We start from the raw sequence: 53,902 nt of genomic DNA on the forward strand, positions 1-53,902 counted from the left end.
CCGGACTCCCTCGGGGACTACGGCTGCATGACCCAGGCGCAGATCGACGAACGCGAGGGCATGCTCAGCGGCGCCCTCGCCCAGTTCAGCCGTCAGGCCCCCAACACCTGGGTCTACATGGACGCCGGCAATCCGCGCTGGGCCGACGCGGCGACCATGGCCCGGCGCCTGCACGAAGCCGGCCTCCGACAGGCCCACGGCTTCTCTCTCAACATCTCCAACTACATCCCCACCGCCGAGAACACCGCCTACGGCAACGCCGTCAACCGTGAACTGAGCTCCCGCTACGGCTACACCAAGCCGTTCGTCGTGGACACCAGCCGCAACGGCAACGGCTCCAACGGCCAGTGGTGCAACCCCGCAGGCCGCCGCATCGGCACCCCGACCCAGCTGGGCGGAGGCGCCGAGATGCTCTTGTGGATCAAGGTTCCGGGCGAGTCCGACGGCAACTGCGGCGTCGGAGGCGGCTCCTCGGCCGGGCAGTTCCTCCCCGAGGTCGCCTACAAGATGATCTACGGCTACTGATGCCGGACTCCCGTGGCCCGGCCGTGGCTCTCCCCCACGACCGGGCCGCGGCGCCGTCCGCCACGCTCCGGCCGAATCCGCCGCTCAGCGTCTTGCGCACAGGCGATCGGCAGCCGACCGGACCGTGGGCATTCCCGCGTCCACCGTCGTGCCGGAGCAGTCATGCGTCACGGATGCGTACGGCCCTTGCTACGGCGCCGCGCGGCCACCGCATTCGCGGCCCTCACCGCGACGCCGACGCAAGCCTCGGGAAGGTCATGAACATGGCCGTGCGCGCGCCCTGGCTGAAGGCCGCAGAAACCTCCGAGCGCCGATCGCGGCCCCGGAGCGGCCGCTGCGCGGAAGCGGCCGTGGGTGCGCGAGTCCGCACAGCAAACAGGCCGGAGCGCCGTGGAGCGGGGGCGGATCTAGTCTGGAAACAGCCGCTGGAAACCAGCCCTGGCAGGACGGCTGTCCGGACGGAGGCGTGACGCGTGGAAATGGCCGGCACAAGGGACGCCCCCACTGCCGCAGTCGTTGTGGACCCGGACGGCGTGGTGAGCGGCTGGAGCGAGGGAGGGCGGCTGCTGCTGGGCTGGACGGCGGAGGACACCGTCGGGCGTCCCGTGACCGACCTGCTGGCCGGTCCCCCACCCGACGGGTTTCCCGAGGGCTACGGCGCCGGCCCCGACCCCACGGGCTCCATCCCCCTGCGCCACCGGGACGGTTCCACGGTGGACGCCGTGGTGGCGGCTCACCCGTTGTCCGGCCCCGACGGGCGGGCACTGGGTCACGTGGTGACCATCCAGCACTGGGGACGCCGCCCGGTGATCGCCGACCGGGCCTTCGAGCAGTGTCCCTTCGCTCTCGGCGCCTACGACCCTGAGCTGCGCTTCCTGTGGATCAACGCCTCTTCGGGCCGGGTGATCGCGCACTCCGAGGAGCAAGTGCTCGGGAAGAAGTACCGCGAGGTGCTGCCCGAATTCGACCGCGAGCTGTTTCCCGAAAGGGACGACAAGCCCTACACCGACAAGCTCGCCGAAGTGGCGAGGACGGGCGAGCCCGCGCGTCTCATCACCGTCTTCCGCCCGCTCGGCAGTAACTACGCGAACGCCTGGGCCACCAGCATCTGGCCCGTCCGAGACGCCGAGGGCAGGGTCCGCGCGGTCGCCAACTGGGGATTCGACATGAGCGCCGAGTACTGGGCTCGGCAGCGCCTGCTCATCCTGAACGAGGCCAGCGGCGGCATCGGCCGGACACTCGACCTGATCGGCACCGCCCAGGAACTGGCCATGACCCCGGTGCCGGGATTCGCCGACCTCGTCAGCGTGGATCTCTTCGACGAGGTGCTGCACGGGGAGGAACCGCCCTCCGCGTCCGCGTTCGTCCCCGGCGAGACCATGACGCTCAGCCGTGCCGCCCAGCACAGCGCGAAGGAGGACACCGACGGGACTCCCGGGCTCCCGATGCCGGTCAGCCACCCTCCCGGTTCTGTCGCCGCCCGCTGCGTGGCCACCGGCAGGTCCACGGTCGAGCTCGCTGCCGATCCCGGCGAGGGCGGCGAATGGGCCTTCGGGCCCGGACTCGCCTCCGACCCGGCCCACTGGCCACCGGGCAACCCGTTGATCGACGGGTCCATCGCCGCGGACGGGCTGACCGGCCGGATCACCGTGCCGCTCAGGGCGCGCGGCGCGCTGCTCGGCGTCGTCGCCTTCTCCCGCACCGACCGGCCGGAGGCCTTCACCGCCGACGATCTGATCCTCGCCGAGGAACTGACCGCCAAGGCAGCCGTCGCCATCGACAACGCCCGCCGGTATTCGCGCGAACGCACGACCGCGCTGACCCTGCAACGCAGCCTGCTGCCGCAGGGGCCGCCGAAACAGGAGGCGGTCGAGGTGGCATCCCGCTACTTGCCCGGCGGGACCGGCGTCGAAGTGGGCGGTGACTGGTTCGACGTCATTCCGCTGTCCGGCGCCCGGGTCGCCCTGGTCGTCGGCGATGTCGTCGGCCACGGCCTGCACGCCTCGGCCAGCATGGGACGGCTGCGCACGGCGGTCCGCACCCTCGCCGACGTCGACCTGCCGCCGGACGAGCTGCTGACCCACCTGGACGACCTGGTCCTCCACCTCGCCAGCGACCTCCAGCCCGCCGGCCACTTCCAGCAGACCGGCGAGTCCGGGGCCACCTGCCTGTACACCGTCTACGACCCCGTCTCCCGGCGCTTCACGCTGGCGAGCGCCGGCCACCCCCTGCCCCTGATCATCTCCGCGGACGGCGCCAGGACACCCGTATCCGCACAGCCGGGACCGCCGCTCGGTATCGGTGGGCTGCCTTTCGAGGCCACCGAGCTCGAGCTGCCCGAGGGCAGCCTGCTCGCCCTCTACACCGACGGACTGGTGCGAAGCCGCAAGCGCGACGTCGACCAGAGGATCGCCGAACTCCAGCGGATCCTGAACCACTCGGCCACCTCACTGGAGGCCCTGTGCGACACGGTGATGGACGCCATGCTCCCGGAACGCCGCACCGACGACGCCGCCCTGCTGCTCGCTCGCACGCACGCGCTGGATCCCCATCACATCGCCGACTGGGACATCGAACCCGACCCCGCGCAGGTGCCGCACGCCAGGAAGTTCGCCGTCGACCAGGTGGACGCCTGGGGCCTGGAGGAGTCGGCCTTCGTCACCGAACTGGTCGTCAGCGAGCTGGTCACCAACGCCATCAGATACGGCGAGCCGCCGATCAGGCTCCGGCTGATCCGCGATACGTCCCTGATCTGCGAGGTCTCCGACGCCAGCAACACCGCCCCGCACCTACGCCGGGCTCGCGCCTTCGACGAGGGCGGCCGGGGACTGTTGCTCGTCGCCCAGCTCACCCAGGGGTGGGGCACCCGGCACACCACCAGCGGCAAGACGATCTGGTGCGCGCAGACGCTCCCCTAGGCTGAGCCGCGGTTGCCTCCGGCCTGGGCGCTGCATCGTCCGGACGGGCTGGCGGAGATGCGAGGGCGGGCCGAACGCCCGTATGGGGCGGGCCGGAAGCACCCAGGCCCGAAACCATCCAGGCCCGGACACCCGAGCCGGGGCGTGCCCGGTCGGCCGACCGGGTCGGAGAACCGACGCCGGGCTCCAGCCTCAGCGCAGAGGAAACCGCGCGAGGCGCTGGTCCCATTCCTCCGCTGCCCGCATCAACCTGGAGAGCGAGAGGTGGACCCGCAGCAGTCCCGTGCCGTCGTGCCACCGGACCTGGCTGAAGGCGAGGACCGGTTCGAGGACGGAAAGGTCCGGGACGAGGTGTCCTTCCGAGTCCTGCTGCGCGTCCGGCCTCCGCCCGTCTGCGACGGCACGCAACCACGCGGACAACTCATGAGCCTCGTCTACCAGCAGACACGAGTTGGTGAAGGACCAGCCGGCCGCCGGAGCGGTGACTTCGGCCCCGATGACGAGCCAGTTGTCGTCCCAGCGGTCAGTGTCTACCGGAGACGGCCGGCCTGCCTCCCTCGACCTCGCGGCCGAGCCGCGGCACGCACCGCACTGTCAGGCGACCTGTTCCCGGTGTAGTCGGTCAAGCCAGGACCTCGACGTACCCGTCGGTTCCGTGCACACGGATCCGCTGCCCGTCCCGAATCAGCCGGGTGGCCCGTTCCACTCCCACGACGGCCGGCAAGCCGTACTCCCGGGCGATGACCGCGCCATGGGTCATCAGGCCGCCCACCTCCGTCACCAGGCCCGTGATTCCGACGAACAGGGGCGACCAACTGGGGTCTGTGAAGGTCGTGACCAGGATGTCGCCCGGTTCGAGGTCGGCCTCCGCCAGGTCAAGGATGACGCGGGCCCTCCCCTCGATGGTCCCGGCGGAAACCGGCAGGCCGATCAGGGCGCCGGCCGGCACGTCGTCGCGCCGGTACGCCCCGGTGACGGCCTCACCGTCCGATGTGAGGACCCGGGGCGGTGTGAGCGCGTGGTACGACCGGAACGCGTCCTTGCGCTGCTGGATGAGCCGGTCATCCACGTGTTGCGAGCGCACGACGTCGTGGAGTTCCTGGAACGTCAGGTAGAAGATGTCCTCCTTCTCAGGAAGCACGCCTGCCTGCACGAGGCGCTCGGCCTCCGCCAGCAAGGCCTGCTTGTAGACGAAGTAGCGGCTGACGATGCCGTACTTCGGGTACTCCCGGTACCCGATGAAGGTTCTGACCCGGTCGATCATCCGCTTGGCCTCGTCGGCTTTCCGGTCCCCGTCCGGCAGGGCCCGCAAGCGTGACAGCACGTCCTGTTCCTTCTCCTGCGCCTTCTGCCGCCCTTGCTCGAAGCGGCGCTCGGCGGCTCCCGGCTCGAAGTTCCTGACGTTGTCGAGGATCACGGGCACCAGCGTGGTGGGGCGCTCGCGCCAGCGAGGTCTCGTGATGTCGATCTCGCCGACGCAGCGCATGCCGTACCGGTCGAGGTAGGCCTCGATGGCGTCGCGCGCCTCGGTCCCTCCCGCGAGCTTCGCCAGGTCGTCCAGGAAACCCTCGTCTTCGACGCCCACGCTCTGCAGGAACGCCACCACCTCCGGATGCGGGCGGATCACGTCCGCGACGTCGAGCAACGCCAGTCCCATCTCCGACGTGACGTTGTCGGGGGCGGACAGCGTGAGCGTGTCAGCCGCGTTCCTCTCCCCCAGCCACTCCCGCAGCTTGTCGTTGAGCCACCACGTCGCCTCCATCCCCGCCATGATCGCCTGCATGCTCAGCGGATCGCTGAGGACCCGCTTGTGCTCCTCGAAGGCCTCCGACAGGAAGCCGAACAGCGCCGGCCCGGACTTCGTCCGGATGTCACGCTCCAGAGCGGCGATGGACACCTGGCTGCGCTCGATCAGCTCGCTGACGATGGCCGGATCGGTCTCGATCGGGGCGGACGCGCCGCCGGGGCCCGGCGGCCCGTCGGGCCCCGCGTCCGGCAGTGCAGGCACGAAGTCGCCGCGGTCGAGGACCGTCTGCAGCGCGTCCCTGACCAGTGGATCGCCTCTGCCCACGACGTCCAGGAGGCCGGCGCGGCTCGCGGGCGAGGCCAGGCGCGGGGCGACGTCGACGAACAGCCTCCCGCCGGCCTCGTGCATCGGTGCCATGGCCGTCAGCTGCCACATGGAGAGCCCCAGGGGCCTCATGGGGTCGGTCATCATCTGCTGATGCCCGACGGATACATAGACGTGATTCTCCTGGTCACCGGTCTCGGGGATGGGGAACAGCGTCGTGATCGGCCGGCTCTGAACGATCCGGAAGTCGTCGTCGACGAGGCACCATTCGATGTCCTGCGGACCGCCGAAGTGCGCCTCGATCCTGCGCCCGAGCCGCACGAGTCGCACGACCTGCGCATCTGTGAGCGCCGGCTCCTCCTGCCGCCGCGAGTCGATCGCCACCTCCTGCGTACCGCCGGCCGGCAGGGCATGAACGGCACGCTGTTTGGCGGCGATCGTCTTGGCGACGACTTCGCCTTCTCGCACCTTGAAGACGTCCGGGTTCACCAGGCCGGAGACCAAGGCCTCGCCGAGACCGAATCCGGCGTCCACTGTGGCGACCTTCCGGTTGCCCGTGACGGGGTCGGCCGTGAACAGGATGCCGGCCGCACGCGGGAAGACCATCCGCTGCACGACCACGGCCATGCGGACCGAACGGTGGTCGATGCCGCCGCGCTGGCGGTAGGTCACGGCCCGCTCGGTGAACAGCGAGGCCCAGCACCGGCTGACGTGCTGGAGGACCGCGGTCGGCCCCACGACGTTCAGGTACGTGTCCTGCTGGCCGGCGAAGGAGGCCGTCGGCAGGTCCTCTGCCGTCGCGCTGGACCGGACGGCGTAGGCAGCCTGCTCGCCGCGCTGAGCGAGCGCCCGGATGATCGCCGCCGCGAGATCGTCCGGAATGGCGATTCCTTCGATGGTCCGGCGAATCTCCGCGCTGAGCGTGCGGATCGCCTCCCGGTCATCCGGCTTCACGCGTGACAGCTGGTCGAGCTCATCGTCGATCGACGGCGCTTCCGCCATGATCCGCCGGAAGGCTTCCGTCGTCACGCAAAAGCCACCCGGTACGCCGATGCCTTCGATCCGCGACAGCTCGCCCAGGTGCGCGCCCTTGCCGCCGGCGACCGCGACCTGACCCCCGTCAATGTCCTGAAGGTCCAACACATACTGCTCAATCATTGCGCTCCCTCTGTGGCCGCCGTACCCGGCCGCACCGCACCGATCCGGCGACACGCACACGGCCATCCGTCCCCAACGCCCGCAACCCAGGTTGTGGCCTCGGCGGAGGATTCTGCGCGACGACCCGGGTCTTGCCGCAAGCCCCCCAGTGCGCTATAAGTTGAGAGTGGCAAGGAGAGAGCTCTCCTTGCCTTTGCCTTTTGCCGCGCAGTTACGCCATCCCGCTGCGCCCGCGGAGGAGCTCCACGCCATCGCCTTCGAGGTCGTCGCAGTACGTCGAGCGCCCGGTCATCGCCATCACCAGGGCCAAGGTGGTACCGGAGACGAGTGGCCCGGAACCCGTGGTGAAAGGGCCGTCATCCGCTGCGAGGGTCAGGCCGTCGATGCGTCCCTTGGCAACGACCACGAGGTCCGAGCCGCGGTAGTACTCAGCCACCAGCGTGACCACCTCGATCGGGTACTCACGACTGATGCCCAGCGGGCGCCGGATGTCCTCTCCGTGCACGATGGTCTCGCCCAGTATGGCCACGGCAGGAAGGGGAGGCTTGATCGTGTTCAAGGCCGCGCGCCGGAATCTCTCCAGCGTCTCGGCCGGGGTGGCGCCCAACTGCTCCGCCAGTCGCATGGCCACCTGTTTGTCGAAGTCGAAACGGCAGCGGAGCACACCCGCCAGCCACCGCAGGGAGTTGAGGCTCGCTCCCGCAGTGAGGTGCGCCAGCACCTCGCGCACTGTGAATTCGGTGCACAGCGACGACGTCGCCCACTGCTCGTCAGTCAGATCTGCGAGATCAGCGGCCAACGCCGTTCGCTCAGCGTGGATCAGGGGCCAGGGGCCAGCCCCACGGCTGCGGTCTGCTGTCAGTTCTGGATCAGTCACGCCGGAGGGTCTCCTGTCGCGTTTGTGCTGCGGGGCCAGCACAGGGGTAATTGGGGCACTCGGACCGCCCCGGTGCAATGTGCCCGCATGCGCAGCAGCTCAGTTGCCGGACCGCTCGGCGAGGGTGTGCGCGACCAGGGCATTGGCGTGACCATGTCCCAGGCCGTGCTCGGCCTTGAGCCAGTTCACGAGCTCCATGTGCTTGGTCAGAGGCAAGGAGCGGATCAGGTCCTTCCACTCGGCGATCGGGCGACCGTACTTCTTCTCGATGGAAGGGAAGTAGCTGGCAGGGCCCTTCGCGGTGGTGGTCATGTCGGTCATCCTGTCTGTCCGTTGTGTTGCTTCGGTCTCGTCGCTGGTATGACCGAGCGGCACGAACGGAGTCATCGGTCGATGAAGGTGTGCTGCGTCACACCTCCACGCCGAACGACGCGCCGAAGCCACCGCGCAACTCGCCTTCGCCATCCACGCGGCGCAACACCCCCGCCTTGCCGCGATCCGGCGGCAGGTCGACCAGGACGTCCGTCAGGCACTGGCCACCTGGCTGGAGTCGGCCGGGCACGAAACCCATGCGGCGGCCCTCGCCGATGCCGTCATCGCACTGTCCGACGGCCTGGCACTGCGCATGCTGTACACCCCACAGGAGCACGAGCACCTGCTCACAGTCCTGGACCGGGCGCTGGACACGCTGATCCCGGACAGTGCCACTGGGTCCTGACACGGCCGTCGTCTTCCGAGGGAGAAACTCTGAAAACCTGCGGAGAGTGCGTTCTAAGATCCCGGGATGAGTGATCAGCTTCTTCGCCTTACGGTCCTCGGATGCGCGACACCGTACCCGAGCGTGGACAACCCGTGTTCGGGCTATCTCGTGTCGAGCGGCGACACCCGAATCTGGGTGGATGCCGGGAGCGGCACGCTCGGCCCGCTCCAACGGCACGTGCGGCTGGAGGAGCTCGACGCGATCTGGATCTCCCACCTGCACGCCGATCACAGTGCGGACCTGCTCACCGCGTACTACGGCGCCCTGTACGCAGACATCCGCCTGGCTGCGCCGATTCCCCTCTATGGCCCACCGGGAATCGCCGACCGGCTGGCCGGGTTCCTCACCAACACACCGGCCCGTAGCCCGATCGAATCCGCCTTCGCCGTCACCGAGTTGCACGACGGGCATCAGGTGACCATCGGCTCGCTGCGGCTGACCAGCCGGGCGGTGGCGCACGGCATTCCGGCGTTCGCCGTGCGCATCGAGACGGTCGGCAGGTCGCTGGTTTACTCCGGGGACACCGCGCCGTGCCAGAGCCTCACCGAGCTGGCCGAGGGATGCGACGTGCTGCTGTGCGAGGCCGAGAGCGCGCAGGCGCAGGCCGAGGGTGATCAGGTGCACCACACGCCCGAGGATGCCGGTGGCACCGCCCGCGCGGCCCGGGCGGGCCGGCTGATCGTCACGCATGTCGGCCGCTTCCTCACACCGCAGCAGGCGGTGGCACGCGCCTCGGCCCGGTTCGACGGTCCTGTCGACTACGCCACCCCCGGTGCCACCTTCACGATCGGTCAGGCGACGACCGCATCGGTGCGCTCGACGAGCTGACCGCGTTCGAGGCCTGCTGTCACATCGACCCAACCCGACAGTCGGGGTCAGACGCCAAGGAAACGAACATCCTTGGCGTTGCGTTGGATGGAGTGGCGGCGGGCTTCGACGTCCTCACCCATCAGGACCGAGAAGAGGTCGTCGGCGACGGCTGCGTCATCGAGGGTGACCTGGCCCAGGACCCGGTGGTCGGAGTCCACGGTGGTGACGCGCAGTTCCACGACGTTCGACGCTCCACGCCGGCGGAGAGGTCACGGCTGACCAGATCCGCCGGCCGAGGAACCGGTCAGACGGTCTCGGCCGTGCGGCACTCCGGGTGGCCCCAGCCGCGGTCGTTCTTGGCGATGGACTCACCGGCCGCGTAGGAGCGGCCGCACTGGCAACGGCCGGGGAACTTGGCCTTGATGGTGCGAGAGGAGGCCTTCGCGGTGCGGGCCGCGCCGCCGCGCGTTCGGGAGCGCGGGGCCTTGGCCGGGGTGTCCGGGGAGGGCGGCGGCTCGGGGGAGCCGAGGTCGCTGCCCGCGGACTCCTGGACGGTGGCGGCCTGGCTGGCGGCGCGGTCGGCGAAGTCGTTGAGCCGGTCGCCGTCGACCTGGTGGGCGGGCACGTAGCGGAACTCGACCGAGCGGCCGTCCAGGAGCTCGTCGATGCGCACGACGAGGTCCTGGTTGGCGACCGGCTTTCCTCCGGACGTCTTCCAGCCGTTGCGCTTCCAGCCGGGCAGCCAGGTGGTGACGGCCTTCATCGCGTACTGCGAGTCCATCCGGATCTCGAGCGGCACGTCCGGGTCGGTGGCCGCCAGCAGGCGCTCCAGCGCGGTGAGTTCCGCGACGTTGTTGGTGGCCTTGCCGAGCGGCCCCGCCTCCCAGCGCACCGGGCTCTCGGAAGCGTCGGCGACGACCCAGGCCCAGCCCGCGGGCCCGGGATTTCCCTTGGAAGCCCCGTCACACGCGGCCACAACACGTTCACGCATGGCCCCGATCATGCCATGGCCGCGTGGGCCGTCCGGCCGGAGGTCCTCAGCTCACGTCGGTCGTCCTCGGCATCTCGCCCTCGGTCCTGGTGATGTCGATGACCGAGAAGTCGGCGCCCTGCGGGTCGCTGATGGCCGCGAACCGGCCGAACGGGGTGTCCATGGGCCCGAACCGGAGGACGCCGCCGAGCTTGGTGGCCTTCGCGACGGCGTCGTCGCAGTCCTCGACGGCGAAGTACACGTTGATGTACGGCGGCACCTCGGGCGGGAAGTCGTCCGTCATCTTCATCCGGCCCAGCACGCTGCGGTCGCCGAGGTCGTAGATCCGGAAGTCCATCGCCTCGTGCTCCATCTCCTTCTGCTTGTAGGAGAAGACGGCGGGGAAGAACGCGTCGGACTTCTCGGGCTCGCGGGTGAAGACCTCCGCCCATGTGTAGGCACCCGGTTCGGCCATCGTGTCGAACCCCTCATGGGTGCCCGCCTGCCAGACGCCGAAGACGACACCGCCCGGGTCGCGGGCCAGGCACATGGTGCCGAATTCGCCGACCTGCATCGGCTCCATCAGCACCTCGCCGCCGTGATCACGGATCCGGGCGGCGGTGGCGGCGGCGTCCCGGGCCGCGAAGTACAGGCACCACTGCGACTGGCCCTCCTGGCCGGGCATGGGCGGGACGACGGCGGCGACCGCCTTGCCGTTCGCATAGGCCTGGGTGTAGTTGCCGAACTCCGTCGACGCCTCGGCGAAGGTCCAGCCGAGGACGTCTCCGTAGAAGCTCTTGGCCCCTTCGAGGTCGCCGAACATCGCGTCGGCCCAGCACGGGCTTCCTTCAGGTTGCACGGCCATGACTGCGACCCTCTCCAAATGGGTGGATAGTCCGTTTCCTCACGCTAATCACCAGCGGGCGGGCCCGCGCGCCGAACGGGCGGTTCCGACGCAGACTGGGCGGGAGCCCTCGGCAGGACGGGGAGCGGCGGCATGGCGGACGGGACGATGCGCGCGTGGTCGGTGGTACGGCCGGGCCCGGTCGAGGAGGGGTCTCTGCGGCTGGTCGGGAAGCCGGTGCCGGTGCCTGCGGACGACGAGCTGCTAGTGCGTGTGCGCGCCTGCGGGGTGTGCCGCACCGACCTGCACGTCGTCGAGGGCGACCTGCCCGTGCGCCGGGTGGGCGTCACGCCCGGTCACGAGGTCGTCGGTGTGGTGGCCGGGGCGGGCGCGAGGGCGCGCGGCTTCGCGGTGGGTGACCGGGTCGGTGTGGCTTGGCTGCGCCGTACCGACGGCGGCTGCGCGTACTGCGCGCGTGGCGCGGAGAACCTGTGCCCCCGTTCCGAGTACACGGGCTGGTGCGCCGACGGCGGTTACGCGGAGTACACGACGGTGCCGGCGGCGTTCGCCTACCGGCTGCCGGACGGCGTGCCGGACGTGGCCCTGGCTCCCCTGCTGTGCGCGGGCATCATCGGCCACCGGGCGCTGCGGCGAGCCGGGCTGCCGCCCGGCGGACGGCTCGGGCTGTACGGCTTCGGGGGCAGCGCTCATCTGTGCGCGCAGGTGGCGCTCGCCCAGGGTGCCACCGTGCACGTCATGACGCGCGGGGCGGCCGCCCGGCGGCTGGCGCTGGAGCTGGGCGCGGCCTCCGCGCAGGACGCGTACGCGCGGCCGCCGGAGCCGCTGGACAGCGCGATCCTTTTCGCCCCCGTGGGCGAGCTGGTTCCGGTCGCGCTGCGCGCCCTGGACCGCGGTGGTGTCCTGGCGATCGCCGGCATCCACCTCACCGACACGCCTCCCCTGCACTACGAGACCGAGCTCTTCTACGAGAAGCAGGTGCGCAGCGTCGCCTCCAGCACGCGCGAGGACGGCCGCGAGTTCCTGACCCTCGCGGCAAGGTACGGCGTACGCGCGACCACCCACACGTATCCGCTGTCGCGCGCCGTGGAGGCGCTCACCGATCTGAAGGCAGGGCGGTTCGACGGGGCGGCGGTGCTGGTGAACGACTTGTCGTGAAGCTCCGCGAGTGGGCCTGACCCGCCGTCACGTCTTCGCCCGGGACCGCGTTCCGTGGCCGACGCGCGTCTTCCCCCAGGGGCCCGGCTGTGCTTGCCTGGGGAGCCGTTTCACCGGCCTGGGGCGGGAGTTGCCGTATGCGCAGACCGTGGTTCGTGGGTGTGCTGGTGGCGGGGCTGCTGCTCGGTGCGTGCGGCGATCCGTCGTCCGGGCCCGAGACTCCCCCGCCGTCCGCTCCGGAGGTGTCCGCGACCACGCACCAGCGTGCCCCGGCCTCCTCCCCCAGCGTCCGGGCCCCCGTGAAGGCGCCCACCGTGCTGTACCTCGGGGACTCGCTCGCCATGGAGAACCAGAAGGTCCTCGGCCAGGAGCTGCGCCGGGACCTGCGCGCGAAGTACACGAGCGCCCCCTACTCGGGCACCACCCTGTGCGACTACCTGGAGGGCACGGCCGAGCGGTCCCTCGTTCCGGCCCGGGACAAGGCGGCCGCCCTGGTGCGGTCGCTGCGTCCGGACTTCGTGGTGTTGCAGTTCTGGGGCAACGCCTGGGACTTCACCTGGTGCATGGACAGGATCACGTACGACGGTGCGCGGGAGCGGTACTTCAAGCGGTACGAGGCCGACGCGCGCAAGCTCGTCGAGCAGATCGCGACAGCCGGCGGGTCACACCGGCCGCGGATCGTGTGGGTGCTCCAGGGACCGGATCCCATCACGCCCGACCGGGTGCGCCGGGTGAACGGGCTTTACGAGCGGCTGGCCGCCACGACGGGCGGCATCGTCGCCGACGCCGGAAAAGCCGTGAGCGCGGGCGCGGACCGCTACACCTGGACGCAGTACCTCCCGTGCACCGCCTACGAGCGTGCCCATCCCGACTACTGCACTCAGCCGTCGCGCGGCCGGACGGCCCTGCACCGCGACGACGACTACCTGCACTTCTGCCTGGCGCCCACGACGTCCACGCCGAAGCCCTGCCCGGTCCGCTCCCCCGGCATCCTGCGCATCGCCCGGGAGATCACGAAAACCATTCGACAGTCGGCGAGTTGACCGCTCGAATGGCGGCATGTGCGCGGTGCGAATGCATGAGGACGAAGTGGACATCGACGTCTCGGTCGTCGGCCGGCTGATCGCGGGACAATTCCCGCGCTGGGCGGGGCTGCCCCTGCGGCGCGTGGAGTCCTCCGGGACGGAGAACGCCTTGTTCCGCCTCGGCGCGGACAAGGTCGTACGGCTCCCCCGGCATCCCCGCGCCGTCGAGGGCATCACGCACGAACTGCGCTGGCTGCCCCGGCTGGCATCCGGGCTGCCCACCGCAGCTCCCGAACCCCTGGGGCGGGGTGAGCCCGGCGAGGACTTCCCGTGGCCCTGGGCGGTGTACGGCTGGCTGGACGGTCGCAACCCGGTGCCCGGCTCGCTGGAGGCACCCGGGCTGCTGGCCGAGGACCTGGGGGCGTACGTCACCGCCCTGCGCCGGATCGACGCGGCGGAGGGCCCCATCGGGTACCGGGGCGTGCCCCTGGCGGCCCGGGACCGGTTCGTGCGTGAGGCGCTCGCGCAGCTGGCGGGGCGGATCGACACCGCTGCGGTGACGGACCTGTGGGAGCAGGCCCTGCGCGCCCCGGAGTACGCCGGGCCGCCGGTCTGGGCGCACGGCGATCTGATGGCCGGGAACCTGCTGGTCAAGGACGGACGGCTGACGGCGGTGATCGATTACGGCACGGTGGGGGTGGGCGATCCCGCTGTCGACCTCATCAGCGCCTGGTGTGTGCTGCCCGCCGAGGTCCGCGGCGCCTTCCGCGAGGGCGTGGGCGCGGACGAGGCCCAGTGGGCGCGAGGCCGGGGCTGGGCCCTGTCGATCGCGATCATCGCGCTCCCGTACTACTGGGACACCAACCCTCCTGTCGCGGAGAACTCGCGGCATGTGATCAAGGAGATCCTGGCCGAGTCCCGGTAGGGGCAGAAAGGAAAGGGTTTCCTGCCCCTGTCGGGGGTGCGTCATTCGCCCGCGTACGCCTTCTCCAGGGTCGCGATGTCGAACTTGCTCATCGCCATGAACGCCTCGGTCACCCGGGCCGCCTTCGCCGGGTCCGGGTCGGTGATCATGTCGTCGAGCCGGTCGGGGATGACCTGCCAGGACACGCCGTACCGGTCCTTGAGCCAGCCGCACGGGCCGGGCTCGCCGCCGTTCTCGGTGAGCCTGGCCCAGTAGTAGTCGATCTCCTCCTGGTTTTCGCAGGTGATCACGAAGGAGACCGCCTCGGTGAACTTGAACTGGGGGCCGCCGTTGAGTCCGAGGAACTTGTGGCCGTTGGCCGTGAATTCGACGGTCATCACGCCGCCGGCGGGCTGGGGCGCTCCCTCGGGATAGCGGGCGATCTTTCCGATGCTGGAGTTCTTGAAGACCGAGACGTAGAAGTGGGCGGCCTCCTCGGCCTGGCCGTCGAACCAGAGACACGTGGTGAAACCGTCGGACGCCATGAGTACCTCCTGGAGCGGTGGATCGCTGTCATCTGTGTCGACCGGTCCACGCCGGGAAACTCATCGGCCGGGCGGGTGATCATTTCGCCGGGACGGCATCACGGCCCGCGGCGGGTGCTTCGCGGCGATGGAGGAGCCCGACCTGCTGGTCCGTGATGTGCGGGCGTTCTTCCGGGAGTTGCGCGAGAAGAGCTGCGGCCGGCCGTACGCGGGGCGCTCTGCCGGGAGCGGATCTGCCGAGGGCAGAGAAACGGTCTGCGGACATCGTCCGAGGTCAAGAGTGGAGTCGACGGCACATCCGCGGTACGTCCGCGGCCCTTCTGCCACGACGAGGAGAACCTATGGCTCCGTTCACGACACTCGCCCCGCGGGCGGAGGAGGGCGACACCCCTCCGACCCGGTTCGACGACCATCTGGCCGCCCAGCTGCTCGCGCAGCGCATCGTGCTGCTGGGCACCCAGGTGGACGAGGTCTCCGCGAACCGGGTCTGCGCCCAGTTGCTGATCCTGTCCGCGGAGGACCCGCGCACCGACATCAGCCTGTACATCAACAGCCCCGGCGGCTCGGTGCACGCGGGCCTGGCCATCTACGACACGATGCGGCTGATCCCCAACGACGTCTCCACCCTGGCCATGGGCTTCGCCGCCAGCATGGGTCAGTTCCTGCTCTGCGTCGGCACGCCGGGCAAGCGCTACTCCCTGCCGAACGCGCGCGTCATGATGCACCAGCCGTCGGGGGGCATCGGCGGCACCACCGCCGACATCGAGATCCAGGCGGAGAACCTGGAGTTCACCAAGCGGACCATCGAACGGATCACCGCCGAGCACACCGGACAGACCCCGGAGACCATCTCCCGGGACGGCGACCGGGACCGCTGGTTCACGGCCGAGGAGGCCAGGGAGTACGGCATGGTGGACCGGGTCCTGGAGTCCCTCGCGGACATCCGCCCGGCGGCCACCCGGCGCAGGATGGGGCTTCAGTGATGGGTACGTACACGATTCCGAACGTCGTCGAGCGCACCCCGCAGGGCGAGCGGTCCTACGACGTGTTCAGCCGGCTGCTGTCCGAGCGGATCATCTTCCTCGGCACCGAGATCGACGACGGCGTCGCCAACGTCGTCATCGCGCAACTGCTCCATCTGGAGTCGTCGTCCCCGGAGAGCGAGATCTCGATCTACCTCAACTCCCCCGGCGGCTCGTTCACTTCGCTCATGGCCATCTACGACACCATGACGTACGTGCAGGCGCCGATCTCGACGTTCTGCGTCGGGCAGGCGGCCTCCACGGCGGCCGTGCTGCTGGCCGGCGGCGATGCCGGGCGGCGGTTCGTGCTGGAGCACGCGCGCGTGCTGCTGGGGCAGCCGGCCGCGGGCGGGGCGCGCGGTGCGGCGTCCGACCTGTCGCTCCAGGCCAAGGAGATGGTGCGGATCCGCTCGCAGGTGGAAGAGGTGCTGTCCCGGCACACCCACCACGACGTGGCGACCCTGCGGGCCGACATGGACCGCGACAAGGTGTTCACCGCGCAGGAGGCGGTGGGCTACGGACTGGCCGACGAGGTGCTCGGCCGGCGCCCCGTGCGGGTCTGAGGCGCCGGCCGGCCCACGGGCTCAGGCGGCCATGCACAGACCCTCGGACGACGAGGGGGAGGACGCCGTACGGCGACTGCCGCCCGAGTACCGCGAGGTGACGCGGACCAGTTCGCCCTGCGCCCTCGACAGCAGGTCGCCGAGGCTCAGTCCGAGGGCGTGGGCGGCGGCCGCGAGGACCTCCGAGGAGGCCTCCTTGCGGCCGCGCTCCACCTCCGAGAGGTACGGCATGGAGATCCGCGCCTCGTCCGCGACGTCCTTCAAGGTCCGCTCCTGCGCGAGACGTTCGCGCCGCAGGACGTCGCCGACCAGGTGACGCCACAAGGGCTCCTTCACGGCGGGAGCCGGTGGCCCCTGGCGTGGCGGAGCGGTGGCCGGACGGGCGGCCTGAGGGCGCGCGCCGGGCGGGCGAAGGGGGATGACGCGGGCTTCGTTCGGCACGTGGTTGCTCACTTCTCCAGCCTAGGAGGCGTGGTCGTCAGGGGAAGGGGCCGGCATTCCGCCCTGGGTGGAATCGCCGAACGGGACGGCGGGCAGGCGGCGTTGGGAGATCCTGACTCCTCTGCACCAGGTGTGCTCGACGGCCCCGGCCGCCGCACGCCACCGAATTCTCCGCCGTTCGGAGGATCGCCGGGCATGTGCGGCGGATAACCGGGTACCCGCAACCCGGAGGGACCTAGGCAGATGTCCGTTCCGACGTTCAGGGGAGAGGTAATGGAGACCGCCGTGATCCGGTCGCAGGCACAGGTCGTCGAAGAGAACGCGGAGGCCGGCACGGGTGACGGAGCACTGCCGGGAGTCGTGGACCCGCGGTCCGTGGCCCCGCGGGACGCCAGGCAGCTGTCCCGCCAGTTCTTCCAGCGCCTGACGGAACTCGAAGAGGGCACGCACGAGTACCAGTACGCGCGCAACACCCTGATCGAGATGAACATGTCGCTCGTGCGGTTCGCGGCCGGCCGGTTCCGTGGCCGCGGCGACGACATGGAGGACATCGTCCAGACCGGCATGATCGGCCTGATCAAGGCCATCGACCGGTTCGAGCTGTCGCGCGAGGTCGAGTTCACCTCCTTCGCGCTGCCGTACATCGTCGGTGAGATCAAGCGGTTCTTCCGGGACACGACGTGGGCGGTGCACGTGCCGCGGCGGCTTCAGGAGCTGCGCGTGGAGCTGGCCAAGGCCCGCGAGGAGCTCGCCAGCCGGCTGGACCGCGAGCCCACGGTCACCGAGCTGGCCACGCTGATGAACATCTCCGAGAAGGAGGTCGTCGAGGGCCAGATCGCCGCGAACGGGTACAACTCGTCGTCGCTGGACGCCGCGCTCACCGGCGACGGCCCGGAGGGCGGCGAAGCGGTCCTGGCCGACTTCATCGGCGTGGAGGAGGACGGGCTGCGGCTCGTCGAGGACTTCCACTCGCTCGCCCCGCTGATGGCGGAGCTCAGCGAGCGCGACCGGCAGATCCTCCACATGCGGTTCGTGGAGGAGGCCACCCAGGCGGAGATCGGGGAGCGGCTGGGCTGCTCCCAGATGCACGTCTCCCGCCTGATCAAGCGGATCATCATGCGACTGCGCGAGGGCATGCTGGGCGAGCTGGGCTGCGCCTGACGCGGCCGCGGACCAGCGGGTGCCGTCCCCACACGCGGGAGTGGGACGGCACCCGCCACTGTGTTGTCGGCTCCGGGATTCCGGGGCTCTCCCCCGGGCGGTTCAAGCAGCGTTTGCGGACGGCTCAGTCATCGGTTTCGTCGGTGAGCGGCAGCACGGCGCGTACCCGTTTGCCCACCGGCACCCGCTCCACGCTGACCTGCTCCGCCAGCGCGTGGACGATCTCCAGGCCGTGGCGCCCGACGCGCTCGGGGTTGCGGGGGAAGATGCGGGGCAGTGCGGAGCTGCTGTCGTAGACCGACACGGTCACCGCGGTGTCCGTGCCGACGAGCTCCAGGATGTACGGCCCATCGCTGTGCCGGTCCGCGTTGGTGACGAGCTCGCTCACGACGAGCTGCACAGCGCCGTCGGTCCGGTTGTCGATGCGCGCGCACCACTCGGTCCTGAGCTGGTCGAGGAAGAGCGCGGCGAAGGACCGCGCCTCGGCGATGCAGCCCTGCTCGCCGGTGTAGTGTGCCGCCCGCCTCAGCGGTTCCACGGGCACGTCGAAACCAGTCGGTATCACTGCCCCGTCCAGGTGGTCGATCATGCGTTTCTCTCTGGGAAGCCGGACTGGCCGGACACTCTGCACAGAGCTCGTACCCCGAGCCCGGCTTCGCAGTCCTGACAGGTCTTCGGCCCGTCCGGTGCCCTGGGCATTGTCCCCCGTCCGCGGGGCACCCGGTAGGAATCGGGACCGGCCGAGGGCGGCCGGTCCGGATCGCCGGAGGTGCGCGGTGGTCTGGTGGATGTGGCTGGTCGTGGTGGTGGTGGCGCTCGCCGCCGTCGCCGTGGTGGCGCTCGCCGTGCAGGCCGGCCAGCGCTCGGGGACGGTCATCGCGGTCCGGCGCCGGCCCGGCGGGAAGGGCGAGCGATGAACGAGCTGATGGCGGCACGCAGCCTGACGACCCTGCCGGTGGTCACCCTGGGCGGCGAGGCCGTCGCGCAGGTCAAGGACACCGTCTTCGACGCCGCCGCCGGGCGTGTCACCGGCTTCACGCTCAGCGGCCGGGGGCTGCTGTCGGGCCCGCTGAAGCTGAGCCTGCCCTGGGCGGCCGTGCACTCGCTGGGCCATGACGCGGTCATGATCGTCGACGCCGGCGCCCTGGCGGACACGCCCGTCGTGGTGGCACGCCGGGAGGCCCAGCAGGGCCGGGTGCTGCACGCCAAGGTGCTGACCGACGAGGGCGCCGAGGTCGGGACGGTGCTCGACGTGGTCGTCGAGGGCGGCACGAGCGGCCGGGTCGTGGGCTTCCGGATCGCCGCGGGCAAGGCGCTGGTGCAGGGCTCCAGGCGGCGTCGGCACCGGGTGTACGTGCCGCGCGGCGAGACGCTCGCGGTCTCCGGCCGGGCGCTGGTGATCCCGGCGGACGCCACCCGCTACGTGGCCGACGACCTGCCGTCCTTCGCCGCCCGGGTCGGCGCCTTCCACGAGGGGCGGGAGGGGACGCCGCCATGATGCTGTTCTCGCAGGCGCGGGGGCTGCCGGTTTTGACGCTGACCGATGCGGAAGAGATCGGCGTCCTGAAGTCCCTGACGGTCGACGCCCCGTCCGGGGTGGTCACCCACGTCCGGGTGCGCGGCAGGCACTCCCGCAAGGAGTCCGTGCTGGCCTGGGGCGCCCTGCACGCCATCGGTCCGGACGCCGTGCTCGTCCGCTCGGCCGCCGCCCCCTTCGAGGTGCCGCCGCACCACGAGCTGCCGGGCCTGAGGATCCTCGCCGAAACGGGCGACGAGCTCGGCACAGTCCAGGATGTCGTGTTCGAGCCGGAGACCGGCCGCGTCGAGGCGGTCCGCACCGCACACGGCGACCTGCCGGCCGATCGCCTGCTCGGCCTCGGCGCCTACGCCCTGGTGGTCCGTTCCGGGTGAGCCGGGGCGGAGTCGGGCCGGGTCAGGAGGCCGGGGGCTGGTCCGTCGTGCCGTTGCCGGTGTCGCTCCCGGTGCCGTTCCCCGTGTCGTTCCCCGTGTCGTTTCCGGGCGGAGGCTGCGGCGGCTCCGACGTCGGCGGCTCGCTCGTCGGCGGCTCCGACGACGTCCCCGGATCCGATGTCGGCGGTTCGCTCGTGGGAGGCTCCGACGAGGTCGGGTCGGACGGTGACGTCGGTGTGGTGACGCTCACCGACGGAGAGGGCTTGTCGGGCTTCTCGGTCTTGCGGTCCTTCGTGCCGATGTCGCCCTTGTGGCGCTCGAACCACTCGCCGTCGGGCTCGTACATGACGAAGACGTCGACCGGCTTCGGAGCGGGCGTGACCGCGACGACGTTCGAGGGCTTGTACCCCGGCCACGCGTCGCCGGTCGTCTTGGGCGCGCTCTGCTGGGCGACCGGCGCGGCCAGCGGGTTGCCGCACGCGCAGCGCACCCGGGGCACGCCGCGGTCGTCGACGAGGACGGCCGTGCCGGACTGGAGGACGGCCTGGTAGCTGGTCGCGCGGCCGTCGCTGTAACCGTGGTTGGTGACGCGGGTGTCCATGCGCAGCACCACGGGCGTCAGCGAGCGCAGGTAGGCGGGAACGTCGGGCGGGTCGACGCGGGCGACGGAGGCGAACGCCCGCTGCTTGTCCGGCGCCCCCTCGAAGAAGGTGATCTGCTTCTCCACGTCGCAGCTGGCCACGTTGCGCGTGCCCCCGTAGAGGCCGGGCGCTCCGCCCTGGACGCCCTGTACGGCGTTCTGCGTGGCCAGCTCGGTGGGCGAGGGCGAGACCGGTGAGGCCGAGCTCTCCTTCGCCGTGGACTCGGTGAACGGGTCCGGGCCGGTGTCGGCCGCGGGCTGGAGGAAGACCTCGCCCTCGGAGGTACTGGTACCGCCGTCGGAAGCGCCGGTGCCGCCGCCGTCGGACCGGGTGAACACCACGGCCAGGATCACCGCGACCACGACGGAGGTGGCGATCAGCGCGACGCGGGGTACCGATCCCCACCACGGGCGGCGGGGCTCCGGCGCCTGCCCTCCCCCGCTCGGCGGCTCGGGAGGCGGCCCTCCTCCCGGCGGCGGCTGGGAGGGACCCGACAGCGGGCCCGAAGGAGGTCCGGTGGGGCGGCCGGACGACGGCGGTTCGACGCTCACGAGCTCTTCTTCCGCGTGGGTTCTCTGCGGCCTTCTCGCACCTGCGATGATTCGTACCGGTGTATACCGCTTTTTCCACTACGAGTTCATTGTGTGCTCGGGTCCCGTACGGCTCGCAAGCCGACGCGGACGGACCTCCCGACGGGCGTCCGGCGCGGGTGCTGCTTAGCGTGGCACCGTGAGTTCGCGCACCTCCTCCGGCCAGGGACGTACCGGCGAGCGGGCCGTCGCCCGCCACGGCTGGGCGCATGCTCTCCTCACCGTGCTCGGCGGGCTGCTCGCCATGGCGGCGGTGTCCGCTCTGGGGCTGTGGGCGGCCGGGGCGGCGGATCTCCCGGACGGCGCGTTCGCACCGGTCGTCATGGCGACTGTGGTCACCGCCGTCGGGGGTGCCGTGAAGCTTTCCGGGAGTGCCGGAGACCTCGCCGAAACGCAGGCGGGCCTGACCGTCATCCCGCTGTCCGTCACGCTCACCGGGGCGCTGGTGATCGCCTGGGGTTTCCTGCGGCCTCTGCGGCACCGCGCGGTGGCCGGTGCCGCCGAGCTGGCCGGCTGGGCCGCCAGGATCGCGGTCCTGTGGTTGCTCGCGCTGATCGGCCTGACGCTGGCCGCCCGCCACACGTTCGACATCTCCCTCGGGAACGACGCGCTGGGCGAACTCGGCGATCTGTTCGGCGCCTCCCCGGAGATCGGGTTCACCACCGACGTTCCGCTGTCCGTGTTCCTCGGCGTGGTGTGGCTGGCCGGTGTGCTGGTGCTGGCCCTGCTGGTGTCGCGCGGCGCCCCGTTGCCGGCCCGGCTGCTGCGCTTCCAGACATCGGTGCGGCCGGCCGCGTACGCGATGGTCGCGCTGCTGCTCGCCTACGTCGTCATCGGCGTGGTCGTCGCCCTGGTCGTCGCGGCGACCAAGGGGCACGCGGCGGAGACGTTCGCCGTGATCCTGCTCGGCATGCCCAACCTGGTCTGGCTGGCGATGACGATCGGCCTCGGCGCCACCTGGAACGGCCGGGTGGAGGGGCCGTTCGGGCTGCCCATGCCGCATGTGCTCGACGAGGTGCTGCGCACCCCTGACATCGCCGAGCTGAACCTGCGGACGTTCTCCGAGCACGACGGCAGGATGTGGTGGCTGCTGGTCGTGGACTTGGTGCTGCTGATCGCCGCCGCGTTCGTGACGGCGGCCCGGTCACCGGCCCGGGTCCGCGCCTGGCAGCACGCCGTGCACATGGCGGTCGCGCTCGTGCTCACGGTGTTCATGATCTGCCTGGTCGGGCGCATCTCCGCGCACTTCGGCCTGTCCGTGCTCGGCATCGGCGACCTGGGCGGCGGCCTCGCGGGCGAGTTGTTCCTCAGACCCCGGCTGTGGGGAGCCGTGGGCCTGGCCGTCCCGTGGGGGCTGCTGACCGGATTCACGGGGGCGCTGCTCGCACGGCACGTACGGCGGCGGGGTGAGGTGCGCGCCGAGCGGGCGGGCTGACACACACCGACTGCCCTGCGGCCGCTGCGCCACGCCCGCTGCTCTACGCCCGCTCGAGGAAGACCGGTTGGGCCCAGCGCGGGGGCGGCTTCGGGCGCTCCTCCCCCGGTTGCCGGCCCGCCCGGGCGGGGACTGCCCCGGTGACGACCCCGCCACCGGCCACCGCGGCGCGCAGCGCGGCGACGAAGTCGAGGCAGGACGGGTACCGGTCGTCGGGTCGCTTGGCGAGGCCCTTGGCGAACACCGGGTCCACCTGTGGTGGGAGTTCGGGGCGGGCCTCGGTCAGCGGGGGCGGGTCGTCGTACTGGTGGGCCCACAGCAGGGCCATGTCGTCGTCCCGGAGGAAGGGCGGGTGGCCGGCGAGGATCTCGTAGACGACGCAGGCGAGGCCGTACACGTCGCAGCGGGCGTCGACCGGGCGGCCCGAGATCTGCTCCGGGGCGACGTAGTCGAGGGTGCCGACGAACTGGCCGACCGTGGTGAAGCCGGTGAGCGACAGCGACTTCTTCGTCAGGCCGAAGTCGGTGAGGTAGACGTGCTCGGGGTGGTCGCTGTCGGTGCCGTGGGAGACCAGGATGTTGCCGGGCTTGACGTCCCGGTGCACCAGGCCGTGTTCGTGCGCCGCGTCGAGCGCGGAGGCGACCTGGGCGGCGACGCGTACGGCGGTGGCGGGCGGCAACGGACCCTCCCGGTCCAGGAGATGACGCAGGTCGCTGCCTGCGACGAAGCGCATCGCGATGTACAGCACTCCGTCCGTCTCGCCGGCCTCGAAGACCGGCACGATGTGCGGGTGGTCGATCGCGGCGGCGGCCCGGGACTCGTGGGTGAAGCGGCGCCGGAAGGTGTCGTTGCGGGCGAGTTCCGGGGCGAGCAGCTTGAGCGCGACGGTACGCTCCAGACGCAGGTCCCGGGCCCGGTAGACCACGGCCATGCCGCCGCGCCCGATCTCCTGCTCGATCCGGTACCCGGCGATCTGCTGCCCGACCAGCTCGGAGGGCCGCCCCGAGAACAGACTCGTCTCGCGGTTCAACGGGTGTCACCCCCGGGCGACACGATCCGGGTGGGCTCGTTCCCGACGACCCGCGTGGGCGAGGCCTCGGCCGGACGATCCGCCTCCTTGTCCGACGCCGGTGCGCCGTCCCCCTCGGGGGACACGACCCGGGTGGGCGGCGGCTCGGGAGGCGCGCCCCTCGTCGGCTCAGGCGCCTCGGGAGGCATGGTCCGAGGGGACTCGGGGGCCTCGCGAGGCACGCTCCGAGGGAGCTCGGGCGCCTCGGGAGACACGACCCGCGTCGACTCCGCAGCCTCCGGCGACACCACTCGGGTCGGCTGCGCAGCCTCGGAAGGCTCGACCCGAGGGTGTTCCGACGCCTCAGGAGACACCACGCGCGTCGCCTCCGCAGCGTCAGAAAGCTCGGCCCGAGGGGGCTCGGACGCCTCGCGCGATACCAGTCGCGTCGGCTCCGCAACCTCCGATGACACCACCCTCGTCGGCTCAGCGACCTCGGAAGGCTCGCCCCGACGTGACTCAGACGCCTCGGGCGACACCACCGCCGTGGGAGCGGAATCTCCGCGTGGCACGATCCGGGAGCGCTCGGCAGCCTCAGCAGGCTCGACCGGGCTCGGCTGTACAACCTCCGGCGACGCCATCCTCCTCGGCTCAGCAGCCGCAGCCGACACGACCCGCGTCGGCTCGGGGGCCCCGGGCGGCACGACCCGCGTCGCCTCGGCAGCCCCCGGCGACACAACCCGCGTCGCCTCGACAGCCCCCGGCGACACAACCCGCGTCGCCTCGACAGCCCCCGGCGACACAACCCGCGTCGCCTCGACAGCCCCCGGCGACACAACCCGCGTCGCCTCGACAGCCCTCGGCGGAACGACCCGCGTCGGCTCCGCAGCCTCGCGAGAGACGGATGCCGGAGGCTCAGGCGGTACAACCCGCGTGGGCGGCGCCTCGGTCGGCGGGGCGGGCTGTTCGGCCGGGCTCGGTCGGTCGGCCCGGGGTGTCGTCCCGACGGCCTCCGCGGGCACGACCCGGGTAGGGGTGCGTGCCGGGGCCGGGGGCTCGGACGGACGGGGCTCCGGGTGCGCACGGGGGGTGTCGTCCGTCGCGTACGTGTTCGCCCGGGTGCCGTCGGCGTACACCCAGTGCCCGTGGGCGGCGTCGTAGAGCCACACGGACTCGCCGTCGACGACGACGCCGATCCGCAGCCCGTGGGTGCGGGTGTGGAAGGACTCCCGGTCCAGCCCGCCCGCGAGATCCTCGACCGCGGACCGGTAGCGCGCCAGGGCTTCTTGCGCACGGGCCAGCAGTGGGCGCGGGTCGGCACTGCGGGCGAGCGGCCCTTCCGCGGCAGGCGGGTCCTGCGGCACGGTGACCAGGCGGCGGCCGTCGACCCAGGCCGACCAGCCGTTGAAGCAGAGCACGTGCCCCCAGTCGCCCTGCCGCTCCAGCAGTTGCACCGGCAGCAGGGGGTCCAGGTCCACCGTGGGCCGGGACGGGTCGGGGGCCTCCCAGGCGGGCATCCCGTTCTGCGGGACCACGTGCGTGGGCCGGAATCCAGGAGTCGTCACAGGCGCTCCCTACTTCCGCATCACGGCCGGTTCGTGGCGGCGCAGCAGCCGGGACACCAGGAAGCCGAAGAGCGCCGACAGGACGATCAGCATCCCGACGTCGAGCAGCCAGGTGCCCGCCGAGTGCTCGAACAGAGGGTCCTTCGTAAGATCGTCGGGCACGATCCGGGACAGCCCGACCGTGCCGGCCATCGCGGCCAGGGCCCAGCGCGCCGGCACCAGCCAGCCCAGTTGCTCCAGCCCGGGCACACCGTCCAGCTTCAGCAGGGCACCGCAGAAGACGACCTGGACGATGGCGATGAGCACGAGCAGCGGCATCGTCACCTCCTCCTTGCGCACCAGCGCGGAGATGAACAGGCCGAGCATCATGGCCGTGAACGCCAGCAGGGCGACGGCGACCGCGATCTCCACCAGGGGCGGCATCAGCACGCCTTCACCACCGGGCGCGTTGAGGTCCACGCCGAGCAGGGCGACCAGGGTCAGCACCACCGCCTGGAGCACGGTGATGACACCCAGGACGACGACCTTGGACATCAGGTACGCCGATCTGGACAGGCCCACCGCCCGCTCACGCTGGTAGATCACCCGTTCCTTGACGAGTTCGCGCACGGCGTTGGCGGCCCCGGTCAGCACCGCACCGACGCACAGGATGAGCAGGGCGTTCATCGCCGTGTCCTGCGTCAGCTTGCCGCCCGCCAGGGCCCGCGCCATCACGCCCATCACGAACGGCAGGGCGATCATGATGATCAGGAAGGTGCGGTCGGCGCTGAGCGCGGCCGCGTACCGCCGCACCAGTGTGCTGAGCTGGGCGGCCCTGCTGCGGGGCCGGGGCGGCGGGGTGATGACGACGGGCTCGGAACGGGGCTGTCGCGGCTGGGCCGTGGCGTCGGCGACGTACCGGCCGTGGAAGGGCGAGGTGCTGTAGTCGCCGGCCCAGTCCCGGTCGGCGTCCCGGTCGAAGGCCTCGAAGGCCTCCGGCCACTGCTCGAAACCGAAGTAGGCCAGGGCGTCCTCGGGCGGCCCGTAGTAGGCGATCTTCCCGCCGGGCGCGAGCACGAGGAGCCGGTCGCACACGTCCAGGCTGAGGACGCTGTGGGTGACCACGATGACGGTCCTGCCGTCGTCGGCGAGGCCGCGCAGCATGTGCATCACCGAGCGGTCCATGCCGGGGTCGAGCCCTGAGGTCGGCTCGTCGAGGAACAGCAGCGACGGCTTCGTCAGCAGCTCCAGGGCCACGCTGACGCGCTTGCGCTGGCCGCCGGACAGGCTGTGCACGTGTTGGTCGGCGCGCTGTTCCAGGCCCAGTTCGCGGATCACCTCGTCGACCCGGGCACGTCGTTCGGCCTTGGCGGTGTCCTGCGGGAAGCGCAGCTCGGCGGCGTAGGAGAGGGCTTTGCGGACGGTCAGCTGGGCGTGCAGGATGTCGTCCTGCGGGACGAGGCCGATGCGCTGGCGCAGCTCGGCGTAGTCCCGGTAGAGGTCGCGGCCGTCGTAGAGGACGGTGCCGTGGTCGGCGGGCCGCTGGCCGGTGAGGGCGTTGAGGAGCGTGGACTTCCCGGCGCCGCTCGGGCCGACGACGGCGAGCAGGCACTTCTCCCCCACGGGGAACGACACGTGGTCGAGCAGCGTCTTGCGGCCGCGGTCGACGGTCACCGCGAGGTCCTGCACGTCGAGGGAGACCTCACCGGTGTCGACGTACTCCTGGAGCTGGTCGCCGACGAGGCAGAACGCCGAGTGGCCGATGCCGACGATGTCGCCCTGGCCGACCGCGGCGCTGGTGACGGGGCTGCCGTTGAGGTACGTGCCGTTGTGGCTGCCGAGGTCGGTGATCTCGTAGGTCCCGTCGGGCAGGGTGCGCAGTTCGGCGTGCCGGCGTGAGACCACCAGGTCGTCGATGACCAGGTCGTTGTCGGTGGCGCGGCCGATGCGGACGGCGCGGGCGGGCAGCGGCCGTACGGTCGTGGGCTGCCGGTAGGTGCCCGTCATGGCCGGCATGGAGACGGCCGAGGGGCGCTCCGGGACCGGTGCGGGGCGGCCCGTCAGGATCACGCGCGGTCCGTCGGCCGGGTTGCCGAGGCGGATGACGCTGCCGGGGCCGACGTCCCACTCGTGGATGCGGCGGCCGTCGGCGTAGGTGCCGTTGGTGCTGTCCTCGTCCTCGATGGTCCAGTGCCCGTCGTCGGGCCGCAGCACCGCGTGGTGCCAGGAGACCCGGTCGTCGTCGATGACGATGTCACTCAAGGGATCGCGTCCGACGCGGTAGTCGCGGCCCGGAATCATCACTGTGGAGCCCGTCTCGGTCTCCAGGACGAGCTCTGGTGCTACCGACGACTGCGCCATGACCAAGATTCTACCGATTTGCCTGATGTGTGACTCGGCGAGCCGCTCAGGCCACGGGAACGCCCAGGACGCGAGCGGCCCGCTGCATCCGCAGGGCGTCCACGGACTCGGCGAGCAGTTCGTACTCGGTGGTGTCGTCACGGGTGGCGATGCGCACCAGCCGTCCGGCCGCCAACTCCTCGGCGACCCGCTCCTGCTGAGCGGGATCGGCGCACCAGGCGCGCAGCAGGGTGGGCACGTCGGGCACGGTCTCGGCGACCGGCACGAGCGCGCCCGGCGGTAAGTGCTCGGCGTCGGGCCGGGGGTCGAGGCGCTGGGCGATCCAGGAGGCGCGGTCGCGCAGCCACCAGAGGGCGAGGGCGAGGGTGGGTGCGCGGTAGGTGCCCAGGGGGACTCCGATGCGGCGGCCGTCGCAGACTCCGTACGCGGTGACATGGCACAGAAACTCGTCGTGCACGTGACCCTCCCCCGTTGCCCTGCCCGCCTGCCCGGATTTTCCTGCCCTGCGGCTCGCGTGCTGTGCGTGAGGGCGCCGTCGCTCGAGGTGAAGCGCTCTCGCTGGTCAGTATGTTCACTACTGAAACAGTGTCACCATGCCTTTCCGGCCACTCTCCTGGCATATTCACACGCCGAGTTGGCCGAAACGCTGCGGGCGGTCGCCAGGGGGCATGACTCCGGAGGTAATCGACGGCCCCGCCGGGGCCGGGCAGGGTGGTCCGTGCCGGTTCGCCGCGAGCGGTGATCCGGGACCTGACCAGCAGAGACGACCTTTCGGAGGCTGATCGCCCATGTCCGCACCCGCCCACCGCTACGAGGACGCCGTCGCCCGCTACTTCGAGGCCTGGAACGCCGAGGACCCGGCGGCACGGGCGAAGGCGGTCGCCGCTGCCTGGACGGAGGACGGCGGCTATACCGACCCCCTGGCCGACGTCCGCGGCCATGAGCAGATCGCCGCGTTGATCGCGGCGGCCCGTCAGCAGTTCCCGGGCTTGGTGTTCCGGCTCGCCGGCGCCGTCGACGGGCACCACCACATCGCGCGCTTCTCGTGGGAGCTGGTGAGCGAGACCGACGGCTCGGCGCCCGTGGCCGGGTCGGACGTGATCACCCTGGACGAGCAGGGCCGGATCAGGGCCGTGCTCGGCTTTCTGGACCGGGTGCCCGCCGGGGCAGCCTGAGGCCGGCGATGAGTTTCCCGGTGTCCGGGGGTCTGGTGTGTGAGAGGCGACCGAACACCGGAGGACACGATGGCCACGACCGGAAAACTGGACGCGGAATTCACCGCGGTCCTGCGCAAGAGCCCCGCCGAGGGCGGCTGGACCTATCTGGTCTGGCCCCGGTCCGTCGAGTTCTTCGGCACCCGCGGCCTGGTCAAGGTCCGCGGGACGATCGACGGGCACCCCTTCCGCAGCTCGTTCATGGCACTGGGCGACGGCACGCACAAGCTGCCCGTGAAGGCCGACGTCCGCAAGGCCATCGGCAAGGAGGAGGGCGACACGGTGACGGTGCGCCTGGAGGAGCGGATCGGTTCCTAGGAATCCTGGAGCCTGTCCCGGGGGCGGTCGCCGCCCCCGGGAAGGCGGGGCACGGCTACTGCTTGACGATCGCGTCGATACGGGCCAGCTCGTCCGCGTCGAAGTCCAGGTTGCCGATGGCCCCGACGCTGTCCTCCAGCTGCTGCGGGCTGCTCGCGCCGACCAGCGCGGAGGTGACCCGGCCGCCGCGCAGCACCCAGGCCAGCGCCATCTGGGCGAGGGTCTGGCCGCGTGTCTTGGCGATGTCGTTCAGGTCGCGCAGCCGGCCCACCAGCTCCTCGGTGACCGCGTCGGAGTTCAGGAAGGGGCTGTCGCTCGCGGCCCGGGAGCCCTCCGGGATGCCGTCGAGGTAGCGGGCGGAGAGCAGGCCCTGCTCCAGCGGGGAGAAGACGATGGAACCGACCTGGAGCTCGTCGAGGGCGTCCAGCAGGCCCTCGTCCTCGGGGCGGCGGTCCAGCATCGAGTAGCGCGGCTGGTGGATGAGGAGCGGGGTGCCCAGCTCGCCCAGGATGCGGGCGGCCTCGCGGGTCTGCTCCGCGGAGTAGTTGGAGATGCCGACGTACAGCGCCTTGCCCTGCTGCACCGCCGAGTGCAGCGCGCCCATCGTCTCCTCCAGCGGAGTCTCCGGGTCGGGGCGGTGCGAGTAGAAGATGTCGACGTAGTCCAGGCCCATCCGCCTCAGGCTCTGGTCCAGCGAGGACAGCACGTACTTGCGCGAACCCCATTCGCCGTACGGGCCCGGCCACATCAGATAGCCGGCCTTGGTCGAGATGACCAGCTCGTCGCGGTAGGCCGCGAAGTCCGACTTCAGGAACTCGCCCAGCGCGGACTCGGCGGCGCCGGGCGGCGGGCCGTAGTTGTTGGCGAGGTCGAAGTGGGTGACGCCGAGGTCGAAGGCGCGGCGCAGGATGGCGCGCTGCGTCTCGACCGGCCGGTCCGGGCCGAAGTTGTGCCACAGGCCGAGCGAGAGCGCGGGGAGCTTCAGGCCGCTGCGTCCGGTGCGCCGGTAGGGCATGTCCGCGTAGCGGTCGGGGTGTGCGGTGTACAACGCGACTCCAGAGGGGTTGGCTCGGTCGGGAGGAAACCGGTGTCCACTCTGTCGTGACCTGCTCCCATGCGTCCAACAGAAGAATCCGATGGAATTCAGCGGCTACGCTTCTCAGTCATGGAACTGCGCCACTTGCAGCACTTCGTCGCGGTCGCCGAGGACCAGCACTTCACCCGGGCGGCGGAGCGGCTCCTGGTGTCCCAGTCCGGCCTGTCGGCCTCGATCCGGGCGCTGGAGCGGGAGCTCCAGACGCCACTGTTCGTGCGCACGACCCGCCGGGTGACGCTCACCCCGGCCGGGCGGGCGCTGCTCGGTGAGGCGGAGCGGATCCTGGCGCAGGTGCGGGCTGCCCACGAGGCGGTGGCGGCGGTGCAGGGCGTACTGCGCGGCATGCTCGCGCTCGGCAGCGAGCAGTGCATCGCCGGGGTGCATCTCGCGGGACTGCTCGCCACTTTCCGGCACCGGCATCCGGACGTGGAGATCTGTCTGCGGCAGGCAGGGTCGGGCGCGCTCGCGGAGGACGTCGCGGCCGGGCGGCTCGACCTGGCGTTCGCCGTGCGGACGCAGGCGGACAGCGACCAGCTGCGGTCGGTGCCGTTGACCAGCGAGCCGATGACGCTGCTGTGCCACGCCAGTCACCGGCTCGCCGCGGCCGGTGCGGCCGTCACGCCGGAGGAGCTGGGCGGGGAGGTGTTCGTCGACTTCCACCCGGACTGGGGGCCGCGCCGCACCACCGACACAGTGTTCGCCGCCGCGGGCGTACGGCGGACCGTGGCCCTGGAGGTGAACGACGTGCACACCCTGCTCGACCTGGTCGACGAGAACCTCGGCGTCGCCGTCGTGCCGCGGCACTTCGCGCACAAACGGGCCTCCCTGACCGCGCTGCCGGTGAAGGGCACCGGCGAGGCGGTCTACGAGACGGTGGCCCTGCTGCCGCCCCGGCAGGCCACCAGCCCGGCGGCCCGGGCGCTGATGGCGCTGCTGGAGGCCTCGGGGGCCTCGCCCGGAACCGCCACAGGCGCGTCAGCGGGGACCACGGGCGCGTCGCCGGGGACCGCAGGCGTGCAAGCCGAGACCAGTGGCGTGTGAACCGGGACGCACGAGACGCGGTGATGCGCGATGGTGGAGCCATGCATGCGAAGGACATCCTCATCGACGGCTACAACCGCATCCGGGAAGAAGTCCACGCCACCGTGGAGGGCCTCGGGCCCGACGAACTGAGCGCCCGCCCCTCCCCCGACACCAACTCCATCGCCTGGCTGGTCTGGCACCTCACGCGCGTCCAGGACGACCACGTCGCCGACGCCTTCGAGCTCGACCAGGTGTGGCTGTCCCAGGACTGGGAGAAACGCTTCGGCCTCGGTCTGCCCCGTCACGACACGGGCTACGGCCACAGCCCCGCGAAGGTCGCCAAGGTCCGGGTCGACTCCGGCGACCTGCTGACCGGCTACCACGACGCGGTGCACGCGCAGACCCTCGACGCGCTGCGCGGCCTTGCGGCCAAGGATCTGGAGCGCGTCGTCGACGAACGCTGGGACCCGCCGGTCACCCTGGGCGTACGGCTGGTCAGCGTCCTGTCCGACGATCTCCAGCACATCGGACAGGCCGCCTACCTGCGAGGACTCCTTCAGAGCGCGGCCTCGTAGCCGGGCAGGACCACGTCCCGGATGAGCGCGTTCCGCTCGTCGAACGGGAGGAACGCGCTCTTCAGGGCATTCACCGTGACCGTGCGCAGGTCCTCGACGGTCCAGCCCGCCTGCTCGGCCAGCAGGGACATCTCACGGGTCATCGTGGTGCCCGACACGAGCCGGTTGTCGGTGTTCAGGGTGACGCGGAAGCCGAGGTCCTTCAGCGCGGTGATCGGGTGCTCGGCGATGGAGCTCGCGGCACCGGTCTGGAGGTTGGAGGTCGGGCACATCTCCAGGGCGACACGCCGGTCCCGCACCCAGCCCGCGAGACGGCCGAGCTTGCCCGCGGCGAGGTCGGGGATGTCGTCGGTGATGCGCACGCCGTGCCCGATGCGCTGGGCGCCGCACACCTGAAGCGCCTGGTGGATGCTGGGCAGGCCGTGCGCTTCACCGGCGTGGATGGTGAACGGCACGTTCTCGCGGCGCAGGTGCTCGAAGGCCTCGAGGTGGTCGGCGGGCGGGAAGCCGTCCTCGGCGCCGGCGATGTCGAAGCCGACGACACCGGCGTCCCGGAACGCCACGACCAGGTCGGCGATCTCCCGGCTGCGGTCGAACATCCGCATCCCGCACAGCAGCGTCCCGACCCGCACGGGCGTGCCCGCGGCCGCCGCCTTGGCCATGCCGGCCGCGAGCCCCTCCTGCACGGTCTCGACGACCTCGAGCAGGGCCAGCCCGCCCTTCACCATCAGCTCCGGGGCGTAGCGCACCTCGCCGTAGACGACACCGTCCGCGGCGAGGTCGAGCACGTACTCCTCGGCGGTGCGCAGCAGGCCCTCGCGGGTCTGCATCACGGCGAGGGTGTGCTCGAAGGTGGCTATGTAGCGCACCAGGTCGCCGGAGTTCGCGGCCTCGTAGTACCAGGCGGCGAGTTCGGCGGGGTCGGTGGTGGGCAGGGTGTGGCCGACCGCGTCCGCGAGCTCCACCACGGTGGCGGGGCGCAGGCCGCCGTCGAGGTGGTCGTGCAGCACGGCCTTGGGCAGCCGGCGGAGGGTGTCGGTGTCGATGCGGGGCGCGGTCATGTGCGTGTTCCTCGGGAGGTGCGTTCTAGTCGGGTGTTCAATCGGTGGCGGGCTGGAGCAGGTCCCAGCGGTTGCCGTACAGGTCCTGGAAGACGGCGACGGTTCCGTACGGCTCGTGCCGCGGCTCCTCCAGGAACGTGACGCCCGCGGCGGTCATCCGGGCGTGGTCCCGGGCGAAGTCGTCGGTGTGCAGGAAGAACCCGACCCGTCCGCCGGTCTGGTCCCCGACCCGGCCGGCCTGCGTCTCCCCCTCGGCACGGGCGAGCAGCAGACCGCTGCCGGCGCCCGGAGTCCCGGGTTCGACGACGACCCAGCGCGACCCGCCGGGCCGGGGAGTGTCCTCGGCGAGCCGGAACCCGAGAGCCTCGGTGTAGAAGCGGATCGCCTCGTCGTAGTCGCCGACGACGAGGGTGACCAGGGCGATACGTCGCATCAGGGCCTTTCGGAGCGTGTGGTTGACGGGTGAGGTTATACGTAACACGCATGGGGCGCAAACAGCGCGAGAAGAGTTCTGTACCTACTAGTATGTACACTCACGGGGAAATCACCCTGCGACTCCGGGGAGACCCATGCCCTTCGTCCGCATAGACACGCTCCGGGCCGGCCCCGAGCGACTCGCCGCACTCGGCCGCGCCGTCCACGACGCCCTCGTCGAAACGATCGGCATCCCACCCGACGACCGCTTCCAGGTCCTGGTGGACCACGACGGCGCGAGCAGCACCCTCCGCTACGACGACTACCTCGGCGTGCGCCGCGACGACGGCATCGCGTACGTCGCGATCACGCTGCGCTCCGGTCGCACGCCCGCGCGGAAGCAGGCGCTGTACCGGAGGATCGCCGAGCTCGCGCACGCCTACGCCGGCACGGAACCGCGGAACGTGTTCATCGTCCTGACGGAGAACGGACCGGCCGACTGGTCGCTCGGAGAGGGGCGGGCGCAGTACCTGGGCGCCCCGCGGGCCTAGGTCCACGGTCTACGCCCTCAGCCCGAGGCGGTCCGCCCGGCTACCCATTAGCGTCCGGGGCATGAAGATCACCGAGCCACCCCGCATGCCCGAGCAGCGCAAGGCGGACCTCCTGCACCGTCTGGAGCGGGAGATCGACATCTGGGTCGCCACGGCGGACACCGAAGGCATGCCGTGCCTGGTTCCGCTCTGGTTCGTGTGGCACGACCAGGCCGTGTGGCTGTGCACACGGCTGACCAATCCCACGGGCCGCAATCTGCGGGACGGCCGACGGGCCCGGCTGGCCTTGGGGGACACCCGGGACGTCGTGCTCGTCGACGGTGACGTGGAGACGTTCACGACCCCGGAGGTGCCGTCGAAGGCGGCCGAGGCGTTCCGCGCGAAGACCGGCTGGGATCCGCGCGAGGACCACGCGTCGTACGCGTTCTTCCGGGTGCGGCCGAGCGCGGTGCAGGCGTGGTGCGAGGAGCACGAGCTGCCGCGCCGGCATCTCATGCGGGACGGTGCCTGGGTGGTCTGACCGGTCAACCGGCCTTTCGGCGCGGCGCGTTCAGCCGGTCCAGTTCCCCGTCCGTGAGGCGGATGGCGCCCGCCGCCACGTTCTCCACGAGGTGGTCGGGGTTGCCGGTGCCGGGGATGGCGAGCACATGCGGGCCCTGGTGCAGGGTCCAGGCGATGCGGATCTGCGCGGGGCTCGCGCCGTGGGCGCGGGCCACGGCGCGCACCTCCTCGTCATGGGTGGTGCTGGCGCCGCGCTCACCGCCCTCGCCGGCGACGGCGTAGAACGGCACGAACGCGATGCCCTGTTCGCCGCAGATCCGCAGCAGTTCGTCGGTGGCGGGGTCGGGGCGGTCGAGGGCGTACCGGTTCTGCACGCAGACCACCGGCGCGATGGCCTGCGCCTCGGCGAGGTGGCGGGGCTCGACGTTGGAGATCCCCAGGTGGCGTATCAGGCCCGCCTCGCGCAGTTCGGCGAGGGCGCCGAAGTGCTCGGCGATCGAGTCGTAGGAAGGCATCCGGCGCAGGTTGACCACGTCCAGGTGGTCGCGGCCGAGCTGGCGCAGGTTCTCCTCGACGTGGGCGCGCAGGTCCTCGGGGCGGGCCGAGGTGCCCCACTCCCCCGACCAGGTCCGGTACGGGCCCACCTTGGTGACGATGACCAGGTCGTCGGGGTACGGCGCCAGCGCGCTGTTGATGAGTTCGTTGGCGGAGCGCAGCGACGAGAAGTAGAAGGCGGCCGTGTCGATGTGGTTCACGCCCAGGTCGATCGCCTCGCGCAGAACGGCGATCGACCGGTCGCGGTCACTCGGAGCGCCGAGATGGAAGGCGGCGCTGCCCGTCAGCCGCATCGCGCCGAAGCCGAGGCGGTGGACGGGCAGGTCGCCGAGTTTCCAGGTCCCCGCGGCGTCCGCAGTGATCGTCTGTGAGCTCATCGGTGGAGTCTCACACAGGCCTCGCCGTCAGCAGTAGAGGTTTCCGCCGGGTGACGTTCCGAGGATCTGCGTGAACCGCTGGTAGTTGTTCACACGGCTCTGCACCTGCGCCGGGTTCTTGCCGTCGCACTCCAGGGAGCCGTTGATGCTGCGGATGGTCTGGCCGAATCCGGCGCCGTTCACCATGGCGTTGTGCGGGGTCATGGTGCCGGGGCCGGTCTGGGTGTTCCAGTACCACAGGGCCGTCTTCCAGGCGACGGCCGCGTCGTTCTGGACCAGCCAGGGGTTGTTCAGCAGGTCGATGCCGAGCGCGTCGCCCGCGGCCTTGTAGTTGAAGTTCCAGCTGAGCTGGATCGGGCCGCGCCCGTAGTAGGCGGCCTGGCCGGCCGGACAGCCGTAGGGGCGGCTCCAGTCGCAGTAGTGCGGGTAGTTGGCGGTGTTCTGCTCCACCACGTGGACCAAACCGCCGGTCTCGTGGCTGACGTTGGCGAGGAAAGCGGCGGCTTCCTGCTTCTTCACCGTGTCGCTGCCGGTGTTGGCGAAACCGGGGTAGGCGCTCAGGGCCGCGGTGAGACCGCTGTAGGTGTAGAAGCGATTCCGGTTCGGGAACATCTGGTTGAACTGCGCCTCGGTCACGACGAAGCGCGCGTCGGGTGTGCCCGGACCGCTGTCGCAGGCGTAGGGCTCCCAGTACCAGGTGCTGATGGTCGGGTCGTAGCCCGGGTTGGCGTGCTCGGCTATGTACGCCTTGCCGTCGGTGTAGCGAACGATGTCGCCGGCGGCGTACGACTTCCCGGCGACCCAGTTGGGATAGCTGGAGCACGCGGCGGCGGAGGCGCTGGTGGCGGGCAGGAGCACCGGCGCGGTGCCCGCGAGGGCGAGGGCGGCCAGGACGGCGGAGACACGGCGTCTCGACACGGGATCAACTCCTTTGCGGGACACGGCCGCACCCGTCGCGGGCAGGGCGGAGCAGAGCCTTCACCGCACGCACCGGGAGGACCGGTCACGGCGTGGGCGCGGCCGTGGTGGGGGGTTGTCGGAGGCACACTCAACCGCGTTGGTCTGTACCAGTCAAGGGTGTAGACCAGTCATCCGCGCACGGGACCGCTCGGGTGCGCCCGGCGAGGTCGCCGGCCACGTCGAGGGGTGGACCTGGGCGTCGTGCAGGGGGTCACGGGCTGGCACATCGTTGACCGGGTCGGTCCAACGACACACTCTGGGATCGACACCCCGGGCCACGGGAGCGCGAGAATTCCTCCCATGAGCTCCGCATCCCTCGCCTCCCCGCCCCACCCCCTCGTCACCCGCGCACAGCGGCTGGCGCACGATCTCCTCGTCCCGCACGCCGAGCGCGTCGACCAGGAGGGGGTGCCGACGAGCCACATCGAGGCGGTGAGGCGGTCGGGCCTGCTCGGGCTGGGCGCGCCGGAGGAGTACGGCGGGGCCAACGCGCCCGCCGCCGTGGCGCGGGAGGTCGCGGAGATCCTGGCCGGGGCGTGCTGTTCCACATGGTTCGTGCAGACACAGCACCACACTCCGGTGAAGCTGCTCGCCACATACGACTCACCGGTCCGGGAGAAGCTGCTGCGCCCCCTGGCGACCGGCGAGTCGCTGGCCGGCATCGCGTACGCGCACGTCCGTGCCTTTCCCCGCGTGCCCGTGCGAGCCGTGCCCGAGCGGGGCGGCTGGCGCTTCGAGGGCACGGTGCCCTGGTACACGGGCTGGGGTCTGAACGACGTGATGCTGCTGGCGGGCGTGACGGACGCGGCCGAGGTGGTGTTCGTCGTCGCCGATGCCCGCGAACAGCCGGGGATGCGTCCGTCGGCGCCGTTGCGGCTCGCGGCCCTCACCGCCGCCCGCACGGTCTCCCTGGAGCTGGACGGCCTGTGGGCGCCGGAGGACGCCGTCGTGCTGCGCACCCCTCAGGAGCAGTTCGCGCTGGTCGATCTTCCCAGGGCCGCCAACACCAGTCCGGCCGTGTTCGGTGTGGCGAGCGCGGCGCTCGACCTGGTGGCGGACACCCCGGACGGCCGGGAGCCGGCCCGGGCGCTGCGGGCCCGGCTCGGCGAGGTCCGGCGGGAGGCCTACGCCCTGGCCGACCACCCCGTCCCGCATGAGTGCGTGCCGGAACGCCTGGCGCTGAAGACACGGGCGTACGACGTGCTGCGGGCGGCCACGACCGCCGCGATCGTGGCCGGAGGCGGCCGGTCCATGGCCCTGGACAGCCGGGCGCAGCGGCTGGCACGCGAGGGGATGTTCCTGCTCGTGCAGGCCCAGACGGCCGAGGCACGCCGGACGCACCTCGACGCGCTGGCGTCCGGCTAGTCGAGGCGGGGCAGCACCGACGGCTTGTCCGTGGGGGACGGGACGCTGCCGCAGAACTCCGCTTCGATCACGTTGATGTAGAGCGACGGGTCCGGGAGCCAGTCACCGTTGATGTTGAACGTCAGCTGGTGCTTCCCGTCCTGCGTGCCGACCATCGCGGACAGGGAGCCGTTGGTGCGGCCGCTCTTGCCCACGACCTTCACGCCGCAGGACAGTTGCGCGAACTCGACTCCGAGTCCGTACCCGAGCCCGCCCCCCGCGGGAACCTCGTCGAGCATCTGCGCCATCTGCTTCGGCGGCAGCAGCTCGCCCTTGATCAAAGCCCTCTGGAAGTGGTTGAGGTCACCGCTGGTGGAGATGACATCGCCGGCCGCGCCCAGCCAGGTCATGTTCTGTTCGGTGGCGTCATGGATCGGGGCGTCCGGGGCGTCCTGGTGCAGCCGGGAGTAGCCGACGGGGTGGGGTTTCGGCATGTGGGGTGACGTGCCGGGGAACGACGTGCCGCGCAGCTTCAGCGGCCGGATGATACGGCGGGTGATCTCCTGCGCGTACGAGCGGCCCGTCGCCTTCTCGATGACCATCCCGGCGATGACGAAGTTGGTGTTCGAGTACACCGGCGCCGTCTCCGGATCGGGCAGCGGCGGGTACTTCAGCGCGATCGCCACGAGTTCCTCGGGCGTGTGCGTGTCGTACCGGTGCTCCGGGAACCCGGGGCCGGCGGCGTCGTGCACGAACGCGGGATCGTCGGTGTAGTTGGCGATACCGCTGGTGTGGTTGAGGAGCTGCCGCAGAGTGATCTTGTCGCCGTCGTAGCCGTTGCCCCGCACCAGGCCCGGCAGCCATCGCTCCACCGTGTCGTCCAGGCTCAGTCTGCCTTCGGCCTCCAGCTGGAGCAGAACGGTCGCCACGAAGGTCTTGGTGATGCTGGCCCCTCGGAAGTGGTCGCGGGGGGAACGCTCGCGGCCCGTGGCGGTGTCGGCGTGACCGACCTCGGCGCGCCAACTCCCCTTGCTGGTGCGAACCTTGGCGGCCACTCCGGGCAGTCCGCCCTTGTCGACCAGGTCGCGCAGCGCGATCCGGGTCGCCTCGTGGTCGCGGTGCGGCTGTGCCGCGTGTGCGGACGGGGCGAGTGCCGCCGTTCCGGCGGACAACGCCACGGCCAGGCCGAATGAGACGGTGCGTGAAGCCCGCTGCTTCATGGGTGTGTGCCTCCCGTTCACCGAGGGGCAGGGCTTGCCCCTCGGTGCGGATGACGCCCAACGCGGGCTTCTGGGTTGATCGTTGGGCGGGAGGCTGAGGTCTAACTCGCGAAGGGCGCGAGCACGGCGGGTTCGGCGGGTGCGGTGGGCGCGATGGCGTCCTTGTCCGCGGGGTGCCGCCACAGCCCTTGTGCGGCGAGGCGCGGAAGCACGCCCTCGCCGAACCAGTACGCCTCCTCCAGGTGGGGATAGCCGGAGAGGATGAACTCGTCGATACCGAGGGCCTGGTACTCCTTGATCCGCTCGGCGACCTCGTCGTGACTGCCGACCAGGGCGGTGCCCGCGCCTCCGCGCACCAGGCCGATGCCGGCCCACAGGTTGGGGTGGATCTCCAGGCGCTCGCGGCTGCCGCCGCCGTGCAGGGCGAGCATGCGCCGCTGGCCCTCGGACTCGCTGCGGGCGAGCCCGGCCTGCACCGACGCCACGGTCTCCGGGTCGAATCCGTCCAGCAGCCGGTTCGCCTCCGCCCAGGCCTGCTCGGCGGTGTCGCGGGTGATGACGTGCAGCCGGATGCCGAAGCGGAGGGTGCGGCCCTCCGCGGCGGCCAGCGAACGGATCCGGTCGAGCTTCTCGGCGACCTGGGCGGGCGGCTCACCCCAGGTGAGGTAGACGTCGGCGTGCCGGGCGGCGATCTCACCGGCGACGGGCGAGGAGCCGCCGAAGTACACCTGGGGAACGGGGTCGGGCACGCGGGAGAGTTTCGCGCCCTGCACCCGGAGGTGCTCACCGTGCAGGTCGACGGTCCCGCCCTGCCACAACTCCCTTACGATGTGCAGGAATTCGCCGGTCCGGCGGTACCGGCTGTCCTTGTCCAGGAAGTCGCCGAAGGCGCGCTGTTCCTGGTTCTCGCCGCCGGTGACGACGTTGAGGAGCAGCCGTCCGCCGGTCTGCCGCTGGAAGGTGGAGGCCATCTGCGCGGCCAGGGTGGGCGAGATCAGTCCTGGCCGGAAGGCGACGAGGAATTTCAGGCGTTCGGTGTGCTGGCTGACCATGGCCGTGGTGAGCCACGCGTCCTCGCACCAGGCGCCGGTGGGTGTGAGGGCCCCGGCGAAGCCCACCTCCTCTGCGGCGCGGGCGATCTGGCTCAGGTAGGCGACCGTCGGCGGCCGGTCCCGGCCGGATGCGGTGGCCGGGGTGCCGTGGCCGCCGCCGACGACATGGCGGCTGTCGCCGTTGGTGGGCAGGAACCAGTGGAAGGTGAGGGACACGGAGATCTCCGATCGATGTGGAACGTTCGTCGGCGCGGCGGCCGGCGGGTGTCAGCCCGCCACGGCCAGGAGCGGGGTGCGGTCGAGCGCCGCGGAGAACTGGTCGACGACCTGGGCGAGCGCCTCGGTGGCGGCCGGCGCGACGGACAGGAATCCGTCGTCGTGCACGGTGATGTCCTTGTCGAGGGTGAACCAGCCCTGCACTATGTGGGCCGCACCCATGGAGGTGAGCACCGGGCGCAGGGCGTAGTCGATGGCCAGGACATGGGCGATGCTGCCGCCGGTGGCCAGCGGCAGCACGGTCTTCCCGGTGAGTGCGTACTGCGGGAGCAGGTCCAGCAGCGCCTTGAGGACACCGGAGTAGGAGGCCTTGTAGACGGGGGTGCCGACGACGACGCCGTCGGCACGTGCGAACAGGTCGGTGGCCTCGACGATCGCGGGGTGCCGGAAGTCCGCGCCGAGCAGCGCCTCGGCGGGGATGGAGCGAACGTCGAGGGGGATCACGTCATGGCCCTGTGCGGACAGCCGCTCGTCCAGGTGGCGCAGTAGTCGGCTGGTGCGGGAGGAAGCGGAGGGGCTGCCGGAGACGGACAGGACGGTGGCCATGGGGTCTCTTTCCGGGAGAAGGCGCGACTGCGCGTGGCAACGCCGAATTCGGGGACGCCGCACTCAACGGGCGTGACTGATTGCGGAATTCAGGCGTGAGGAAAAGGCACCGCGCATGACGTGCCGTCGGCGACTTTGATCAGCCGACGGCGATTACGGCGGTGGGGAGAAGCGGCGAGCCGGGAGACTCAGGCTGCGGCGCAACAGGAAGCGCTGGAGACGCGCGCGAGGTCGACATGGCGTCGCCGCGTGAGGTCCAGTCGCATGGTCATGCCATGGATCGTGGCAGTGGAAGACGACGGCCGTCAAGGAGATCGCGGCCCGTCTCGTATCCCGGACCCTGAATTTCGGGACCTTGGATTTCTGGACCCTGGAATTCAGTCGTCGTCCGACGGAACCACCACGAGGAAGGCGTCCGACTCCAGGTCCATCACGACGGTGGCCGGCTCGCCCTCGGCGCGGCGGCGCGCCGCGTACTCCTCCGCCGGCCATGATCCGCGCGGAGATCCCGCCGGGAACCGCTCCAACACCTTCGCGTCGATGGCCGCAGACACGTCCGCTGCCCTCCCCTGTCCCGCGCCGCCTCCCGGCGACGTCGATCGGTCACTGTCGTACACATCCGCTTGCCCCCGATCCGCCTGGACATGTACCGCCCGGTAGAAGTTCACGCCTCCCCCAACCTCTACACATAAAGGAAAAGTAAGCGCAGAATGAACTTACGCGGCGCTTACCGCATACCCCACCAGACGCGGTCGCCCTGCAAGACGAAGGAGACGAATCATGGCCAACGTCTCGCCCACCAGAGGTGACATAACCAGCCACCCTGATGCCTCCGAGATGCGGGATCGGTACGCCCGCGTGCTCGGTGGTCGCGATGTGGCGCTCGTGGACGGACCGGTGTTCCTGCTCGGCCTGTACTGCGCGGCCTCCCCGTGGATAGTCCACTACACGACCAGCCAGCCGCCGCTCGTGACACACAACCTGATCATGGGCATCGCGATCGGCCTCCTGGCGCTCGGGTTCACTCGCGCTCCGGAGCGCATGTACGGCCTGAGCTGGGCCATGTGCGCACTCGGGGTGTGGATGATCATCTCGCCGTGGGTCGTCGGCGAGAGCCCGGACGCCGGGGTCGTGTGGAACAACATCATCATCGGTGCACTGGCCGTGATTCTGGGGCTGGTGTGCGCCGGCACGGCGGCGAAGGCCTCCAAGAGGTCCTAGACCCACCGGAACATGCCGAAGGCCGGTCCGCGCCCCGGACCGGCCTCTCCATGTCCGCACCGGAGTGTCGCGGCCGGCAGAGGGCACAAGCACTTCAGCGGGGGTCCTGAGGAGAAGGGGCGGAGATGGAGATCGACGGCATCATCAGTGCCATCGTGATCGGCATCGTCATCGGCGTCCTGGGCCGGCTCGTGGTCCCGGGCCGTCAGCGGATCGGAATCCTGTGGACGATCCTCGTCGGCATCATCGCCGCGTTGGTCGGCTCCGCGATCGCCGCCGCGTTCGACGTCGCCGACACCAACGGCGTCGACTGGGTCGAGTGGCTCATCCAGATCGGTCTCGCCGCGCTCGGCGTGGCCGCGCTGGACCGCTCGAAGGCACGCCGCTGACCGCCGTAGGACGGCGACGGCGTCACGACAGTGACAGCACGGCGCGGTGACAGCACGCGCGTGACACGAGGAGGCACCCGGTACCCGGCGTGCCGTGACCCGGCGGCCCGGCACGCCGGGCCCGGGTGCCCGCATCAGCGGCCCACCGACCGCATCGCGACGAGCCCCTCGCGGCTGGACGGGTACAGCGGCGTCCAGCCCAGCTCGCGTTCCGCCTTGGCGCTGGACACCATCAGTCGCGACGACATCACCGTGTGCATGTACGACATGGGTTTCACCAGCCACAGCGGTACGGTCAGCGGCTTCGGCAGTCCGAACGCCCCGGCCACACTCTCGACATGGGCGCGGAGGCCCAGCGGGGTGCTGTCGGCGATGTTGTACGCCTGCCCGGGCCGGCCGCGTTCCACGGCGGCGACCACCGCGCGGGCCGCGTCGGTGAGTTCCACCCACGGCAGTACCCGGCCGCGGTCGGCGGGCACGGGCAGCTGCCGCCTGCGCAGCAGGGGCAGCAGGGCGTCGGTGCCGCCGGGGCCGTAGAACAGGCCGAAGCGGAGAGCGATGCCCTCCAGCGCCTCGGTCTCGAAGGCGAGCCGCTCCTTGGTCCGCATGGCCGCGATGTGCCGCTCCAGCTGCGGGGTCCTGCCGCGCGGGCCGAAGGGGTCGTCCTCGGTGACCGGGCGGTCGCCGTGGTCCCCGTAGCCGTAGCCGAAGACCATCGACTCCACGACGAAGCGGCGGGCACCGGTGGCCCGGGCGGCTTCGACGAGGTGGGACGTGCCCTCCGTGCGCAGCGCGTCGGTGGCGAACATGTCCCGGTCGCGCATGGGGGGCTTGCGCAGCGCGGTCGCGGCGTGGATCACGGTGTCGAAGTGGTGTCCGTCGACGGCGCGCAGCAGCGCGTCGCGGTCTATGAGGTCGGCGCGGACACCGTTGGCGGGGCTCCTGCCGAGTCCGGTGACCTTGTGGCCGGCCTCGGTCAGGGCGCGGGTGACGTGCCGGCCGAGGACGCCGCTCGCGCCGGCGAGGAGGATGCTCTGGTTCTTCTGGATCGTCGTCATGACCATGCGACGGATCGGGCGGGCATGGATGTGACATCCGGGCGAGAGCGGACGGCCGGCTACGACGTGTACACGTACGGCGTCGTCGTGGTCAGCGGCGTGAAGCCCAGGCGTTCCAGGATGGGACGGCTCTGGCTGAGGGCGTCGACCTGGAGGTAGCGGTAGCCGCGTGCCGCGGCGACGTGGGCGCGGTGGGCCACCAGGGCGCGGTAGATACCGCGGCCGCGCCAGCTCTCGACGGTGCCGCCGCCCCACAGGCCGGCGAACCGCGTGCCGGGCACCAGTTCCATGCGGGCCGCGCTCACCGGCTCGTCGCCGGCCATCGCCACGACGGCGACGACGGTGTCCGGGACGGCCGAGAGCTGGGCGAGGAGCTCGTCGCGCAGCCGGGAGCTGTCCGTGCCGAACGCCTTCTCGTGGACGTCGGCCACGAGGTCCACGCCGGTCGGGCCGGTGACCGGCTCCAGACGGATGCCCGGCGGCGGTTCGGCGTCGAGAGCCAGCTCGCCGATCTCGCCGATCATCAGCGTCTCCTCGGGTTCGGGCCTGAACCCGGCCGCACACAGCCGCTGCCCGAGATCCGCCGGCCGGTCGTGCCCGTACAGCTTCCACTCGAATTCGACGCCGAGTCCGGTGTAGTGGGCGATCTGCTCGGCGATCGCCGCGGCCGCCCCAGCCTCGTCGAGAGCGGACCACACGACGCCGTTCCAGCCCTGCGCGCCGGCGATCCGGCGCACCACGTCGCCGGTCCGTTCGACGCGGACGCCGGGGCCGTCCGGCCGCGCCCCCTCGCGCAGCTCACGGTCGAACAGGGCGAGCAGCGCGGTGTGATCCATATGAGCCATGGGCACACCTCAGCAGGCGCCGGGCGGCCGGGCAACGCGTTTTCCGGTGCGGCCGTACGCCCCGGCGGCCGTACAGTCCTGTCGATCACGTCGTCGCCAGAGAGGACCCCGGCATCATGGTCGTGAAGGACACGGAACTGCCGTACCTGCGCCGCTGCGTGGAGCTCGCGGCCGAGGCGCTCGAGGCCGGGGACGAGCCGTTCGGTTCCGTCCTGGTCGGCGGGGACGGCACGGTCCTCGGCGAGGACCACAACCGGGTGGCCTCGGGCGATCGCACGCGGCACCCCGAGTTCGCACTGGCGCGCTGGTCGGCTGCCCGTCTCACGCCCGGCGAGCGGGCGGCGGCCACGGTGTACACCTCCGGCGAGCACTGCCCGATGTGTGCCGCCGCGCACGCCTGGGTCGGTCTGGGACGCATCGTCTACGTCGCCTCGTCGGAGCAACTCGCGTTCTGGCTGAGCGAGTTGGGGGTCCCCGCCCCGCCGGTGCGGACACTCCCCGTTCAGGAGATCGCACCGGGCGTAGTCGTGGACGGCCCGGTGCCCGAGCTTACGGATCGAGTGAGGGAGTTGCACGTGCGGTTCCATCGGGGACGCTCCTGAGACACCCCGGTCGCCCCCGGCCTGTCCGGCAGTCTCCCGCCACCGGGACCACGCGGGACCGGCGCCCGAGATGCAGGGCGATGTGGGCGAACGTACGATCGAATTCAACAGACCAGGCCTACGCCTCGGTCTCCCCGACGGGGGGAGGCGCATGTCGTTGCTGTCAGCACGTCGGCTGATGGCCGCCCACATCGCCCTCGTCACGGTTGCCATCGTCGTCTACATGACCGTCCCGGTGGCGGCTCCGGCCCCGTGGGCAGTCATCGGACTCTCGGGCGTCGTCGCCGTGGTGACCGGCATCGGTGTCCACCGGCCCACCCAGTGGCACCGCTACAAGCCGCTGCCGCGCAGCCGCAGGATCGAGCGGCACGACCTCCAGTCCCCGCTGGCCCAGGCGGTCGCCGACAAGGCGTTCGCGCTGCGCTACCAGCCGGTCGTGGACATCACCGGAGGCGAGGTCATCGGGTTCGAGGCCCTGGTCCGCCGGCCGCACGAACAGCTGCCGCTCCGGGCCGACCTGTATCGCAAGACGGTCCGGGTGCTCGATCGTCTGGAGGGTCTGGGAGTGGACACCCTCAACACGGACCGGCTGCCCATCGTGGACGTTCCGCTGGCGAACCCCGCGGACCTGGACGCGGTCGCCGCGTACCTGTGGGAGGAGGGCATCTACGTGACGCTCGCCGCCTATCCGCTCGTGCCCCGTGACCGGGTGGGCTTCCGTATCCAGCTCACGGGGCTCAACGCCGACGACGACATCGACCGCCTGAACGGGACCCCGACCCGGCTGTCCGAGCGTTTTCCGCTGCGGCTGAAGGGCTAGACGGCCATGACGACGCACAACGACGACGTGGACTGGGACCGCTGGCCGGTCGCCGACTACCTGCGCGAGAACTACCGCGAGGTGCATCCCTCGGACGCGGCGGTCATCGCGCACCACAGCGCGTTCTACCGCCGCTTCCCGCCCGGCGCCATCGCCCGCTCGGTGGAGTTCGGGGCGGGGCCCAACCTCTACCCGCTGATCCTCGCGTCCGGCGCGAGCCGCAGGATCGACGCCGTGGAGGCGGGCGCGAGCAACGTCGCCTATCTCCAGGACCAGATCTGTCACCGCCTCGACGCGAGCTGGCGCCCCTTCCACGCGCTGTGCCGACGGCTCAACCCGGACGTACCGGCGACCCTGGCCGGGGCGCTGGCGCATGTGAACGTCGTCCACGCCGACGTCCGGTCCCTGCCTCCCGGCTCGTACGAACTCGCCTCCATGCACTTCGTCGCCGAGGGCGCGACGGAGGACTTCGCCGAGTTCGCCGAGTTCTGCCGCACCTTCGTCCGCGCCGTCGAGCCGGGCGGCCACCTGGTCGCCGCGTTCATGGAGAACATGCCGACGCACCGCATCGGCCCGGCCTCCCGCTGGCCCGGCTGCCCGGTCGGCCCGGCAACCGTGACCGAGGTCTTCACCCCCCTGACCCGCGACCTGGACGTGACCCACATCGACACGGACCCGACCCTGCCGGCCTACGGCGACTCCGGGATGGTGCTGCTGACGGGGGTGGCGGAGGCGGTCTGATCGGCCGCCTCCCGTAATGGTCGCCCTCAGTCGTCCGCCCCCGGGCGGAACCGTCGGCGCAGGACGACTCCCCCGGCCACCAGTGCCGCGCTCGCCGCGACGGCCTGGAGGGTGTGGTCCGTGCCTGTGTGGGCCAAGGCGCCGGTGGCACGGGGGGCGGCGTGCGGAGCCTGTTCGGGGGCGGGGTGAGGCCGGGGTGGGGTGGGGGGCTTCGAGGCCGGCTCCGGTGGGTGGTGGGGGCGGACCGGGCGGTCGCCCGGTGTGTTCGAGGACTCGTTGCCGGTCGAGGCGTTGCCGATGCCGACCACGTTCACGGTGTTGCCGGTGACGTTGACCGGCAGGTCGACGGGCAGCTGCACGCCGTTGCCGGAGACCACGCCCGGTGAATCCTTTCCGCTGCCTTCCGCGACCGCGCCGCCGGACTTGCCGGGCCGGCCGGCCCGCCCGTCGTCCTTGTTCGCGCAGCTGTTGCCCGCGGCGGGATTGAGGAGCCCCACCACGTTCACGGTGTTCCCGCACACGTTCACCGGAACGTGCACCGGCAGCTGGACAGTGTTGCCGGAGACCGCCCCGGGTGAACCGGCCGCCGAGCCGTCCGCCCCGGAGCCGGCGTACGCGGGGACGGTCAGGGCCATCGCGCCAGAGGCGGCGGCGACGGCGATCACTCCGTTTCGGGTAACCCGTTTCATAGGTTCCCTGCCTTCCAGACATCGTCGCGGGCGCTCACCCGCACGAGATAAAACGCGGACAGCCGGTCCGAGTTATGGCTTATCCGCCTTTCACTCCATCGAGCGGCCCGGTTGTCGAACTAGCGGTAAAGCCCTTCGTCTGCGCGACGCGGCCGCGCAGGGTAGGGCACTCCGCCCCCGCCCGCTCGTGCGGAGGCGCGGCTTCCGGTGCCCGCTTATGGTGATCGAGGGCGCCGGTCCCCGGTCCGCTGCGGGGCGCCCCCTGGAGGCATCGATGCTGGCCAAGCTGTCCACGCGCCCCTCGGTGAGGCGCTGCGCGATCCCCTGTGCGGCCGGGCTGGCCCTGCTGGGTGCGGGGCTGCCGGCCGGGGACGATCCCGGGCCCGGCCTGGGGCGCTTCTACGACCAGAAGGTCAAGTGGTCGGCGTGCGAGGGCGAGGACATGCCGAGAAGCCTCCAGTGCGGCAAGGTGACCGTCCCCCTCGACTACGCCGAACCCGGGAAGGCGACCCTCGATCTGGCCGTGGCCCGCTACCGGGCCACGGGCAAGTCCCGGGGCTCGCTGCTGCTGAACTTCGGCGGCCCGGGCGGTCAGGGCGTGGGCCAACTCGCCATGGCCGGCAAGGACTTCATGGGCCTGACGAACGGCTACGACGTGGTGGGCTTCGACCCCCGGGGCGTCGGCCGCTCCTCGCCGGTCAGCTGCGGCAACGCCTCGGAGGACCCACTGGACCCGACGGACGGCGACGCCGCCGTGGCAGATCCGCAGGTCGTACTCGAAAAGCTGCGCGACGCGGTGGCCGAGTGCACCGAGCACTCGGGTCCCGTCCTGCCCCACATCGGCACGGTGAACGTCGCCCGCGACCTGGACGTGATGCGCGACGCGCTCGGCGACGCCAAGCTCAACTACCTGGGCTTCTCCTACGGCAGCCGACTGGGCGCGGTGTACGCGGCCCGGTTCCCCGACAAGGTCGACAGGATGGTGCTGGACGGCGTCGACACACTCACCGAGCCGCTGTCCGAACAGGGCATGGTGAGCGCCCAGGGGCAGCAGAGTGCGCTGGAGAACTTCCTCGCCTGGTGCACGGAGGACATCGCCTGCCCGTTCGGACAGGATCCGCGGGAGGCCAGGAAACACGTCGTCCAGGTGGTGGAGTCGCTCGACAGGGACCCGGTGCCGACCGACTTCGGCGAGGCGTTCTCCGGCCAGGACTTCGTGGGCGCCCTCGCGCAGGGCCTGTACAGCAGGGAGCTGTGGCCCTCGCTCCAGCGGGCCGTCGCGCAACTGATCGAGGACGGCGACACCAGCCGCCTGGAGGCCTTCGCGTCCGGGGGCGTCGGCTTGCCCCCGTGGCGGGCGGCCTACGGCGGGCTCGTGGACCCGGAGGACGTGCCCCTGGACAACCCGTCGGCGGCGCTGATGGCGATCAACTGCGCGGACGATCCCGACCGCCCCTCCGCCGCACAGGTCGGCAGGGACCTCGGCCGGCTGCGCGCCCGGTACGAGCGGGCGTCGCCGGTCTTCGGCCGGTACCGGCTCACCCAGGTGCTGATGTGCTACGGCCGTCCCAAGGGCACCGACTTCATCCGTGACAAGGTCAAGGACCTCGATACGCCGAGGATGCTGCTCGTCGGCACCCGGGGCGACCCGGCCACGCCGTACCGCTGGACGATGGAGACGGCCGAGCGGATCGGGTCGTCGGCCGTGGTGCTCGACAACCGGGGCGAGGGCCACACCGGCTACGGCTCCTCCAAGTGCGTGCACCGCAAGGTCGACGCGTTCCTGCTGTACGGCACCCTTCCGCCGGACGGCAGTTCCTGCGGCTCCGACCACGACTCCGAGTGAGCCGGTGCGGCCACGGACCCCGTGGTCAGCCGGGTGAGACCTCGGGTGCGTAGCGGCGTTGCAGGGCACAAATAGCTGTATTGACCATCTAGATTTTGAGCATGTAATAGCGGTCGACGCCGAACCCCCAACCTCCGAGACGGCCGGCCGGATCCCCGCTCACCCGAACCGGTGGGACGGTTGCCCCAAATGCCCCAATGGAGAATCGGTTCTATCGTTCTGTCATGGAGCACGTTATGAGTCCCGCGACCCTTGCCGAGCTGCGGCGCCCGCGCCCCTACCCCGCGGTCTCCGTGCTGACGCCGACCCACCGGCGCGATCCCTACAAGACCCAGGACCAGGTCCGGCTGCGCAACGTGGTGACCGAGGCCAAGCGGCAGCTGGAGGCCGATCCGGCGATCAGCCGCGAACGACGGGCCGAGGTCGTCCGGCACCTCGACCAGGCCCTGTCCGAGGTCGATCTGACACACGCCGAGGACGGCCTGGCGATCTTCGCCGCTTCCGGTGAGCACCAGGTGTGGTCGCTCGCCCGGTCCGTACCCGAACGCGTGGTGCTCTCCGACACCTTCCTCACCCGCAACCTCGTCTCCGCCCAGACGGCGGAGCGGCCGTTCTGGGTGCTGTCGCTCGCCGCCGACCGCGCGACCCTGTGGAACGGCGGTGTCGACCGCGTCGTCGAGCAACGCGCCGACGGCTTTCCGCTGACCCGCCGCGTGGAGAACTTCGACCCGGAACGGCAGGAGCGGATCGGTGACCTGCCGAGCGCCTTCCGGGAGGAGCGCACCCGTCAGTTCCTGCGCGAGACCGACACCGCGATGGGCGCCGTCCTGCGGGAGCACCCGCGAGCGCTGTACGTCACCGGCCCGCCGGCCGCCCTCGCCCTGCTGGACGAGGTCGGCACCGCCAGCAAGGGGGCGGTGCACGTCCCGCACGGCGGACTCGCTCACGGGACGCCCGAGTCCGTGTGGCAGGCCGTTCGGCCGGTGATCGAGGAGGAGGCGCGCAGGAAGACGGAAGCGGTGACCCGCGCCCTCGAAACGGCCCGCGGGCGACGGGAGTTCGCCGCCGGTGTCGACGAGCTGTGGCAGAGCGCCCGGGACGGCCGCGTCCGGCTGCTCGCCGTCGAGGAGAACTACCGGGTGACGGTCCGCGACGCCGGGGACCATCTGATCCTCGCCGAGAGCGGTGACCTCGAGGGCCGCGAGGACATCGTGGACGAGATCGTCGAGCAGTGCCTGGAGACCGGAGCCGACGTCCGCTTCGTACCGGACGGCACACTCGGCGAGGCGGACGGTATCGCCGGCGTTCTGCGGTACTGAAACCGTCGAACACAGGGTCGTCGAACGCGCGCGTCAATCGGACGCCGCCTTACCGACGGGTCGTCAAACCCCCTGTGTAATCTACGATTTGACCCTCCGGAGAGCATGCTCCACACCTACCTCGGAGTAACTCCGTGAGACTGTGGCATATGCCAGAAGCACCACCGTATCGTGTGTTGCCGAATCCCTTACAGGGCGTCGCGGGCTGTGCAACAGTCGTAACGGTCCCTCCGTCCGCCTTGGTCGAACCGTCCCCGCATCGGAGTGCGTCATGCCGTCCCACCTCTCCGCGGACCGCCCAGCCGCCCAGCCGCCCGGACGCGGCTCGGTCGAGTCGCTGATTTCGCAGACGCGGCGGCTCAAGGGCGACGTGGACGCCGTGCGGCGCGACGCCGAGGAGGACGGATCGGACCACCCCCGGGGACGCTGGCAGCGCGCCCTGTACGACCTGGCCCTGCACCAGCTCAACGACCTCGACGAGCACCTGGCCCAGCTGCGGGACGGGCCCCTGCCCACGGTGGCCCCGGAACCCGCCCCGCCCGCGCCCGGCTCACTGCTCAGCCGGGTCGGCAGCGCCGAGTGGAACCTGCTGACGGACGAGGCCAGTTGGTCCGGGGAGCTCTACCAGATCCTGGGCCGCGACCCCGCCGCTCCCCCGCTCACCCTCGACGAGCTGCCGTCCCTGGTGGTCGACGAGGACCGGCCGAAGCTGACGGCGATGGTCACGAACTGCCTCGTCGACGCCCGGCCCATCGACGGCGAGTTCCGCATCGCACGACGGGACGGCGACGTACGGACCGTGCACATGATGGGCGAACCGGTCCTCGACACCGACGGAAGCACCGCCTCGATGTGGGCCGTGCTGCGGGACGTCAGTGAACTGCGCCGCAGCCAGCGGGTGGTGAGCGAGACCCGTGACTCGCTCACCGACCGGCGCCAGGAGGCGCGGACCGAGCACCGGATCGCGGTCGAGTTGCAGGAGGCCGTGCTGCCGCAGTGGCGCGGCTCCCTGCGGCTCCCGCACCAGGGTCCCAGGCCCCTCGACCTCGCGGCCCGGCACCTGCCGGCGTCGACGAACACGCTGATCGGCGGCGACTGGTACGACGCGCTCGAACTGACCGACGGCGAGACCCTCCTCAGCGTCGGCGACCTCACCGGACACGGCGTCGGCGTCACGTCGAACATGACGATGCTGCTTGGCGCCGTACGCGGCATGGCCATGGCCGGCGCCCCGCCCGGCCGGCTGATGGCCTGGCTGAACCAGTTACTCGACGCCACCGTGCAACCCGCCCTCGGCAGCGCCGTCTGCTGCCGCTACCGGCCCGGGACCCGCACCCTGGTCTGGGCACAGGCCGGACACCCCGCCCCGCTGCTGTTCCGCGACGGGGCGGGGCGCGTGCTGAACGCACCGGACGGCGTCCTGCTCGGCGCCACCTCGGGCGCCGCGTACGGGCAGGCCGAAGAGACCCTTGAGGTGGGCGACCTGCTGCTCCTGCACACCGACGGGCTGGTGCCCGGGCACACCGGAACGGCCGCCGCGAACCTCCTCCTCGACCTGGCGCCGCGTCTGACCGGGACCTCCACCGCAGAGGAGTGCCTGCGGACGGTGGTCCAGGAGTTCGGCGAGAGCGAGCGCGCGGACAACGCCTGCGTGCTCGTCGCCAAGGTCACGGCATAGGAAACTCAGGCCTGTGCGTTGTTGCCGCCCCTGCCCTTCGTCTTCGGCAGGGCGAGCTTGATCTCCTCCCGCAGCTCCTGGATCTTCGGGTAACCGGAGTACTGGGCGGTGAGCCGGTACATCTGGCGCAGCCGGTCCCAGGTGCGGTGGGAGGAGTTGGAGCCCATCGACACCAGGGCCAGTCGCGCGTACCGGTCCGCCTGTTCGGGATCGTCCGCGATGAAGCACGCCGAGGCCATCGACAGATAGTCGAAGATCTTCGACCGCTGCCGGCCGTCGACCCGCAGGGCCAGAGCCTTCTCCGCGTAGTGCTGGGCATGCACGGCCGCGCCCGGCTCGAACTCGGCGAGCGTGCGGTAGGCCAGGGCCTGCATGCCGTAGAGGTCCTCCTCCTTGAAGGTCTGCATCCAGTCCGGCGGTGGTACGTCGGCCTTGTCGGAGACGAACAGGTCCTCGGCCTGCCCGAGCGTGCGGCGCATGGCCTGGCCCTTGCCCATGGAGGCCTGTGCCCAGGCCTCGATGGTGCAGAGCATCGCCCGGGTGCGGGGCAGCACGCCGTCGCCCGAGCCGGACGTGGCGAGCTTCATCAGGTCCAGGGCCTCGTCCGGCTTGCCCAGGTGCACCATCTGGCGGGCCGCGCGGGAGAGCGCCTCGCCCGCGCGGGGCCGGTCCCCGCCCTCTCTGGCCGCGTGCGCGGCGATGACGAAGTACTTCTGGGCCGTGGGCTCCAGGCCGACGTCGTGCGACATCCAGCCCGCGAGGACGGCGAGGTTGGCCGCGACGCCCCACAGGCGCCGCTGGAGATGGGGTGGGTGACGGTAAGCGAGCATGCCGCCCACCTCGTTGAGCTGGCCCACCACGGCCTTGCGCTGGAGCCCGCCGCCGCGGGCCGCGTCCCAGGCGCGGAACACCTCGACCGAGCGCTCCAGTTCCTCGATCTCCTGCGACCCGATGGGGGCGGCCTCGTAGCGGTCGAACCCAGCGGGGTCGGCGTGCAGGGGATGGTCGAGGTCGGGAGCGTCGGCAGCCAGGGCAGGGTCGGTGTGCAGCCAGTCGTACATGGCGCTGCTGAGTGCGGATCCCGCGGCGAGCGCGGCGCCCGCGCCCACCAAGCCGCGTCGGTTGAGCATGAGGTCCATTCCCGTGAATTCGGTGAGGACCGCGGCGGTCCGCTCGGGCGCCCACGGCACTCCGTCGGGAGACTCCGCACTCCCGCCGCCCTGCCGTTTCCCCGCACGCCCGTGCCGGACCAGACCGAGGTCCTCGATGGTCACGACACGGCCGAGACGCTCGGTGAACAGAGCCGCCAGCACCCGCGGTACCGGATCGCGCGGGATCTCTCCCATGTCGATCCAACGCCGCACCCGGGAGGTGTCGGTCGCCAGCTGGGGATGGCCCATGGCCGTCGCCTGCCGGTTGACCAGCCTCGCGAGTTCGCCCTTGGACCAGCCGGCCAGGCCGAACAGGTCCGCGAGCCGGGTGTTGGGTTGTCCGCTCACGTCAAGCCCCCAGGTTCTCGGCTGAGTTGACAGTAGCCCGGGGAGACTTGCCGGGCGACTATTCGCCAGGGTTCGCCAGGGTGCGCCAGATGGTGTGCCACTGGGCATCGGGTGTCAGGTAGGAACGCGCCACCCCGACCCGGTCGCCGCAGGGACATTCCCCAGGGTGCTCCCGGGAGCCCGGGCCGGGTGGTGCGTTGTCTCGCAGGCACACGAAGGGATCTGTCCAGCCCATGTACACAGCATCGTCCTCCGTGTCCGCACCGCCCCGGTCGCTGCACCCCCGTCCCACGGACAGCGGCCCCTATCTCGCCCCCGCGCGGCCGGCGGCCCCCGTGCTCGGTGCGGGCAGGGCACGGCGCGGCGCGGTACTCGGCACCCAACCGCTCAGCGGGAGACTCGACTTGTCCGGCCCCCAGGGCGCGCAGCTGCGCACGGCGATCGCGTCGGTGCACCGCATCTGCCCGGAGTTCGCCCCGGTGCAGGTCCTGCGCCGCAACGGACGGGCCGTGCTCCTGGTCGGTACGACCGGTCGCAGCTCGGCCGTCGCCAAGTGTTTACTGGACCACTCCCCCGCCTGGTCCGAGCGGATCCGCCACGAGATAGCGGCGTACCGCTCGTTCGTCCGGCATCGCCCTCCGGTGCGGGTGCCGAGACTGATCGCGGCGGACCCGGACAACTGCACACTGGTGATCGAGCGGATGCCGGGGCGGGTGGCGGCGCTCCAGCGGCACCCGGCCGAGGCGCCGCCGCGGGCGGACATCAGGGCGGCACTCGGCGCGATCTGCCGGCTGAACGCCTGGCGGCCGCCGGCGGGCACCTTCGACGCCCCGCTGGACTACGCGGCCCGG

At 71.3% G+C, this 53,902-nt stretch carries 56 protein-coding genes and 2 pseudogenes (2 of these 58 only partly in view); 30 read left to right on the plus strand and 28 right to left on the minus strand.

What is annotated here, in order from left to right; genetic code table 11:
- Window positions 1–525 carry the 3' portion of a glycoside hydrolase family 6 protein gene (locus ABFX81_RS39645; protein WP_086853348.1) on the plus strand. 441 nt of this gene lie to the left of the window's left edge, so only the last 525 of its 966 coding nucleotides appear in the window; its start codon lies off the left edge, out of view; the stop codon is at window positions 523–525.
- Between the two features lie 479 nt (window positions 526–1,004).
- The gene (locus tag ABFX81_RS39650; RefSeq protein WP_086853346.1) at window positions 1,005–3,443 is read left to right on the plus strand and encodes a SpoIIE family protein phosphatase; all 2,439 of its coding nucleotides are present in this window, start codon (window positions 1,005–1,007) and stop codon (window positions 3,441–3,443) included.
- A gap of 192 nt (window positions 3,444–3,635) precedes the next feature.
- Here the strand turns inward: ABFX81_RS39650 and ABFX81_RS42325 are convergent.
- The 4 genes and pseudogenes from ABFX81_RS42325 to ABFX81_RS39670 form a co-directional block, all read right to left on the minus strand.
- Window positions 3,636–3,977: pseudogene (locus tag ABFX81_RS42325) on the minus strand (WapI family immunity protein); the annotation flags it as partial.
- 88 nt (window positions 3,978–4,065) lie between these two features.
- On the minus strand, window positions 4,066–6,672 hold the full coding sequence (rph, locus tag ABFX81_RS39660; RefSeq protein ID WP_086853344.1) for a rifamycin-inactivating phosphotransferase: 2,607 nt from the start codon (window positions 6,670–6,672) through the stop codon (window positions 4,066–4,068).
- 211 nt (window positions 6,673–6,883) lie between these two features.
- Entirely contained in the window at window positions 6,884–7,549 is a 666-nt protein-coding gene (locus ABFX81_RS39665; RefSeq protein WP_086853341.1) for a maleylpyruvate isomerase family mycothiol-dependent enzyme, read from the minus strand.
- A gap of 99 nt (window positions 7,550–7,648) precedes the next feature.
- Window positions 7,649–7,861, minus strand: a complete 213-nt coding sequence (locus ABFX81_RS39670; RefSeq protein WP_346139448.1) for a DUF4287 domain-containing protein — start codon at window positions 7,859–7,861, stop codon at window positions 7,649–7,651.
- Between the two features lie 151 nt (window positions 7,862–8,012).
- Here ABFX81_RS39670 and ABFX81_RS39675 point away from each other — a divergent pair, with 151 nt between their 5' ends.
- Together ABFX81_RS39675 and ABFX81_RS39680 are read left to right on the plus strand one after the other, a co-directional pair.
- Window positions 8,013–8,267 (plus strand): TetR family transcriptional regulator C-terminal domain-containing protein, encoded by a 255-nt coding sequence (locus ABFX81_RS39675; protein ID WP_346139482.1) that lies wholly within the window; start codon window positions 8,013–8,015, stop codon window positions 8,265–8,267.
- A gap of 66 nt (window positions 8,268–8,333) precedes the next feature.
- Complete coding sequence (locus tag ABFX81_RS39680) at window positions 8,334–9,137, plus strand: MBL fold metallo-hydrolase (RefSeq protein ID WP_086853339.1); 804 nt, start codon at window positions 8,334–8,336, stop codon at window positions 9,135–9,137.
- A 47-nt stretch (window positions 9,138–9,184) separates the two neighbouring features.
- Here ABFX81_RS39680 and ABFX81_RS39685 read toward each other — a convergent pair.
- From ABFX81_RS39685 to ABFX81_RS39695, 3 genes and pseudogenes are all read right to left on the minus strand, one after another.
- Window positions 9,185–9,373: pseudogene (locus ABFX81_RS39685) on the minus strand (hypothetical protein); the annotation flags it as partial.
- Window positions 9,374–9,423: 50 nt separating this feature from the next.
- Complete coding sequence (locus tag ABFX81_RS39690; RefSeq protein ID WP_346139450.1) at window positions 9,424–10,122, minus strand: ribonuclease H family protein; 699 nt, start codon at window positions 10,120–10,122, stop codon at window positions 9,424–9,426.
- Between the two features lie 34 nt (window positions 10,123–10,156).
- Window positions 10,157–10,954: a VOC family protein gene (locus ABFX81_RS39695; protein WP_086855008.1), complete on the minus strand. Its 798-nt coding sequence runs from the start codon at window positions 10,952–10,954 to the stop codon at window positions 10,157–10,159.
- A gap of 147 nt (window positions 10,955–11,101) precedes the next feature.
- On the opposite strand from ABFX81_RS39695, the gene ABFX81_RS39700 reads away from it, so the two are divergent.
- The 3 genes from ABFX81_RS39700 (at window position 11,102) to ABFX81_RS39710 (ending at window position 14,059) form a co-directional block, all read left to right on the plus strand.
- A complete protein-coding gene (locus ABFX81_RS39700; protein ID WP_346139483.1) occupies window positions 11,102–12,109 on the plus strand; it encodes a zinc-binding alcohol dehydrogenase family protein in 1,008 nt (335 codons plus the stop codon).
- Between the two features lie 137 nt (window positions 12,110–12,246).
- Entirely contained in the window at window positions 12,247–13,152 is a 906-nt protein-coding gene (locus tag ABFX81_RS39705; RefSeq protein WP_086855006.1) for an SGNH/GDSL hydrolase family protein, read from the plus strand.
- 31 nt (window positions 13,153–13,183) lie between these two features.
- A complete protein-coding gene (locus ABFX81_RS39710) occupies window positions 13,184–14,059 on the plus strand; it encodes an aminoglycoside phosphotransferase family protein (protein WP_346139452.1) in 876 nt (291 codons plus the stop codon).
- Between the two features lie 41 nt (window positions 14,060–14,100).
- On the opposite strand, the gene ABFX81_RS39715 is transcribed toward ABFX81_RS39710, so the two are convergent.
- Window positions 14,101–14,583, minus strand: a complete 483-nt coding sequence (locus tag ABFX81_RS39715) for a VOC family protein (protein ID WP_086855004.1) — start codon at window positions 14,581–14,583, stop codon at window positions 14,101–14,103.
- A 341-nt stretch (window positions 14,584–14,924) separates the two neighbouring features.
- Here ABFX81_RS39715 and ABFX81_RS39720 point away from each other — a divergent pair, with 341 nt between their 5' ends.
- Both ABFX81_RS39720 and ABFX81_RS39725 read left to right on the plus strand, forming a co-directional pair.
- The gene (locus tag ABFX81_RS39720) at window positions 14,925–15,566 is read left to right on the plus strand and encodes an ATP-dependent Clp protease proteolytic subunit (protein ID WP_086855003.1); all 642 of its coding nucleotides are present in this window, start codon (window positions 14,925–14,927) and stop codon (window positions 15,564–15,566) included.
- Complete coding sequence (locus ABFX81_RS39725; protein WP_086855002.1) at window positions 15,566–16,168, plus strand: ATP-dependent Clp protease proteolytic subunit; 603 nt, start codon at window positions 15,566–15,568, stop codon at window positions 16,166–16,168. The genes ABFX81_RS39720 and ABFX81_RS39725 overlap by 1 nt, the downstream gene beginning before the upstream one ends.
- Before the next feature lie 21 nt (window positions 16,169–16,189).
- Here ABFX81_RS39725 and ABFX81_RS39730 read toward each other — a convergent pair whose 3' ends face one another.
- Entirely contained in the window at window positions 16,190–16,621 is a 432-nt protein-coding gene (locus ABFX81_RS39730) for a helix-turn-helix domain-containing protein (RefSeq protein WP_086855001.1), read from the minus strand.
- Between the two features lie 261 nt (window positions 16,622–16,882).
- Between ABFX81_RS39730 and ABFX81_RS39735 the strand changes: the two genes are divergently transcribed.
- Window positions 16,883–17,770 (plus strand): SigB/SigF/SigG family RNA polymerase sigma factor, encoded by an 888-nt coding sequence (locus ABFX81_RS39735; RefSeq protein WP_086855000.1) that lies wholly within the window; start codon window positions 16,883–16,885, stop codon window positions 17,768–17,770.
- Window positions 17,771–17,894: 124 nt separating this feature from the next.
- On the opposite strand, the gene ABFX81_RS39740 is transcribed toward ABFX81_RS39735, so the two are convergent.
- Window positions 17,895–18,359: an ATP-binding protein gene (locus tag ABFX81_RS39740; RefSeq protein ID WP_086854999.1), complete on the minus strand. Its 465-nt coding sequence runs from the start codon at window positions 18,357–18,359 to the stop codon at window positions 17,895–17,897.
- A 187-nt stretch (window positions 18,360–18,546) separates the two neighbouring features.
- Here ABFX81_RS39740 and ABFX81_RS39745 point away from each other — a divergent pair, with 187 nt between their 5' ends.
- The 3 genes from ABFX81_RS39745 to ABFX81_RS39755 are packed head-to-tail and all read left to right on the plus strand — an operon-like array spanning window position 18,547 to window position 19,681.
- A complete protein-coding gene (locus tag ABFX81_RS39745; RefSeq protein ID WP_346139453.1) occupies window positions 18,547–18,687 on the plus strand; it encodes a hypothetical protein in 141 nt (46 codons plus the stop codon).
- Entirely contained in the window at window positions 18,684–19,268 is a 585-nt protein-coding gene (locus ABFX81_RS39750) for a PRC-barrel domain-containing protein (protein ID WP_086854998.1), read from the plus strand. The genes ABFX81_RS39745 and ABFX81_RS39750 overlap by 4 nt, the downstream gene beginning before the upstream one ends.
- Window positions 19,265–19,681, plus strand: a complete 417-nt coding sequence (locus tag ABFX81_RS39755) for a PRC-barrel domain-containing protein (RefSeq protein ID WP_086854997.1) — start codon at window positions 19,265–19,267, stop codon at window positions 19,679–19,681. The genes ABFX81_RS39750 and ABFX81_RS39755 overlap by 4 nt, the downstream gene beginning before the upstream one ends.
- A gap of 22 nt (window positions 19,682–19,703) precedes the next feature.
- Here the strand turns inward: ABFX81_RS39755 and ABFX81_RS39760 are convergent, their stop codons facing one another.
- A complete protein-coding gene (locus ABFX81_RS39760) occupies window positions 19,704–20,873 on the minus strand; it encodes a DUF6777 domain-containing protein (protein WP_346139455.1) in 1,170 nt (389 codons plus the stop codon).
- Between the two features lie 178 nt (window positions 20,874–21,051).
- Between ABFX81_RS39760 and ABFX81_RS39765 the strand changes: the two genes are divergently transcribed.
- The gene (locus ABFX81_RS39765; RefSeq protein WP_346139456.1) at window positions 21,052–22,347 is read left to right on the plus strand and encodes a streptophobe family protein; all 1,296 of its coding nucleotides are present in this window, start codon (window positions 21,052–21,054) and stop codon (window positions 22,345–22,347) included.
- 43 nt (window positions 22,348–22,390) lie between these two features.
- On the opposite strand, the gene ABFX81_RS39770 is transcribed toward ABFX81_RS39765, so the two are convergent.
- The 3 genes from ABFX81_RS39770 to ABFX81_RS39785 all read right to left on the minus strand — a co-directional run bounded on the left by ABFX81_RS39770 (window position 22,391) and on the right by ABFX81_RS39785 (window position 27,718).
- On the minus strand, window positions 22,391–23,377 hold the full coding sequence (locus tag ABFX81_RS39770) for a serine/threonine-protein kinase (protein ID WP_346139457.1): 987 nt from the start codon (window positions 23,375–23,377) through the stop codon (window positions 22,391–22,393).
- Window positions 23,378–24,930: 1,553 nt separating this feature from the next.
- The gene (locus ABFX81_RS39780) at window positions 24,931–27,261 is read right to left on the minus strand and encodes an FHA domain-containing protein (RefSeq protein ID WP_086855541.1); all 2,331 of its coding nucleotides are present in this window, start codon (window positions 27,259–27,261) and stop codon (window positions 24,931–24,933) included.
- A gap of 46 nt (window positions 27,262–27,307) precedes the next feature.
- Window positions 27,308–27,718, minus strand: a complete 411-nt coding sequence (locus tag ABFX81_RS39785) for a hypothetical protein (protein WP_086855542.1) — start codon at window positions 27,716–27,718, stop codon at window positions 27,308–27,310.
- A gap of 331 nt (window positions 27,719–28,049) precedes the next feature.
- Here ABFX81_RS39785 and ABFX81_RS39790 point away from each other — a divergent pair, with 331 nt between their 5' ends.
- Complete coding sequence (locus ABFX81_RS39790) at window positions 28,050–28,436, plus strand: nuclear transport factor 2 family protein (RefSeq protein ID WP_086855543.1); 387 nt, start codon at window positions 28,050–28,052, stop codon at window positions 28,434–28,436.
- Window positions 28,437–28,505: 69 nt separating this feature from the next.
- Window positions 28,506–28,793, plus strand: coding sequence for a DUF1905 domain-containing protein (locus tag ABFX81_RS39795; protein ID WP_086604132.1), 288 nt, complete (start codon window positions 28,506–28,508; stop codon window positions 28,791–28,793).
- Between the two features lie 55 nt (window positions 28,794–28,848).
- Here the strand turns inward: ABFX81_RS39795 and mgrA are convergent, their stop codons facing one another.
- On the minus strand, window positions 28,849–29,841 hold the full coding sequence (mgrA, locus tag ABFX81_RS39800; RefSeq protein ID WP_086855544.1) for an L-glyceraldehyde 3-phosphate reductase: 993 nt from the start codon (window positions 29,839–29,841) through the stop codon (window positions 28,849–28,851).
- Between the two features lie 117 nt (window positions 29,842–29,958).
- On the opposite strand from mgrA, the gene ABFX81_RS39805 reads away from it, so the two are divergent.
- Together ABFX81_RS39805 and ABFX81_RS39810 are read left to right on the plus strand one after the other, a co-directional pair.
- Window positions 29,959–30,930, plus strand: a complete 972-nt coding sequence (locus tag ABFX81_RS39805) for a LysR substrate-binding domain-containing protein (RefSeq protein WP_086855545.1) — start codon at window positions 29,959–29,961, stop codon at window positions 30,928–30,930.
- 41 nt (window positions 30,931–30,971) lie between these two features.
- Window positions 30,972–31,487, plus strand: a complete 516-nt coding sequence (locus ABFX81_RS39810) for a mycothiol transferase (RefSeq protein ID WP_346139458.1) — start codon at window positions 30,972–30,974, stop codon at window positions 31,485–31,487.
- Here the strand turns inward: ABFX81_RS39810 and ABFX81_RS39815 are convergent.
- Together ABFX81_RS39815 and ABFX81_RS39820 are read right to left on the minus strand one after the other, a co-directional pair.
- Entirely contained in the window at window positions 31,469–32,548 is a 1,080-nt protein-coding gene (locus tag ABFX81_RS39815) for an adenosine deaminase (RefSeq protein WP_086855547.1), read from the minus strand. The genes ABFX81_RS39810 and ABFX81_RS39815 overlap by 19 nt on opposite strands.
- A gap of 37 nt (window positions 32,549–32,585) precedes the next feature.
- Window positions 32,586–32,981 (minus strand): VOC family protein, encoded by a 396-nt coding sequence (locus ABFX81_RS39820; RefSeq protein WP_086855548.1) that lies wholly within the window; start codon window positions 32,979–32,981, stop codon window positions 32,586–32,588.
- A gap of 136 nt (window positions 32,982–33,117) precedes the next feature.
- Here ABFX81_RS39820 and ABFX81_RS39825 point away from each other — a divergent pair, with 136 nt between their 5' ends.
- A complete protein-coding gene (locus tag ABFX81_RS39825; RefSeq protein ID WP_086855549.1) occupies window positions 33,118–33,513 on the plus strand; it encodes a tautomerase family protein in 396 nt (131 codons plus the stop codon).
- 61 nt (window positions 33,514–33,574) lie between these two features.
- Window positions 33,575–34,033 carry a pyridoxamine 5'-phosphate oxidase family protein gene (locus ABFX81_RS39830; RefSeq protein ID WP_086855550.1) on the plus strand — a complete coding sequence of 153 codons (459 nt, stop codon included), beginning with the start codon at window positions 33,575–33,577 and terminating at the stop codon, window positions 34,031–34,033.
- A 4-nt stretch (window positions 34,034–34,037) separates the two neighbouring features.
- Here the strand turns inward: ABFX81_RS39830 and ABFX81_RS39835 are convergent, their stop codons facing one another.
- Both ABFX81_RS39835 and ABFX81_RS39840 read right to left on the minus strand, forming a co-directional pair.
- Window positions 34,038–34,946, minus strand: coding sequence for an oxidoreductase (locus ABFX81_RS39835; RefSeq protein ID WP_346139459.1), 909 nt, complete (start codon window positions 34,944–34,946; stop codon window positions 34,038–34,040).
- Window positions 34,947–34,973: 27 nt separating this feature from the next.
- Window positions 34,974–35,864: a glycoside hydrolase family 19 protein gene (locus ABFX81_RS39840; protein ID WP_086855552.1), complete on the minus strand. Its 891-nt coding sequence runs from the start codon at window positions 35,862–35,864 to the stop codon at window positions 34,974–34,976.
- A gap of 342 nt (window positions 35,865–36,206) precedes the next feature.
- On the opposite strand from ABFX81_RS39840, the gene ABFX81_RS39845 reads away from it, so the two are divergent.
- Window positions 36,207–37,271 carry an acyl-CoA dehydrogenase family protein gene (locus ABFX81_RS39845; RefSeq protein ID WP_346139460.1) on the plus strand — a complete coding sequence of 355 codons (1,065 nt, stop codon included), beginning with the start codon at window positions 36,207–36,209 and terminating at the stop codon, window positions 37,269–37,271.
- Here the strand turns inward: ABFX81_RS39845 and ABFX81_RS39850 are convergent.
- The 5 genes from ABFX81_RS39850 to ABFX81_RS39865 all read right to left on the minus strand — a co-directional run bounded on the left by ABFX81_RS39850 (window position 37,268) and on the right by ABFX81_RS39865 (window position 40,898).
- Entirely contained in the window at window positions 37,268–38,470 is a 1,203-nt protein-coding gene (locus ABFX81_RS39850; RefSeq protein WP_086848927.1) for a serine hydrolase, read from the minus strand. The two genes, ABFX81_RS39845 and ABFX81_RS39850, sit on opposite strands and share 4 nt — an antisense overlap.
- Before the next feature lie 101 nt (window positions 38,471–38,571).
- Window positions 38,572–39,738, minus strand: a complete 1,167-nt coding sequence (locus ABFX81_RS39855; protein WP_086848925.1) for an LLM class flavin-dependent oxidoreductase — start codon at window positions 39,736–39,738, stop codon at window positions 38,572–38,574.
- Window positions 39,739–39,789: 51 nt separating this feature from the next.
- A complete protein-coding gene (gene ssuE, locus ABFX81_RS39860) occupies window positions 39,790–40,344 on the minus strand; it encodes an NADPH-dependent FMN reductase (protein WP_086848922.1) in 555 nt (184 codons plus the stop codon).
- A 188-nt stretch (window positions 40,345–40,532) separates the two neighbouring features.
- The gene (locus ABFX81_RS42330; RefSeq protein ID WP_356032329.1) at window positions 40,533–40,616 is read right to left on the minus strand and encodes a putative leader peptide; all 84 of its coding nucleotides are present in this window, start codon (window positions 40,614–40,616) and stop codon (window positions 40,533–40,535) included.
- 105 nt (window positions 40,617–40,721) lie between these two features.
- Window positions 40,722–40,898 (minus strand): hypothetical protein, encoded by a 177-nt coding sequence (locus ABFX81_RS39865; RefSeq protein ID WP_184992455.1) that lies wholly within the window; start codon window positions 40,896–40,898, stop codon window positions 40,722–40,724.
- A 226-nt stretch (window positions 40,899–41,124) separates the two neighbouring features.
- On the opposite strand from ABFX81_RS39865, the gene ABFX81_RS39870 reads away from it, so the two are divergent.
- Together ABFX81_RS39870 and ABFX81_RS39875 are read left to right on the plus strand one after the other, a co-directional pair.
- Window positions 41,125–41,565, plus strand: coding sequence for an SPW repeat domain-containing protein (locus ABFX81_RS39870; protein ID WP_086848920.1), 441 nt, complete (start codon window positions 41,125–41,127; stop codon window positions 41,563–41,565).
- Between the two features lie 125 nt (window positions 41,566–41,690).
- On the plus strand, window positions 41,691–41,954 hold the full coding sequence (locus ABFX81_RS39875) for a GlsB/YeaQ/YmgE family stress response membrane protein (protein WP_086848919.1): 264 nt from the start codon (window positions 41,691–41,693) through the stop codon (window positions 41,952–41,954).
- Window positions 41,955–42,088: 134 nt separating this feature from the next.
- Here ABFX81_RS39875 and ABFX81_RS39880 read toward each other — a convergent pair whose 3' ends face one another.
- The gene (locus ABFX81_RS39880) at window positions 42,089–43,012 is read right to left on the minus strand and encodes an NAD-dependent epimerase/dehydratase family protein (protein WP_086848929.1); all 924 of its coding nucleotides are present in this window, start codon (window positions 43,010–43,012) and stop codon (window positions 42,089–42,091) included.
- Between the two features lie 59 nt (window positions 43,013–43,071).
- The gene (locus tag ABFX81_RS39885) at window positions 43,072–43,848 is read right to left on the minus strand and encodes a GNAT family N-acetyltransferase (RefSeq protein ID WP_086848917.1); all 777 of its coding nucleotides are present in this window, start codon (window positions 43,846–43,848) and stop codon (window positions 43,072–43,074) included.
- 125 nt (window positions 43,849–43,973) lie between these two features.
- On the opposite strand from ABFX81_RS39885, the gene ABFX81_RS39890 reads away from it, so the two are divergent.
- From ABFX81_RS39890 to ABFX81_RS39900, 3 genes are all read left to right on the plus strand, one after another.
- A complete protein-coding gene (locus tag ABFX81_RS39890) occupies window positions 43,974–44,459 on the plus strand; it encodes a deaminase (RefSeq protein ID WP_086848915.1) in 486 nt (161 codons plus the stop codon).
- A gap of 151 nt (window positions 44,460–44,610) precedes the next feature.
- Window positions 44,611–45,279, plus strand: coding sequence for an EAL domain-containing protein (locus ABFX81_RS39895; protein WP_346139462.1), 669 nt, complete (start codon window positions 44,611–44,613; stop codon window positions 45,277–45,279).
- A 6-nt stretch (window positions 45,280–45,285) separates the two neighbouring features.
- Window positions 45,286–46,020 carry a class I SAM-dependent methyltransferase gene (locus ABFX81_RS39900; RefSeq protein ID WP_086848911.1) on the plus strand — a complete coding sequence of 245 codons (735 nt, stop codon included), beginning with the start codon at window positions 45,286–45,288 and terminating at the stop codon, window positions 46,018–46,020.
- Window positions 46,021–46,046: 26 nt separating this feature from the next.
- Here the strand turns inward: ABFX81_RS39900 and ABFX81_RS39905 are convergent, their stop codons facing one another.
- Entirely contained in the window at window positions 46,047–46,709 is a 663-nt protein-coding gene (locus ABFX81_RS39905) for a chaplin (protein WP_346139463.1), read from the minus strand.
- Window positions 46,710–46,983: 274 nt separating this feature from the next.
- On the opposite strand from ABFX81_RS39905, the gene ABFX81_RS39910 reads away from it, so the two are divergent.
- From ABFX81_RS39910 to ABFX81_RS39920, 3 genes are all read left to right on the plus strand, one after another.
- Window positions 46,984–48,555 (plus strand): alpha/beta fold hydrolase, encoded by a 1,572-nt coding sequence (locus tag ABFX81_RS39910; protein ID WP_086854740.1) that lies wholly within the window; start codon window positions 46,984–46,986, stop codon window positions 48,553–48,555.
- A 224-nt stretch (window positions 48,556–48,779) separates the two neighbouring features.
- Window positions 48,780–49,874, plus strand: coding sequence for a baeRF3 domain-containing protein (locus ABFX81_RS39915; RefSeq protein ID WP_086854739.1), 1,095 nt, complete (start codon window positions 48,780–48,782; stop codon window positions 49,872–49,874).
- 271 nt (window positions 49,875–50,145) lie between these two features.
- Window positions 50,146–51,552, plus strand: coding sequence for a PP2C family protein-serine/threonine phosphatase (locus ABFX81_RS39920; RefSeq protein ID WP_346139464.1), 1,407 nt, complete (start codon window positions 50,146–50,148; stop codon window positions 51,550–51,552).
- A 5-nt stretch (window positions 51,553–51,557) separates the two neighbouring features.
- On the opposite strand, the gene ABFX81_RS39925 is transcribed toward ABFX81_RS39920, so the two are convergent.
- On the minus strand, window positions 51,558–53,051 hold the full coding sequence (locus tag ABFX81_RS39925) for a DNA-binding protein NsdB (protein ID WP_086850047.1): 1,494 nt from the start codon (window positions 53,049–53,051) through the stop codon (window positions 51,558–51,560).
- Between the two features lie 233 nt (window positions 53,052–53,284).
- Here ABFX81_RS39925 and ABFX81_RS39930 point away from each other — a divergent pair, with 233 nt between their 5' ends.
- Window positions 53,285–53,902 carry the 5' portion of a phosphotransferase gene (locus tag ABFX81_RS39930; protein WP_086850045.1) on the plus strand. It continues 522 nt past the right edge of the window, so 618 of the gene's 1,140 nt are visible here — the first part of the coding sequence; it begins with the start codon at window positions 53,285–53,287; its stop codon lies beyond the right edge, outside the window.

It is taken from the genome of Streptomyces coeruleofuscus, assembly GCF_039532725.1.
Classification (GTDB): Bacteria; Actinomycetota; Actinomycetes; order Streptomycetales; family Streptomycetaceae; genus Streptomyces; species Streptomyces coeruleofuscus.

What these genes read in the sequence shown, in the direction of transcription:
- ABFX81_RS39695 (WP_086855008.1), bottom strand. Translation starts at nt 10,954, where the DNA reads ATGGCCGTGCAACCTGAAGGAAGCCCGTGCTGGGCCGACGCGATGTTC.
- ABFX81_RS39670 (WP_346139448.1), bottom strand. Translation starts at nt 7,861, where the DNA reads ATGACCACCACCGCGAAGGGCCCTGCCAGCTACTTCCCTTCCATCGAG.
- ABFX81_RS39755 (WP_086854997.1), top strand. Translation starts at nt 19,265, where the DNA reads ATGATGCTGTTCTCGCAGGCGCGGGGGCTGCCGGTTTTGACGCTGACC.
- ABFX81_RS39850 (WP_086848927.1), bottom strand. Translation starts at nt 38,470, where the DNA reads ATGAAGCAGCGGGCTTCACGCACCGTCTCATTCGGCCTGGCCGTGGCG.
- ABFX81_RS39680 (WP_086853339.1), top strand. Translation starts at nt 8,334, where the DNA reads ATGAGTGATCAGCTTCTTCGCCTTACGGTCCTCGGATGCGCGACACCG.
- ABFX81_RS39725 (WP_086855002.1), top strand. Translation starts at nt 15,566, where the DNA reads ATGGGTACGTACACGATTCCGAACGTCGTCGAGCGCACCCCGCAGGGC.
- ABFX81_RS39830 (WP_086855550.1), top strand. Translation starts at nt 33,575, where the DNA reads ATGAAGATCACCGAGCCACCCCGCATGCCCGAGCAGCGCAAGGCGGAC.
- ABFX81_RS39740 (WP_086854999.1), bottom strand. Translation starts at nt 18,359, where the DNA reads ATGATCGACCACCTGGACGGGGCAGTGATACCGACTGGTTTCGACGTG.
- ABFX81_RS39705 (WP_086855006.1), top strand. Translation starts at nt 12,247, where the DNA reads ATGCGCAGACCGTGGTTCGTGGGTGTGCTGGTGGCGGGGCTGCTGCTC.
- ABFX81_RS39750 (WP_086854998.1), top strand. Translation starts at nt 18,684, where the DNA reads ATGAACGAGCTGATGGCGGCACGCAGCCTGACGACCCTGCCGGTGGTC.
- ABFX81_RS39720 (WP_086855003.1), top strand. Translation starts at nt 14,925, where the DNA reads ATGGCTCCGTTCACGACACTCGCCCCGCGGGCGGAGGAGGGCGACACC.
- ABFX81_RS39875 (WP_086848919.1), top strand. Translation starts at nt 41,691, where the DNA reads ATGGAGATCGACGGCATCATCAGTGCCATCGTGATCGGCATCGTCATC.
- ABFX81_RS39835 (WP_346139459.1), bottom strand. Translation starts at nt 34,946, where the DNA reads ATGAGCTCACAGACGATCACTGCGGACGCCGCGGGGACCTGGAAACTC.
- ABFX81_RS39810 (WP_346139458.1), top strand. Translation starts at nt 30,972, where the DNA reads ATGCATGCGAAGGACATCCTCATCGACGGCTACAACCGCATCCGGGAA.
- ABFX81_RS39700 (WP_346139483.1), top strand. Translation starts at nt 11,102, where the DNA reads ATGCGCGCGTGGTCGGTGGTACGGCCGGGCCCGGTCGAGGAGGGGTCT.
- ABFX81_RS42330 (WP_356032329.1), bottom strand. Translation starts at nt 40,616, where the DNA reads ATGACCATGCGACTGGACCTCACGCGGCGACGCCATGTCGACCTCGCG.
- ABFX81_RS39795 (WP_086604132.1), top strand. Translation starts at nt 28,506, where the DNA reads ATGGCCACGACCGGAAAACTGGACGCGGAATTCACCGCGGTCCTGCGC.
- ABFX81_RS39715 (WP_086855004.1), bottom strand. Translation starts at nt 14,583, where the DNA reads ATGGCGTCCGACGGTTTCACCACGTGTCTCTGGTTCGACGGCCAGGCC.
- rph (WP_086853344.1), bottom strand. Translation starts at nt 6,672, where the DNA reads ATGATTGAGCAGTATGTGTTGGACCTTCAGGACATTGACGGGGGTCAG.
- ABFX81_RS39690 (WP_346139450.1), bottom strand. Translation starts at nt 10,122, where the DNA reads ATGATCGGGGCCATGCGTGAACGTGTTGTGGCCGCGTGTGACGGGGCT.
- ABFX81_RS39890 (WP_086848915.1), top strand. Translation starts at nt 43,974, where the DNA reads ATGGTCGTGAAGGACACGGAACTGCCGTACCTGCGCCGCTGCGTGGAG.
- ABFX81_RS39880 (WP_086848929.1), bottom strand. Translation starts at nt 43,012, where the DNA reads ATGACGACGATCCAGAAGAACCAGAGCATCCTCCTCGCCGGCGCGAGC.
- ABFX81_RS39825 (WP_086855549.1), top strand. Translation starts at nt 33,118, where the DNA reads ATGCCCTTCGTCCGCATAGACACGCTCCGGGCCGGCCCCGAGCGACTC.
- ABFX81_RS39905 (WP_346139463.1), bottom strand. Translation starts at nt 46,709, where the DNA reads ATGAAACGGGTTACCCGAAACGGAGTGATCGCCGTCGCCGCCGCCTCT.
- ABFX81_RS39900 (WP_086848911.1), top strand. Translation starts at nt 45,286, where the DNA reads ATGACGACGCACAACGACGACGTGGACTGGGACCGCTGGCCGGTCGCC.
- ABFX81_RS39920 (WP_346139464.1), top strand. Translation starts at nt 50,146, where the DNA reads ATGCCGTCCCACCTCTCCGCGGACCGCCCAGCCGCCCAGCCGCCCGGA.
- ABFX81_RS39805 (WP_086855545.1), top strand. Translation starts at nt 29,959, where the DNA reads ATGGAACTGCGCCACTTGCAGCACTTCGTCGCGGTCGCCGAGGACCAG.
- ABFX81_RS39780 (WP_086855541.1), bottom strand. Translation starts at nt 27,261, where the DNA reads ATGGCGCAGTCGTCGGTAGCACCAGAGCTCGTCCTGGAGACCGAGACG.
- ABFX81_RS39895 (WP_346139462.1), top strand. Translation starts at nt 44,611, where the DNA reads ATGTCGTTGCTGTCAGCACGTCGGCTGATGGCCGCCCACATCGCCCTC.
- ABFX81_RS39845 (WP_346139460.1), top strand. Translation starts at nt 36,207, where the DNA reads ATGAGCTCCGCATCCCTCGCCTCCCCGCCCCACCCCCTCGTCACCCGC.
- ABFX81_RS39650 (WP_086853346.1), top strand. Translation starts at nt 1,005, where the DNA reads ATGGCCGGCACAAGGGACGCCCCCACTGCCGCAGTCGTTGTGGACCCG.
- ABFX81_RS39710 (WP_346139452.1), top strand. Translation starts at nt 13,184, where the DNA reads ATGCATGAGGACGAAGTGGACATCGACGTCTCGGTCGTCGGCCGGCTG.
- ABFX81_RS39885 (WP_086848917.1), bottom strand. Translation starts at nt 43,848, where the DNA reads ATGGATCACACCGCGCTGCTCGCCCTGTTCGACCGTGAGCTGCGCGAG.
- ABFX81_RS39870 (WP_086848920.1), top strand. Translation starts at nt 41,125, where the DNA reads ATGGCCAACGTCTCGCCCACCAGAGGTGACATAACCAGCCACCCTGAT.
- ABFX81_RS39735 (WP_086855000.1), top strand. Translation starts at nt 16,883, where the DNA reads ATGGAGACCGCCGTGATCCGGTCGCAGGCACAGGTCGTCGAAGAGAAC.
- ABFX81_RS39820 (WP_086855548.1), bottom strand. Translation starts at nt 32,981, where the DNA reads ATGCGACGTATCGCCCTGGTCACCCTCGTCGTCGGCGACTACGACGAG.
- ABFX81_RS39790 (WP_086855543.1), top strand. Translation starts at nt 28,050, where the DNA reads ATGTCCGCACCCGCCCACCGCTACGAGGACGCCGTCGCCCGCTACTTC.
- ABFX81_RS39910 (WP_086854740.1), top strand. Translation starts at nt 46,984, where the DNA reads ATGCTGGCCAAGCTGTCCACGCGCCCCTCGGTGAGGCGCTGCGCGATC.
- ABFX81_RS39815 (WP_086855547.1), bottom strand. Translation starts at nt 32,548, where the DNA reads ATGACCGCGCCCCGCATCGACACCGACACCCTCCGCCGGCTGCCCAAG.
- ssuE (WP_086848922.1), bottom strand. Translation starts at nt 40,344, where the DNA reads ATGGCCACCGTCCTGTCCGTCTCCGGCAGCCCCTCCGCTTCCTCCCGC.
- ABFX81_RS39915 (WP_086854739.1), top strand. Translation starts at nt 48,780, where the DNA reads ATGGAGCACGTTATGAGTCCCGCGACCCTTGCCGAGCTGCGGCGCCCG.